Genomic DNA, 57,671 nt, shown 5'->3' with positions numbered 1-57,671 from the left:
TCACGGCCCGAGAGGCGGACATGCTCAGGCTCGTCGCCGAGGGCTTCGACACCGCCGAGATCGCGCAGAAGACGGCGTACTCGGAGCGCACGGTGAAGAACGTCCTCCACGAGGTCACCACCCGACTGCAGTTGCGCAATCGCGCCCACGCGGTCGGATACGCGATGCGGCACGGGCTGATCTAGCCCCCTGCCGGGCGGGGCCGTCCCTCCTGCCCTAAAGCGCAAGAGCTCTTCCCCCGGGACAGGCCCCTGCGGCCTGGCCCGGGGCCCCGCAGGCGGTGAGGGTGGTGCGCGAGACCGCTCCCAGACTGCGAGGTGGACCGTGACCGGCACCGCTGACCCCACCGGGCGACCCCGGCTGCGCAGAATCGGTGCCGCGCTGCTGCTGCTCACGCCCTTGCTCCTTGTCGGCGCCGTGTCCGGGCAGGGTCTGGGCGGCCGGGCCGAGGCCGACGCGGCGGATCCCACGGCGCCGAGCGCCGGACGGATCGCGTACGCCGGTACGGAGCACCGCAGCCTCGGAGAGGTCAGTACGACGACGTCCAGCGCGCCGCTCTTCGGCGCGGGGCCCGCCCACTTCGACCAACAGCCCTCCGCACGGGGCGACTTGACGGTCTTCACCAGCTTGCGCGACGACGTGAGGCCGCAGCTCTACCTGCGCGATGCGACCGGGGCCGTGCGCAAGCTGACGACCGGACGGGACGCCGCGCATCCACGCCTGACGCCGGACGGGACGTCGGTGGTGTTCGACTCGGCGGAACCCGGCGGTCCCGCCGGAGGGACCCAGCGGGACCTGTGGCTGGTGCGCACCGATGGTTCGGGGCTGCGCAGGCTCACCGACTCCCCCGCCGACGAGGTCTCACCCACCGTCTCGCCCGACGGCACCCGCATCGCGTACGCGAGCGACGCCGACCCCCTGCGCGGCTCGCAGGTCTACACGAGGGCACTGGACGGCGGCGCCGCGGCCCTCCTGAGCGGCAGCGAGGCAGGACAGGCCACCGAGCCCGTGTGGAACCCGGTGGACGACCCCGCCCACCGCGACCTCGTCGCCTATACGTTCACCGCGAGCGGACAGGGGAATCCGAGCCTGCGCGTCACCGACGGCAAGGGCACCGACGGCCCGCTCCTCGCGGGCGATGCCGCCAACTGGCGTACGAAGAGCGCCAGTTGGCTTCCCGACGGTGAGGGTCTGCTCTTCCTCAGCCCCGACCGCACCTGTGGCTGTGAGGGCGACTGGGACCATGTCTACCGGACCCGGGCACATACGCCGGACGCGCCGACGCTGGTCCTCAGCGAGAACCGCGCGGTCGACTCCCCGACCTGGCTCGGCCCCCTGGACGGCGGCAAGGTGATCGTCGCGCGCACCTCCGCGCCCGCCGTGCACGTCGCGACCCTCCAGGACGTCCGCCAGGACGGTTCGGACCCGCGGGACCTCGGCCTGACCATCCTCAAGGAGGACCCGGCGGCCGACACGAACACCGACCCGTCCCTCGATCCACTCTTCAACCCCGCCGCCGGATACGACCCTTGGGACGAGCGGCAGAACTACACACCGGACGGGCGGCGCATCGTCCTGACGCGTTTCGAGGACTCGCCGGACGGCCGGATCGAGCGGATCTGGCTCGCCGACGCCGACGGATCGCACGCAGCGCCGGTACCGCTCGCCGGGCGCGGCCCGAAGGACTGGGACACCGACCCCACGTTCTCGCCGGACGGCAAGTTCCTCGCGTTCACCCGGACGTCCCCCGGCGGAACCGGTGGCACCTCGGGGCCCGGCCGCATCCTGATCGCCGACGCGGCGACCGGGGCGATCGTCCACGAACTCACGCCCCCCGCAGGGCAGTCGGCGGGCGGTGACGCACAGCCCACCTGGTCCACCGACGGCGCCACCATCGCGTTCACCCGCAACGCGGTGATCAACGGGGGCGGCGGCAACAAACACATCTGGACCGTGCCGGTGAACGCTCTGGACCATCAGAGGGACTTCAGTGCCACGATCTGCCCCGGCGCCTGTGACGTGATCGACGACAGCCCGGCGTTCTCGCCGGACGGCCGCACCCTCGCCTTCAACCGCAAGGACGGCGGGGGCCGCGTCAACGAACGCGACGGCCTCGTCGTCGCGTCCGTCACCGGCGGCGACTGCAAGGTCGTGGCTCCCCCGGGGCTCGGCGGCAACCCCGACGCCTGCCGTCAGCCCTTGCCCGACACGTCCGAGGGCGGACCGTTCCAGCCGCGCGACGCGGCCTGGTGCGCCGACGGCAAGACCCTGGTGTTCAGTGCCCGCAGAGGCGTCGCCCCGAACCAGCCGGAGGCCCTCGTGGCGCTGGACCTGACCACCGGGAACGTCGGCTGGATCACGAGGACGCTCCCCGGCCGGCAGAAGGAGCCGAGCGTCCAGCAGTCCGTCGACCTGGTCGTCCGCGCGCCCGCCAAGCTGCCTCCCCTCACGGCCGGTTCGTCCACCTCGATCACCGTCACCGTCCTCAACAACGGCCCGGCCGCGTCCCCCGGCACGGTGTTCACCGCGGCGCCGCCCGCCGGGCTGCGCCTGGACGGACTGACCAGCCCGGGCGGGACGTGTCCCGCCGGATCCCTCCAGTGCGACCTGGGTGTCATCGCCCCCGGAGCGAGCGTGCCCGTCACCGTGCGCGTGACCGGCGTGAGCACCGGTGACCAGCACATCGGATGGTCCGTCAACGGAGCGGTGCTGGACCCCAGCCCGACGGACAACGCCGCCGAGACCGTCGTGCCGGTCACCCCCGTGCCGCAGCCTCCGACGAAACCTCCGACCATCCCGCCGACGACATCTCCCACCCCTCCGGCGCCGCCCCCGCCCACGGCGGGCCCCGGTGTGTCCGTCGCCGCGCAACCCAGCCCCGGCTATGTCGGCGGCCATGTCGTCGTCACGTACACGGTCCGCAACGGCCGCAACGCCCTGGCCACCGGACTGCGCCTCCGGCTCGGCCTGCCTCCGGACATCCCGCGCGGCGCCCCGCCCGCCGGCTGTGACGCCTCCCTCCTGTGCGCGCTGCCCGATCTGCCCCAGGGTGCCTCGGCTGTCGTGCGCGTCGTCCTCAACCCGCGCCGGGCCGAGCGCACCCAGGTCAGCGCCACGCTCACCACGACGGGCACCGACGCCAACCCTAACGACAACGCCGCCCGTATCCCGCTGCGCATCCTCCAGCCGCGCATCGTCGCCGTGCCTCCCCTCGGCAAGCCGGGATTCGTGACCTCGGTGCGCGGCAGGGACTTCCCTCCCGGCGCGCCGGTCTCCTTCACATGGCAGCCGGGCATCACGGCGGCGGCCGCACCGACGTTCCCGGGTCCGGACGGGACGTTCATCGGTCAGCTCCTCATCCTCACCAAGGACCAGACGGGACCCCGCGTCATCACCGCCGCCGGTCCGGGTTTCAGCCCGGTCACGACGGAGTTCCTCGTGGTGGCGGGCAGCGTGCAGCCGCCGGACGAAGTGGAGCGCCGATGATCCACGAAGTGGACGAGGGACTGAGGCTGCTGCTGGCCGAGGCGGGTCTGGAGGACGCCGGGGTGGAGCTCGTCTTCGACGCCCCGACCCGGGACTGGTCCGCGCGCCGCAACGCCCCGACGGTCAGCGTGTTCCTGTACGGGATCCGGGAGGACGCGGGGCGGCGGCGCTCCGGCACGGCCGAGGAGTACGACCCCGAAGGCCTGGTCGTCGCGTGGCGCACACCGCCGCGCTGGTTCGAGCTCGCCTACCTGGTCACGGCGTGGACCAACCGGCCGCAGGACGAACACCGGCTGCTCTCTCAGGTGTTGCGGTGCCTGATCGCCCAGGAGATGCTGCCCAAGCGGGTGCTCACCGGTTCCCTCGCCGAACTCGACCTCGCTGTGCCGCTGTTCACGGCGGGTGGCCCGGACGGCCCGTCCGCCCATGACGTCTGGTCGGCGCTCGGCGGTGAGCTCAAGGCGTCGATCAGCCTGACCGCCATCGCGCCGCTGGCCGGTGAGAACACACCGGCGGGACCACCGGTCACCGAGGGCCTGATCGTGCGGTCCGTCGCCTCGTCCACGGGGACCGACGACGACGTACCGAGGCGCCAGTTGCGCTACCAGGACATCCGCGATCCCGGGCCCGACGGGTTCTCCTCGCCCCGCGAGCGCCGGCCCACGCCCGCGCGCCGGCGGCGCGGAGGGCGTCAGGAATGAGCCAGGCCGTTCATGTGCTGTCCGGCACGGGGTCCGGCGAAGCCGACGACCACCTCTGGGTGCGGCTGCGGCACATCGAGCAGCGCGTGCGCGAGGCGGTCGCCGCGCGCCGCGCCGTCGACCCCGACCCGGACGACCCGTACCTCGGGCAGTACCTCACGCCCGAGGCGGTGCAACGGATCCTCGACGAGCCCGCCGCACCGAGCTCTGTCACAGCTGACCGTGTCGCACCCCCGCCCGGTTCGGTCCTGCACGAACTGACCACCGCGTTCGGCCTGTCACCGCTCGATGTCGATCTGCTGCTCGTCGCCGTGGCACCCGATCTCGACTCGCGCTTCGAACGGCTCTACGGCTACCTCAACGACGATCTCAGCCGCCGCAGGCCCACCGTGGGCCTGGCCCTCGAACTGTGCGGCCTGCCGGCCGCCGGCGCCGGGCGCTTCCGTCTCACGCCGTCCGCGCCGCTGGTCGCGGGCGGTCTCGTCGAGATCACCGAGCCCCAACGACCGCAACTCTCAAGAGTGTTGAGGGTGCCGGACCGGGTGACGGCGCATCTGCTCGGGGACCAGGAGCCGGACGCCCGGCTGCTCGGTGTGCTGAGCGCGCGGCGCGGCCGAGCGGCGTACCTCGCCGGGCCGGACGACGACCGTCACCGCGTGGCGGCTGCCGCCCGCACCGGCTGTGGTCTGGTTCACCTGCAGGACCGGGGCGGCGACGCCGGACGTCTCGCCGTCGCCTCGCTCGTGACCATGGGGCGCCGTCCGCTGGTAGTCGATGTCCCCGCCTTCGTCGTGGAGAGCGCCAAGGCGGCCACGGCCCACGTGCCGGCCGCCGGCCCGGCCCACGTGCTCGCCACCGAAGCCAGGCTGAGCGGCGGTGGCATCGTGCTCGGACCACTCGAAGCCCTGGAACCGGAGGCTCCCGAACGGGCGCTGCTGCTAAGGGAGTTGTGTGCCGCGGCCGACGGTGTCCCCCTCATCACGTACGGCAGGAAGGGCTGGGATCCGTTGTGGTCGGCGGAGAGCCCCGTACGCATCACCGTGGGTCCGTCCTCGTCGGAGCAGGCCGCCCGGCAGTGGCGGCAGGAACTGAGCAGCGCTGCGGAGGCCGTCGGAGTCGCGCACCCCCCGGCGTTCGACGACCTCGTCGGGGCGCTCGCCGCCCACCGCCTGGACTCCGGCCAGATGCACCGGGCCGCCACCGTCGCCACCCGGGTCGCCGTCCTCGCCGGGCGTCCCGTGACGGCAGCGGACCTGCGCGACGCCGTCCGGGCGCAGAACGGCGCCGGTCTTGAGCGCCTGACCCGCCGGATCGAGCCCGCGGTGGGCTGGGACGACCTCGTACTCCCCGCTGCCACGCGCCGCCAGCTCGCGGAACTCGCACTGCGCGCCCGGCACCGGGATCAGGTGCTCGGAAAGTGGCGGATGCGGCCGGGCGGTGGGCGGGGCCGGGGTGTCATCGCCCTGTTCGCCGGCGAGTCGGGCACGGGCAAGACCATGTCGGCCGAGGTCATCGCCGCCGACCTGGGCATGGAGCTATACGTCGTCGACCTGTCGACCATCGTGGACAAGTACATCGGTGAGACCGAGAAGAACCTGGAGCGGATCTTCGTCGAGGCGTCCGAGGCCAATGGCGTGCTGCTCTTCGACGAGGCGGACGCGATCTTCGGGAAGCGGTCGCAGGTCAAGGACGCGCATGACCGGCACGCGAACATGGGGTCGGCCTATCTGCTCCAGCGCATGGAGTCCTTCGACGGCATCGCCGTGCTCACCACCAATCTGCGCGCCAACCTCGACGAGGCGTTCACCCGGCGCCTGGACGTGGTCGCGGAGTTCCCGATGCCCGATGTGCGCCAGCGCCGCGCCCTGTGGGACCAGTGCCTCGGCACGGAGCTGCCACGGGACGAGGAACTCGACCTCGACTTCTGCGCGGAGCGCTTCGAGCTGGCCGGTGGATCGATCCGCGCCTGCACGGTGACCGCCGCCTATCTCGCGGCGGAGGCGGGCCGGCCGCTCGGCATGGCGCAGGTCGTCACCGCCGTCCTCCAGGAGTACCGCAAGCTCGGACGGCTCGTCCTGGAGAGCGAGTTCGGACCCTGGCTCGACGAGAGCCATCGCGGGCCGAACCGACTCTAGGGCTCTCGGCGCTGCCCCGCCCCGATGCGCGGCTGCACCCCGGGGACAGTCGCGGCTGCCCCGTCGGGCCGTGTGCGGCCTCAGTGCCCCGGGCTGTGGAAGGGACACCTCGGGCTACGGGAGAGACCGCGCGGCACACCGTCGGCCTGGGCCCGAGGACGTACCCGCAAAAGGCAGTGAGTCTGCCCCCTGCGCAGGACTTCGCGGCCTGTCGCACGGCGGCGCCGCATCCCAGACTCGGAAGTGACCCGAGTGACCGCCGACGTATTAGGGAGCGAGCATGCCTTCGTACCTCACCCCGGGCGTGTACGTGGAAGAGGTGCAGTCCGGTGCGAGGCCGATCGAGGGAGTCGGCACCGCGGTCGCTGCCTTCGTCGGCTTCGCGGAGACCGGGCCGTTCCATCAGCCGATCCTGGTGACCAACTGGGACCAGTACGTGCAGACGTTCGGCGGCTTCACCCCGGACACCTACCTCGCCCACTCGGTCTACGGCTACTTCGCCAACGGCGGCGGCACCGCCTACGTCGTCCGCGTCGGCGGCCCCGGCGCCGACGACACCTCGTCGAACGGCGACCGCCCGGCCGCGCAGGAGGCCGCCGAGCCCGTCGCGCTCGGGGGCTTCCTCTTCGCCGCGCTGCCCGGAAACGGCTCCGCCCTGTCCCTGGAGATCGGCGACCCCGACGGGGAGAATCCGCCCGAGGACCGCTTCAAGCTGCTGGTGCGCCAGGGCGACAAGGTCGCTGAGACCTACGACCTCTCCGTCCGCAAGAACGTCAAGGGATACGTCCTCACACAGCTGCGCGAGTCGAAGCTCATCACGGTCACCGAGCAGCGCGGCGTGGCGCAGAACCGCCCGCAGAGCCAGACCGTCGCGCTGCCCGCCGCCCCGGCCCCCGCCCCCGCCACGGCCTCCGCGTCCAACGGTGTCGCCCGCCTCGACCCCACCGAGTACGTGGGTGACGCGGCGGCCCGCACCGGGTTCTCCGGCCTGGAGGCCATCGACGAGATCACGATGGTCATCGTTCCGGATCTGATGAGCGCCCATCTGCGGGGCGACATCGACGCCGAGGGTGTCAGGACCGTCCAGCTCGCGGTGATCTCGCACTGCGAGCAGATGGGCGACCGGGTCGCCGTCCTCGACACCCCGCCCGAGCTGAACGCCCAGCAGGTACGCACCTGGCGCAACGAGGAGGCGGGGTACGACTCCCGCTACGCCGCCCTGTACTACCCCTGGATCAGCGTGTTCGACCCGGCGACCGGCCGGAACACCACGGTGCCGCCGAGCGGTCACGTCGCCGGCGTGTGGGCACGCAGCGACGCCGAGCGCGGCGTGCACAAGGCTCCCGCCAACGAGGTCATCCGTGGCGCGGTCGACCTCGACCTCCGGCTCAGCAAGGGCGAGCAGGACCTCCTCAACCCCATCGGCGTCAACTGCATCCGGGCCTTCCCGGGACGCGGCATCCGGATCTGGGGTGCACGCACCCTGTCCTCGGACCCGGCCTGGCGCTACCTGAACGTCCGCAGGCTCTTCAACTACCTGGAGGAGTCCATCCTGTTGGGCACCCAGTGGGTCGTCTTCGAGCCCAACGACGACCGGCTGTGGGCGAGCATCCGGCGCAACATCGGCGCCTTCCTCACCGAGGAGTGGCGCCGGGGCTCGCTCTTCGGCCAGAACCCGGACGAGGCGTTCTACGTCAAGTGCGACCGGAGCAACAACCCGCAGGAGTCGATCGACGTCGGACAGGTCATCTGCGAGATCGGTGTCGCCCCCGTCAAGCCCGCCGAGTTCGTGATCTTCCGTCTCTCGCAGTACTCCGACAGCACCAGCCTCGTCGACGAGTGAACAGCGGGCCTTCGGTGCCCGCACCCGGACGGTCCCACCCCTATGAAAGGTGATCCACAGCCATGGCAGATGGTGACGCTCTCACTACCCACGTCTTCGGCGTGCAACTGGGCGGATATCTGGTCGAGATGATCCAGGAGGTCAGCGGAGTCTCCGTCGAGGAAGACGTCGTCGAGATCAAGCAGAACACCAACCGGGGCGAGAGCATCATCCGCAAACAGCCCGGGGCGAGGAAGGCCGGCGAGGTCACGATCACCCGGGGACTCGACAAGAGCAGCGAGTTCACCAAGTGGATCAAGGAGACCCTGAACAAGGGCGCGATCAACTCCGCACGCCAGAACATCACCATCGAGTACAAGGACACCGAGAAGCAGACCGTTCGTCGCGTCAACCTCAAGAACGGCTGGGTGAGCAAGTGGGAGGGCCCCTCGCTGAAGTCCGGTGAGTCCACGGCGGCCACCGAGACCGTGACGATCCAGTTCGAGGAGATCGAGGTCGAATGAAGCGCCGCACCGTCTCGCCGGGCAGCCCCGAGGACTTCCTGGACATGCCGGACACCGGGCAGGGCGTGCCACAAGGACCCGCTTCGACGACGCGTTCCCCGGCGCACCGGCAGAACGTCGGCACGGAGTTCGAGTTCGAGCTGCCGCGCGGGTACGTCGACGAGGACGGCAACGTCCATCAGCACGGCTCGATGCGCCTGGCCACCGCGCGCGACGAACTCCGTCCGCAGATCGACCTGCGGGTCAAGGAGAACCCGGCGTATCTCAGTGTGGTGCTGCTGAGCCAGGTCATCACCCGGCTCGGCGACATCAACGACGTGCACGCCGGGATCGTGGAGCGGATGTACGCCACGGACGTCGCCTTCCTCCAGGACTTCTACCGACGCATCAACAGCGAGGGCCATACGCACGCCGCAGTGACCTGTCCGCTGTGCAGCGGTTCGTTCGAGGTGGACTTCTCGGGTGGGCGCCTGGGGGAATCGTGACGTACGCGCTCCCCCGCCTCCGTGAGGAACTCGCGTACGTGGCCTATCACTTCCACTGGCAGCGTGAGGACATCCTCGACCTCACCCACGCCGAACGTCAGCAGTGGGTGCGTGAGATCGCGCGGATCAACACCCGCGCGAATGAAGGGGGTTGACGGGATGGGGCTCTGGGACAGGTACCGCCGCGCCACGGACCGGCCGGTCCAGGGGGCCACCACGGACCGATCCGCGCCGGCTTCCGTCCGAGACGGTGGGCCGTCCTCGGGGTCCGACCCGGCCCCCTCGCGTCAGCCCGGCGACTGGGACGGCGGCTGGCGGCAGCTCGCCCCGCCGACGATCACGGTCGCGCGCTCGGCACGCGGCGTCAGCGACGGGCTGCGGTTCCGGTCACAGCTCACCGCGTGGCAGAACCCCTCCTTCGGCACGGACCTCGGACACGCGGTCGTGCCGGACGCCCCCGTGGGCCTCATCCACGGGGTGACCCGCCCTGCGACCGCGCGCGACACGGCGGGGGCCGACGGCGGGCCACTGCTCCTCCGCGCGGTCCGGCGGCAGTCCGGGCCCGACGCCACACCGGAGCCCGCCGAAGTCTCCGAAGCCGCGGGCCCCGGGGGCGCCGCCGCCATGCCGGTAAGCCGCTCCGGCCGAGCCGAGAGGTACCGGAGCGCCGGGAGTAGCGGGAGCAGCGTGGGCCGCGAGAATCCCGCCGCCCCTGGGGGCCCGGTGGTCCCGGGACGCGCTACCGACACGAGCCCCTCGCTGCCGTCCCGACAGATCAGCAGGGCTGTCGTACCCCCGGACGGGGGCGGGGCGACCGGAAGCGGGCACTCGCACCGAGGCGACACGTCAGGCGGGACGGACCCGCATGCCGTACGTCCGGAGCGACGTGGCCCCGACGCCCCTCTGCTCCCTCGACGGCAGCTTCGCGCGGTCGTCCCAACTGCCGTACAGAGAGCCCCAGTTCGACGTGACAGCGCAACCCCCGCGCCTCCCGTCGACGAATCCGGCGCACCCTCGCTCTCCGCCCCCGGAGGCGAGGGTGCGCCCACCCGGCCCCGGCCGGCGGGCCCCGATCTGACCGTCGCCCTGCGCCCGGCGATGCGGCTGCGCAGTGTGCCCGCATTCCCGCCCCAGACCCCCGCGTCGACGCCCCACGGAGGTAGGCCGGGCGTCACGGCACCCCTCGGCCGTAGCAAGAGCGCCGGACCTTCAAACGGCCCCGCCTCGTCGCGCGGGGCCACGGGGCAGCCGAGCGGGAAGGCATCCGCGTCAGCTGACGTCCAGCGCAGCCCGGCCCCCGCTCCCGGCACTTCGCCGTCCCCGGCCGTGCGGCCCGTACTCGGTGGCCCGGCGCCTGATCCGGGCGCGGAGGACACTCCGCCGGCCCCGTCCGAGGCCGGCGCGAACGTGGTCGCCCCCGGTGCCGGCCCCACGCCGCCGCCCCCGTCCATGCCCCTCGCACCACACCGGCTCGCCCCCTCATCCCCTACACCGGCGTTGAGTCACACACCCGATGCGCCCGTTTCCCCCACGCCGGACATCCAGCGCAGTCCGGTGACGGAAGCCGCCTCTGCCCCTGCCCCTGCTTCCGAACGGGACACACCCGCGCGCCCCCCGCTCGGCACGGCAGGGCGTGAACTGCCCAACGGCTTCGCCTCGCCCGGCCCCGCCTCGGCCATCGCCCCCGAAACCGAGCCGACGACTCCACCCACGCCCCTGCCACTCACACAACGGCACCAATCCAGTCGCCCACCCACAACACCCGCGACGGGCACCCCATCCCAGGCACTCACTCCCCCGACGCCAGAAATCCAGCGCGGCCCCGCACGGAAGGCCGCCCAGAAACCGGGCACTCCCGTACGCCCCCCGCTGGGCGAGCCACTGCACGATCTGCCCGCCAGCGCGCGGCCGTTGGTCTCCCCGCCATCAGGCCCAGCAGCCGCCCCCGCCCAGGGGACAACGCCCCCGTCTTCACCCCTGCCCCTCGCCCAGCGCCAGGCCGCCCCCCAGTCCGCCGGGCCCGCATCATCGACTCCGGCCCCTACGAACGGCCAGACGCCCACGCCCGGGGGAGGCGCTCCCCAACTGCCTTACCCCGAGCGCTCTTCGCATCCCCGGCCCCACAGCGGCCTCGGCACCCCGCTGCACTCGTTGCCGCCGACAGCCACCGCTCCGGGCACGCCCCTTCTGGGCCGGCGCCCCGGCCTGGCCGAGCGGCCCGCCACACCCGGAAGCCCCATCTCGACCGCCACGCCGCCGAGTTCATCCGGCCCGCAGGCCGGTCGAGAGTCCCTGTCCGTACGGGGCACACCCGGTGGCCCTCCCGTGCAACGCGCCCGGACTACGCGCGGCGCCGGCGGGCATGCCCCGCGCGTCGGCAAGGACGGGGGCGGGATCACCCCTTCGGCCAAGGCACGCGCGACGGGCCGGTCAGTGTACGGCGCCGCGCGCGCCCTTCCGGTTCTGCGGCGCTCGCGCGCGCTGCTGCCCGAGCGGTCGCTGGACGTGAACACCGTGACCAGTTCGGCCTTCTCGGCGACCTCGCCCACACCTTCGCCGACCGTCAACCGACCTGTCGCTGCCGCGCGTTGGAGCCGTGAACCGGCCCCCGTCGTCCAGTCGGCACCGTCCCGCCGGGGAGAAGCGCCACCGGGCCCACCCCGCTCGTCAAAGGCGCGCGTCCCTCGCGATGAGCCCCCGCGCCAGAGGGAGATCCGGACCTCTCCCGGCTCGTCTTCGGCGACGAACCCACCGTTCCCGGCGGTGCGATCCACCCTCGCGGCGGGGGATCCCCCGCCCTCCGCACAGGACGCCGCCCACTCGCCCACCGCGAACGCTGTCCCCGGGGCGAGTCCACGCCGCCGTACCCTGGTCGCGCGTCCCGCAGCGCCTGGCGCGGCTGAGTCCGTTCAGCGCCTTCCGCTCGCGACGGCGCCGCCCACGGCAGCGCCCCCGCCTCTGGAGACGACGGCGCCCGGCGCGGTCGGTGATCACGACACGACGCCGTTCAATGCGGCCGTTCGGACCAATCCGGCAAGGCGTGCGGCGATCCAACGCGCCCCCGAGGACACGGATCCCCCCGACGTTCCGCAGCCCCCACCGGCCCACTCACGCATCCCAGTAGCGGTGAAGAAGACGTCGTCATCCGGCGAGAGGAGCAGCACGCCGTCTCAGCGCGGCGACGGGATCGATGTGGAGGACCTCGCCAGGCGGCTCATCGACCCAGTGACCAGACTGCTGCGCTCGGACGTGCGGCGTGGACGAGAACGTGCCGGACGGCTGTACGACGGCCGCCGCTGAGAAGTAGGGACTCCAGCACATGACCACCGACGACATCTTCGCGACCACGCCGTTCTTCCGGCTCGCCATTGGCGGCAACGACCTCGGGACCTTCCAGACCTGCTCGGGGCTCGGCGCCCAGGTCGAGGTCGAGACGTATGCCGAGGGCGGCAACAACAATTTCGACTGGCAGCTGCCGGGCCGGGTCACCTGGTCGAACATCACCTTCACCCGTCCCGTCACCAAGGAGACGATCAAGATCGCGCGCTGGTTCGATCAGATCGTCAAACAGGTCACGCCCAAGGACGGCGAGATCGTCGCGCTCAAGCCCGATCGCACGCCCATCATCAGCTGGCAGGTGCTCGGCATCGTGCCGGTCCGCTGGCAGGGGCCGTCGTTCGATCCCTCCGACTCGCAGGCAGCCGTCGAAACCCTGGAGATCGCGCACGAGGGCCTGAAGGTTTCCTGACGACCCATCAAATAACCGCTTCGGCAACGACCTTGCGCACATCTCGCTCGGTCGCCGTGACCGCACACGAAGGGAGGGACCGACATGGCCCCCGCTGTCCGTACGAGCCGTGCCCGCGCCAAGCTCACGATCATGGAGCCGCCCGCGAAGGTCGGCGCCAAGCCCGGCGGCGTACTCGCCCTGGTGGAGCTCCAGTTCAATCCGTCGTCCCTCTCGCTGAGCAAGAACACCGAGTGGCGGCGCACCCCCTCCCGGATGGCGGGGCAGTCCGCGCTGCCCGAGTTCGTCGGCAGCGGCCCGCGTTCGCTGAACCTGGAGGTGTTCCTCGACGGGACCGCCAAGCACGACAACTCGGTGGAACAGGCAGTGGAGAAGCTGATGAAAGCGTGTGTGCCGACGCGGAGCAGTCTGGCGCGGAAGAAGCCCGCGAGTCCCTGGGTGCGCTTCAACTGGGGTTCCACCAAGAGCACGGCGTTCAACGGCGTGATGTCCCAACTCTCCGTCACCTACACGTTGTTCGACGCCGACGGAAAGCCCCTTCGCGCGAAGTGCAGCCTCTCCATCGAGGAAGCGAGCGTCGACCCGCCGGGCCAGAACCCCACCTCGGGCGCGCGCGAGGCGCGCAGCACCCACCGGATCGTGCCGGGTGACAGCCTCCCGCTGCTCGCCTGGCGGGAGTACGGGGACGCCACGGCCTGGCGGGTGATCGCCGAGGCCAACGACATCGACGATCCGATGGTGCTCGTGCCCGGCACCGAACTGCTCGTGCCGGGCACGCAGAGTGCCCTACGGGAGGAGACGCCATGACCACGCCCGAGGCACAGGGCGGGCGTTCCTTCGCCGCCGACCCGATCGTGGAGGCTCCCTCGGAGCTGCCGACCGAGTGGATCACGCAGTTGGTGAGCTGCGTGGTGGACGAGAACGTCGGGCTGCCCGACGAGGCGGTCCTCATGTACCGCGACCCGGACCACGAACTGCTCAAGGCGACGGGCATCACCATCGGCACCGTACTGCGCATCTCGGTCGTCACCGTGCGGGGACAAGCGCGGGAGCTGCTGTTCACCGGGGAGGTGACGGCCCTGGAACTGGACAGCGACACCACCGGGTCGTTCACCGTGCTGCGCGCGTACTCCAAGGCACACCGGTTGCAGCGCGGCCGCCGGGTGGTGGCGTACCGGAACATGACGGCCTCGGCCATCGTGCGCAAGGTCGCGGCCGGGGCCGGGCTGGCCTGCGGGCGCGTCGAGGCAGCGCCGATCACGTACAAGCAGTTGTCCCAGGCCAACGTCTCGGACTGGGACTTCCTGCAGTTCCTGGCCGGTGAGAGCGGTGCTCAGGTGCGTGTCGACGACAAGGGGCTGCTCCAGTTCACGAAGCCGAAGCCCGCCGCGTCGGCGCCCGCCCCGTCGACGTCGGCCGCGCAGAGCCCACTGGTCCTGGAGCACCCGCGCAATCTCCTGGCCCTGCGTGCGGTCCTGACCGGAGCCGACGGGGCGGGGAGCGTCGAGGTGCGGGGCTGGGACGTCAACACGAAGACACCGCTGGTGACCCGACGGCCGTCCGTGATCAGCCGAACCGTGACCCCGGGGATGAAGCCGTCCGTGGTGAGCAGCGCGTTCGGCGGCTCCTCCCGGCTGACGGTCACCGACATGCCGTACCGCACCCAGGCGGAGACCGAGGCGGTCGCCACCTCGGTCGCGGGGTTGGTGAGTTCGGGGTTCACGGAGCTGGAGGCAGTCGTCGAGGGGAACCCGATGCTGCGGGCCGGAGTACCGGTGGCCCTCGGCAACGTCGGCCCAGCGTTCTCCGGGCGTTACACGGCGACCGCCGCGCACCACGTTCTGGAGCCACACGGGGGCTACCGGACGACGGTCCTCGTCAGCGCGTCCCCCGACCGTTCCCTCGCGGGCCTGGCCGCCGGCGCCAACGCGCCCTCCCGGGGGCCGCGCATGCCGGGCCTCGCGATCGGAGTGGTGTCCAACATCCGCGAGCCGGGCGGCGGAGGGCGTGGCTGGGTGCGGCTCAAGTTCCCGTGGCTCGACGCGGACTACGAGACGGACTGGGTACGCACGGTGCAGTGGGGCGGCAAGGGCGGGGGCGGTGTGTTCAGCCCCGAGGTCAACGACGAGGTGCTGGTCGGATTCGAGCAGGGGCTCCTCGACGCTCCGTATGTCATCGGCGGCCTGTACAACGGCGTGGACAAGCCCTCGCCGCACCGGGGGCCGCTGGTCGACCGGTCGCGGGGCACGGTCAACCGGCGTTCCCTGGTGTCCCGTTCGGGCAACCGCGTGGAGCTGCTCGACACCCCGGGCCGGGGGCCGTCCGGGGTGCGGCTCGCCAGCGGCGACGACCGGCTCGAAGTGCGGCTCGACGAACGCCGCAACCGCATCTCCCTGACCGTGTACGGACCGGGTGCCGCTCGCCCCATGAGTTCCGTGACCCTGTCCCCGACCGGGATCACCCTCGACGCGGGGGCGGGCAAGGTGACCGTGAAGGGCGCCTCGGTCGACATCGACGCGAAGGCCGACGTCAAGGTGGACGGCACCGCGGTGAACATCGTCGGCAAGACCGCGGTCAACGTGGACGGAGGCCTGCTCGCCGTCTTGAAGGCACGACTCATTCGCATCAACTGACGTGCACAAAAAAGTGTAATGACGCTCCGTCAGCTCCTCTCGTCTTATGGCCATCAGACCGGCAAGGAGAGATCGCCATGCCCCCCGCAGCCCGCACGGGCGACGCCACCAGTCACGGCGGCATCATCGCCACCCCGCCACCCGGGGCGGTCGCGGTCGCCACCGTGCTCATCGGGGGCCGCCCTGCCGCCGTCACCGGCAGCCTCCACGAGTGCGTCGTCCCTCCGCATCTGGCGCTGGGTCCGGCGAACCTGGTCCTGCCGAATCCGGCGGCGCTCGTCTCCGGCGAGGTGCTCATCGGCGGGTTGCCCGCGGCGCGCATGCGGGACCAGACGACCTGCGGAGCACAGATCGTGAGCGGCGCGTTCGACGTCCTCATCGGGGGGCCGATGTGAGCGAGAAATTCATCGGGCGCGGCTGGGGCTTTCCGCTGCGCGTGGGCACCACCGGCGGTATCGGCATGGTCGAGCGGGACCGGGAGATCGAAGAGGCGATCCGGCTCGTGCTCGGCACCGCGCCGGGCGAGCGGCCGATGCGGCCCGAGTTCGGGTGCGGCATCCACGACTACGTCTTCGCCCCGGGCGACGGCGCCACCGCCGGGCTCATCGCCCAGGAGGTGCACGTGGCCCTGGAGCGCTGGGAGCCACGCATCGAGGTGACCGACGTGGCCATCGCGTTCGACGCCGTGGACGACGGCGTCCTCTACATCGACGTGCGGTACACGGTGCGGTCCACCAACGACCGCCGCAACCTCGTCTTCCCCTTCTACACGATCCCGTCCGAGGAGGGCGCCGGAGACGGCACCTCGTACGGAGAGGCGAGCTGATGGCCCTGCCCTCACCCAATCTCGACGACCGCCGCTTCCAGCAGCTGGTCGACGAGGCCAAGCGGTACGTTCAGCAGCGCGCCCCCGAATGGACCGACCACAACGTCTCGGACCCGGGTGTGACGCTGATCGAGACGTTCGCGTACATGGTCGATCAGCTCCTCTACCGCCTCAACCGGGTCCCGGAGAAGAACTACTCGGCGTTCCTCGACCTGCTCGGCATCCAGCTGTTCCCGCCGGCGGCGGCCACGGCGGAGGTCGACTTCTGGCTGTCGGCTCCGCAGCCCGAGACCGTGACGCTGCGCGCCGGTGCCGAGGTCGCGACGGCGCGCAGCGAGACGGAGGAAGGGGTGGTGTTCGCCACCACCCAGGAACTGCCCATCATTCCGAGCGAGTTGACGACTCTGGTGACGGCGCCGGTCGGCGGGGAGCAGACGGTCCGTACGACGGCGCTGGCCGAAGGCCGTGACATCCCGTGCTTCCAGGCCGTTCCCGCGCCCGGCGACGCCATGCTGTTCGGGCTGCCCGCGGCCGTGCCCCGGTGCATCGTCTCGGTGCACCTCGACAGCCGCGTCGAGGGTGTCGGCGTGGACCCGCGTCAGCCACCGCTGGCCTGGGAGGCGTGGGACGGCGCGCGCTGGCTGCCCTGCGAGACCGGCTCCGACACGACCGGCGGACTCAACCGGCCCGGCGAGGTGATCGTGTACGTCCCGGCGGGGCACACCGCCTCGGTCGTCGCGGGCACCCGCGGGGGCTGGCTGCGCTGCCGGGTCACACAGCCGGCGCCGGGGCAGCCGTTCTACTCGGAATCGCCGACAGTGCGCGAGGCCGAGGTGTTCACCGTGGGCGGTACCGCTTCCGTGGAACACGCGGAGACGGTGACCGACGTGCCGCTCGGGATGGCCGAGGGGGTCGCGGGCCAGCGATTCTCCGTGGCCCGGCCGCCGATCCTGCTCGACGGAGAGCCGCCCGTGGTGGAGGTGTCCTCGCATCAGGGCTGGCAGACGTGGCGGGCGGTCGAGCACTTCGGCGACTCCTCCCCGGACGACCGTCACGTGGTGATCGACGCGACCTCGGGCACCTTCGCGTTCCCGCCCGCCGTGCGCGAGCCGGACGGATCGCTGCGCACGTACGGCGCGGTGCCCGAGAAGGGCGCGCACGTGCGGGTGCCCAGCTACCGGACGGGCGGCGGGGCGGGCGGGAACGTCGCGCGCGGCGCGATCTCGGTGCTGCGCAGCTCCGTTCCGTACATCGCCCGGGTGGAGAACCGGGAGGCGGCGCGCGGTGGCGTCGACGGGGAGAGCGTGGCCAACGCGAAGCTGCGGGCGCCGGGCGCGCTGCGCATGCAGGAGCGGGCGGTCACCGCCGAGGACTACGAGATCGTGGCCCGTCAGGCCGCGCCGTCGATACGCCGGGTGCGCTGCGTGCCGGCGGCCACCGCCGAGGGCGGTGCGGTGCGGGTGCTCGTGGTGCCCGACGCGGTCGCGGACGAGGGCGAGGGCGACCGGCTGCGCTTCGAGCAACTGATCCCGTCCGAGCAGGTGTTGCGGGCCGTCGCGGCCGCGCTGGACGAGCGACGCCTGGTCGGTACGCGTCTCGTCGTGGAGCCGCCCGCCTACCAGGGCGTCACGGTCGTCGCCCGGCTCGTGGTGCCCACCGGCCGGGCCGACCGGGTGCGCGAGGCCGCGCTGGCAGCGCTGTTCGCCCATTTCAACCCGCTGCGCGGCGGGGCCGACGGGGAGGGCTGGGCGTTCGGCAGGCCCGTGCAGTACGGAGAGGTGTTCGGCGTGCTCCAACGGGTCGGCGGACGCTGCCTGGTGGAGGAGGTCAAGCTGTTCCCCGCCGACCCGATCACGGGGCGCCGCGGCGCCCCGGCCGAGCGGGTCGACGTCGGCGCCAACGCGCTCGTGTTCTCGTACCAGCACCAAGTAGTCGTCGTCGAGGCCGACTTGGACGGTGACGACCGATGACCAGGGCCGCGATTCCGGGGCTGGCGAGCCGCCATCCGATGGGCGGCCTGCTGCCCGCGCTGTATGCCGAGGACGATCTGGCGCAGCGGTTCACCGCCGGCCTGGACACGGTCCTCGCCCCCGTCTTGTCCACCCTCGACAACCTCGCCGCCTACCTCGATCCGCGTCTGGCACCGCCGGACTTCGTCGAGTGGCTGTCGTCGTGGGTGGGTGTCGACTCCGTCCCCGGACTGCCCGGGGAACTGCGCCGCGAGGTCGTCGTCCGCGCCATGGAGCTGCACCGCAGACGCGGCACGCGGCGCGGCCTCGTCGAACGGCTCGGGCTGTGCCTAGGAGTGGAGGCGGAGGTCGTGGACAGCGGCGGCGCGGCCTGGTCGCCGACCGCCGGTTCGGAGCTGCCCGCCAAGTCGGCCGAGGAGGTGGTGGTCCGCGTGTGGCCGGGGCGGACGGGCACCGTGGACCAGGCCAGGGTGCACGACATCGTCCGGGCGTCGTGCCCCGTCCACGTCACGTGCCGGGTCGAGATCCTGCCCGGGCCGCCGGTCCGCGAGGGGAGTTGAGAGCATGCGCTCATGTCCCGCGTGCGGCACCGCGAACGGGGACGTCTGGACCCTGCCCGATCCGCCCGTACACGAAGGGAGTTGAGACTATGCGCTCATGTCCCGCGTGTGGCACCGCGAACGGGGATACGGACGACTTCTGCGGCAACTGCGGCTCCTACCTGGGGTGGTCCCGCGAGAGCGACGGGCCCGAGCCAGGCACGTCGGCACCAGGGGGCACTGCGGAGCGGGGCACGTCGGCACCGGGGAGCACCGCCGGACCGGCGGCCACGACCAACTCGCGTGCCACGGAGGCCGGCTCGGTGCCACCAGCCGGCCGCGACGCGGCTGCACCGGGCAGCGCGCGGGAGGCGGACAGCGCGCGGGGCCCCGCTTCGGCGGCCGAGCCCCGGCCCGCAGGTCATCCCGCCCCCGCCACTCCCCCACGCGCCGCACCCACCGACCGCGCCCAGCCCGAACCACGGTCACGGTCACGGTCGTCGGACCCGGCCGCACCCAGACAGCCAGCGCCTTCGGCCCCGCTGCGGGCTGGCTCGGCGGATGTCACCCCCATCACCGCCGTCCAGCCCGCCAAGCCGGTGGCGGCGCGGCCCGTCGTACGGGCTGCCGAGGTGCGCGAGGCGGCCGGCCCGCCCTGTCCGGTGTGCGCCACGCCGAACCAGCCCGGGCGCAAGTTCTGCCGGCGCTGCGCCGCACCGCTCGATGTGCCGGAGCCGACGGCTCCGCTGCCGTGGTGGCGCACCCGTTGGCCGTTCCGTCGCCGGGTGCGCGGCGGCTCGGGGCGCGTCTTCCGCACGCTCGTCATCCTGGCCGTCCTGGCCGTCCTCGCGATCGGTGCCCTGTTCCTACTGCCTGCGGGGCGCGCCCTGTTCGAGGACACCCGGGACAAACTCAGCGGAGCGACCGCCATCAGCCCCTCCGGAGTCACCGCGAGCGCCGAGATCCCCGGGCACCCGGCGGGGAACGCCACGGACGGCCTCAACAACAAGTACTGGGGCGCCCCCTCGATCGGCGACTCGCTGACGTTCACGTTCCGGGCACCGTTCCGTCTGGTGGACATCGTCGTGACCGGCGGAGCGTCGACGGACCCCCAGGTGTACTCCGGCGAGGCACGGCCCATCGCCCTCGACCTCGTCACGACCACGTCGAACGGGCAGGTGTCCCACAAGGCGATAACCCTCAACGACAAGCCCGGCTCACAGACCGTCCCGACGGGCATCAGCGACGTCGTCACGGTCCAACTCGTCGTGCGATCGGCGGCGGGGACGGGGTCGGGGCGCCATATCGCCCTGGCAGAGGTCGAGTTCTTCAAGCGGAGCTGACAGCACGCTCCGCCGGGGGCGGGCGGAGTGCACGGGTGCTGCGGGCCGGTGAGCGCTTTGGTTCTGGCGGTGTAGGCACCGGCCGATGGCGCGGCAGCCTGGGAACACTGACGGGCAAGGCCACCAACCAATACCTGACGCACCGTCAAGTAGTGCAATCCGAACGGCAAAAGCGCAGACTCACGCCCGCACGAGGTCGAGTGAGGCCTCGCTGAAGGCGCGGACGCGGGCCGTGGCGCCTTCGGCGAGCCACACCAGTCCCCATTGCACGGCTGGGGCATCCTCGAAGGGCACATACGCGACGTCGGGGCGGGCGAAGTAGCGCCTGGCGTGGGCGCCGACAACGGCGACTCCCTCCCCCGCGCCGACGAGCGTCAGCATCTCGGTGAACGTCGAGGCCGACGGGCCGAGTTCGATGGGGAGTCCGGCGGGCGTCCGGCGCGGTGCCCGGTCGTCGCGCAGGGAGTCCGGCAGCGTCTCGGGGATCTGCAGCACGGTGACGCGGGCCAGGTCCTCCATGGAGACGGCCGCGCGGCGGGCGAAGGGATGCCCGGTCGGTACGGCGAGCATGCGTGCTTCCCGCACCAGGACCGGCCCCATGACGATGCCCTGCTCCCGCATCGGATGGCAGGTGAGCGCGATGTCCACCTCCCCGCTGCGCAGCCACGGCAGGACTTCCGGCAGCCGCGCTTCACGGATCTGGACGTCGCAGTCGGGATGCCGGGTACGAAATGCCTGCGCCGCCCCGACCAACAGCTGGCCCGCGGCCGGCCCGTTGAAGGCGACCCGCAACAATCCCGTCAGGCCCCGTCCGGCATCGACGGCCCGGCCGAAGGCGTCGGCGATCCGGTCCCATGCGGGCCGAACCTCCTCGTACAACTGCCGCCCCACCGGAGCCAGTTCGACGCGGCGGCTGGTTCGGTGGAACAGCGGAACGCCGATGCGGCGCTCCAGCTTGGCGATCGTCTGACTGACCCGGGCCGTGGACACGTGCAGCCGCTCGGCGGTACGGCCGAAGTGCAACTCCTCGGCGAGCGTCAAGAACGCCTCCACCTCGTACCGCTCCAACATCCCCGAACCCCTTCATCGTCAACCGGGGCTTAACGATCGTTGCCCAGGTACGCGTTGATGCCAAGACCCACCCGCAGCAGGATCGAAGACGTCGGAAACCACCTGACCTGCTGACCTGACCTGCTGGAGAACATCATGTACGTCACTCACGACCGCGCCCTGACCGCCCTCGCGCATGACACCGTCGCGGTGGTCGCGGAACTCAGGGACCGCACGGAGATCACCGACGCGCTCTTCCGCTTCGGCCTGGGTCAAGACCTCAAGGACAAGGCGCTGTTCGCCTCGGCGTTCAGCGCCGACGCCGAGCTTGACTTCCGTCCGGCCGCCGCCAAGTGGGGAGCCAAGCCGCCGCTGATGTCGGGACGGGACACCATTGTCACCACCATCCTGGGCATGTTCACCGGCCGGGTGGACACCACCCACCAGGTCACCAACCCGCGAATCACCATCAACGGCGGCACCGCCCACCTCACCGCCCTGGTGGAGGCCCAGCACCTGCTCATCGCCGACCGCACCAAGCATGCGCTGCTCAAGAACCCCTACGACGTCGACCTGGTACGCGACGGCGACCGCTGGGTCATTCGCCGGCTCGTCATCGACAACACCTGGTTCGTCGGCGAACCCACCGCCATCTTCGGCTGACCCCTGGCTCCCCGGCTCTGCGGAACCGCACGAGGACCGCCCCGCAGCCGGCCACCCCGCAAACCCCACACAACTCCCCCAAGAAGGTGTGCCATGAAGTTCGCCGTGCTCGGCGGAACCGGACGGATCGGCTCCAGGATCGTCCAGACCCTCACCACAGACGGACACGAAGCCAGGGCGCACGCGCGCTCCACCGGCGTGGACCTCCTCACCGGCACGGGACTCGCCCCGGCGCTGGCGGGAGCCGACGTCGTCATCGACGCGACGCAGTCGCCCACCACCGACGACACCTCCGCGGACTTCTTCCGGACTGCGACAGCCAACCTCCTCACCGCGGCCGACGCGGCCGGAGTCCAACACGCCGTCCTGCTGTCGATCGTCGGCGTGGACCGGGTGCCAGACCTCGGCTACTACCGGGCCAAGGTCCTCCAGGAGGAGCTGTTCAAGGCCGGTCCACTGCCCTACTCCATCGTCCGCGCCACCCAATTCTTCGAGTACATCGACGAAATCATGTCCTGGTCCACCCAAGGCCGCACCGTCCGCCTGCCCACCACCCTGGTGCAGCCCATCGCCGCCGCCGACGCCGCGCGCGCCCTCGTCGACATCGCCACCGGCCCTCCCCTCCAAGGCGTCCGCGACGTCGCCGGCCCCGACGCCATCCCGCTGGACGAACTGGGCCGGATCACCCTGGCCGCCCACGACGACGGCCGCACTACCCTCACCGACGACACCGCCGGCCCCTTCGCCGCCGCATCCGGCGATGCCCTCATACCGGCAACCGGCGGCCACACCGGCCCCACCCACTACCGAGACTGGATCCGCAAGGTCACAGGTCCGGTCCCTCACCCAACTTGCGAGACCTGGTAGGCGATCCCCTCTTCGACCAGACACCCGTAGCCCTCCGTGCAGCTCGCGCCCCGCCTACCGCTGACCGGATCGGTCCGCTACCGGACCCGATGCGGCCTGTCGCCGCCCCGCCCGCGCGGCACAGGCTTGGGACATGACCCGAGCGCTGATCGTCATCGACGTCCAAGAGTCCTTCCGTGCCCGTCCGCTGTGGGCGACCATTTCCGATCCGAAGATCGCCGACCAGGTGAACCGCCTGGTCCAGCTCGCTCGTCGGGCCGGGGACCCGGTGGTGTGGGTGCTGCACTCCGAGCCCGGCAGCGGCGACGTCTTCGACCCGGCCCTCGGCCATGTCCGGCTGATGGAGGAGCTGGAGCGGGCGGACGGGGAGCCGCTCATCCACAAGACGTCGCACAACGCCTTCACCACCACCAACCTGCAGCAACTCCTCACAGAGCGCGGTATCCGCGAGCTCACCATCTGCGGCATCCGCACCGAGCAGTGCGTGGAGACCACCACCCGCCTCGCCGGCGACCTCGGCTACCAGGTCACCCTTGCCATCGACGCGACCGCGACCAACCCCATCCCGCACCGGGACGCTCCCGCCGGGCAGAGCGTCGCCGAACTCCTTGCCGATCCCCGAACTCTGCCCGCCGCAGAGGTCATCAGCCGCACCGAGTACGCCCTCGCCGGACGCTTCGCCACCATCGCGACCGTCGAGCAGCTGGAGGCGGCGGCAGCACTTCCGGCATGATGACCGAATCGTGAGCCACATCGTCTTCTTCCTGGTGCCCGGAGTCCACTTGCTGGACTTGGCCGGCCCCGCGCAGGTCTTCTCCACGGCCGCCGACTTCGGGCACCCCTACACGCTCTCCTACGTCGCCGAGCAGCCACAGGTCCCCACCGCGCAGGGGCTGCCGCTGCTGGCCGGGCTCGACTGGCCCGAGCTCGGGCCCGAGGATCTGATCCTGGTACCGGGATGGCGGGCAGCCACCCTGGCCGACACCCACGCCATCGGCGCCGCCTCCCTACAGGTCCTCCGGGACCACCACGCCAGGGGCGGGACGGTGGCGAGCGTCTGCGCCGGAGCCGAGGCGCTCGGCCGGGCCGGTCTGCTCGACGGCCGGCACTGCACCACCCACCACGAGGTGCAGGACGAGCTGGCGCTGCGCCACCCCAGGGCGGTGGTGGTCCGCGACGTCCTGTTCACCACCGACGACCGGGTGATCACCTCGGCCGGCATCGCCAGCGGCATCGATCTGGCCCTGCACCTGGTCGCGACCCGGCACGGCCCGGCCGTCGCCGCCCAAGTGGCCCGGGACATGGTCGTCTACGCTCGCCGCAACGGCCGTGAGAACCAGGCCAGCGCGATGCTCCGCCACCGCTCCCACCTCGACGACACCGTGCACCGCGCCCAGGACCTCATCGACACCCGCTTCGACGAACCACTCCCCCTGCCCGCCCTGGCCGCGGCCGTCGGCGTCAGCGAACGCACCCTCACCCGCCTCTTCAGCCGTGCCACCGGGCTCACCCCGCTGCGCTACCAGCAGACCCTCCGCCTCGAACGCGCCCAGCACCTCATCAGCCACGGCGCGACGATCGAAGCCGCCGCCCGCACAGTCGGCTTCGAGGATCCGCGCATGCTGCGCCGCCTCCGCGCCCGCACCGCCTCACCGCGCCACGTACCAAACACCTCCGCGTAGACCGCTGGTGCACGGCCCGCCGGCTTCACCGGCTATTCGCTCCAGCAGCCGAGGATGTCACTGGCGACCTCGTAGGCCAGGTCGGCCCGGGAGAGCCGGTGCGGTCCGGACGCGGTTGACATGGCGGTGGCGTCGACGCGCAGGGTCTTGCCGTCCTTGAGGACGACGACCGTGCCTCCCTTCGACTCATAGCCCGGGTTACCCAAGCCCTGGGCGGCGGTCAGCGGCGTCGTGGTGCCCAACTGCTTGCGTACGGCTTGGAAGTAGGTGTTCGCGGACGCGGCGTCCGGGGACTCCTTCACCGACAGCACCAGCCGGCCGGTCGGCAGGTGATACGTGCAGGTGTAGAGGTGATCGGACCACGTGGTGGTCGTGGTCGGCGCGTGCGGCGGCGCCAGGATCTTGACCACGTCCTCGCGGATCTCCGGTCCGCACACCATCAGCGCTGACGCCGAAGGCGCGGCGGCCTGCGTCGTGTCAGGCATCCGCATCCCCGGCCGCATGGCGGAGTCAGGGGACGCTGAGGTGCCGGTCGGCGTCGATGTGCTGGTGGACGTGACCGTGCCGGTAGCGGCGGGGGCGGTGGCGTTCTCGGAGGCACACCCGCCCGCCACGGCCGCGAGCACCGCGGCGGCGGCGAGAGTGCACAGGCGGACTCTCCGTCCTTCCCTGTGCCGTCCGGCTGCTCCGGTGCTCTGTCGCTCGGTGTTCATCGTTCCCTCCTCGTGCTGGGGCGGTCAGGCAGGGTGGGTTCCGGTCAGGGTGGCGTAGGCGACGGTGTTGTCCAGGTAGTGCTGGGTGGCGCGGTCGAACCGGCCGCCGCAAGTGATCAGCCGGAGCTGGGAGTTGGGAGTGTTGCCGTAGACGGTCAGGGTGGGAAAGGCGTCCTTGGGATACGTGTTGACGCCGTCGATCCTGAACACGGCCACGGTGCGGTCGCTGCGGGTGACGCTGACGGTGTCGCCGGGGCGCAGTGCGCCCAGCGCGTAGAAGACGCCTTTGGCTCCGGTGGTTCCGTCGATGTGCCCAAGGATGACCGCCGGGCCCACTTGGCCGGGGGTTGGTGAGTTCCGGTACCAGCCCGGTGCCGAGACGTCGGACATCGGCGGAACCTCCAGGGTGCCGTCCTTGTTCTGCCCGAGGCTCAGCAGCGCATGGTGCACACCGATCGCCGGGATGCTGATCGCGGTCGGCGTCACCGCCGGGCCGTTCGGCGCCGCCGGGGCATGAACCGTAGGCCCCGCCGGAACACTGGACGGGCCGCCGGTCGGACTCTCTGTGTGGCCCCGGGCCTCAACTCCCCTGGTGTGATCGCCAGTTGGGAGGCCGGCCGATACCGGCGGCCGGGGCGCGTGGTGCTGGCTGGAGATCCCGAGGGACAGGGCTCCTCCTGCCGCGAGGAGCAGGACGGCGGCCGCCGACGCCAGCAGGCGTCGGCGGCCACTGCCGAACAGTCGTGCAAGCCAAGACATGACGGTCTACTTCTCGGCGCTGGTCCGTCGACGCAGGACCAGGGTGCCGCCGGCTGCGACTGTAAGGCCCGCCCCGGCCGCGAACAGCCAGGAGTCCTGGATGCCGGAGGTCCCGCCGCCGCCCGTGTTGACTCCGCCACCGGGAACCATGGCCATCTGCGACGCGGCCAGTGGCCCGCACAGTGCCGGGGAGGTCGCGGCCAGCGGCAGCGACGGCACGAGGTCGCTGGGCTCGGCCTGGGCCTTGGCGCTCAGCGTCGTCGGGTCGAGACCGTGGACGACGATGACGGCCTTGCCGGCCTTGATCGAGGCTTGGGTCGCCGCGTCCAGGGTGATGGTGCGGGAGTAGTGGAAGTCCGCACCGGACGGCGCGATCTTGATGTCCGTTCCGGCGGCGGGGCTGGTGTCGCCGGTCAGGCCGAGCGTGGTGCCGATCGCCCCGTAGGCCGGTCCGCCCTCGGTGGTGCTGACGACGCCGTCGCCGTTCTTGTCCGCCGAGGCGTCCGGGCAGTTGCCCATCCCGTTGATGTGGATGTGCTGTACGTGCGGGAAGGGCGCCTTCATGAACGTCTGGGCCAGTCCCTTGACGTCCTCGGTGATCACGGCCTTGGAGCCGGTCAGCTGCAGCATCAGCATGCCCGAGCCGCCGGCGTGGTTGAGCGGCTTCAGCGTCGCCATGTACGTGGTGCTGTCGCTCGACCGCGCGCTCGCCGTCGAGCTGGTGAAGGCCAGCGGCAGTGCGAGAAGCGCCACCGGTGCCGTCATGGCCAGGACCCTGACCGATGTCTTCCTCGTCTTCGTCATCGTGCTCTCCTCCAACTGCGTGGTGGTACACGGACTTTCGATGGCTCCCCGCACAGCCGCGCCCAGGTGGTCACCAGCCCCACATTGCGGTGGGACCGGGACTGCTTGCCCGTGGGCAGAGCGCGACGCCTGAATGAGTCAGTTGCGGGAAGAAGCCGAGCGCCGGGTCCGGGGCGCATCGGATCGAGCTTGTGAAGGGGATTCGGAGCCGAGCACGGGACGGATTGGTCCGGGAGCCTCGCGGCCGAAACCGAAGCCCCACACGGCTACGCGGTCGCGGCGTCCTCCCGGCGCCTGACCCTCCCTTGTTGTGAACCGTCAGGGGGCAGCCCCGTCTTTGGACCGGGCTCAACCGTCGCTCGGCTAGGCTCAGCACACTGCGAATATCGCGCCGACCGGTCGAGCGGCGGCCGGAAGGGGGTCAGGTGAGAACGGCGCGGGCGTTGGCAACCCTGGACGAAGTGGAACTTGGGGACCACGTCTGCTGGCGTACTGAACCAGCCTCCGCCTTCCTGCGCGACGCGCGGACCTTCGCGGCCGACGGAGCCCTCCACGGCGACAAGATCGTCGTCGTCGGCCGCGTCGGTAACGCCTCCGGCATTTCGCGTGACGCCGGGCCCTCCGCCTCGGTCGTTCTCGATTTCCCGGCGGCCATGGACGCCGACTTCGTGCTGGCGGCGGTGCGCCGTGAGGCCCGTACGGCGCTGCGTGAGGGCTTCCGCTCCGTACGCGTCCTCACCGAGCGAGTCCCCAAGACTACGCCGGGTAGCGTCGAAGAGCTGCTGGCCCAGGAGCTGAAGCTCGACCAGTTCGCATCGGAGAGCGGCGCGATCGTGGTCTGCGCCTACAGGCCGTCGCAGTGGGACGCGCCTACGCTGGAACATGTGGCATGTGTGCATCCGCAGGAGGTGGGCATACGCGCTGAGCGTCCGGCCTTCCGGATGTTCAGCACGGGTGCTGACTGCTGGAGCGTGGACGGTGTGATCGACTCGGAGTGTGCGTCGGCGTTCAACGCCGCGGTGCGCGCCGCGGCGGTGCGCGCTCCCACGGTGACGCTGCGGTTCGACGCCCTCGACATGATCGACGCGGCCGGGATGCACGCCCTCGTCGACGCGGCCCGCCGTCTGCCGCCCGACCGGCGCATCCTCGTGGAGGGCGCCAACGAAACGGTGCGCCTGTGCTGGGAACTCGCCGGCTACGCGACGGCCGACCTCGCGGTGGTGATGAGCGCATGAGCGTTTCCCTGCCTCCGAAGACGTCCGCCGAGCCCGAGCCCGAGTCCTGCTTCCGCCACGAGCTGTACCCCTACCGCGGGGACACTCAGTTCCTGGCGGGGACGCTCGGCTTCATCCACGAGGCCCTGGAGGCGGACGAGGCGATCGTCGTCGCCGTCCCTTCGGACAAGTCATCGCTCCTGCGCGAAGAATTCCCCGACGAGCCCGCCGTCACGTTCGTCGAGACGTCGACGGCCGGAGGGAACCCCGGCCGGCTCGTCGCGGCCTGGACGGCCTGGATGCGCGAGCGCGGCGAAGGGGGCCGACCGGTCCGCGGCATCGGTGAGACCGCCTGGCGCCAGGCGCGCAGCGCGGCGCACCTCTCCGAGCTGCGCTACCACGAGTGGCTCCTCAACCGTGCGTTCGCGCGCAGTTCCGCCTGGTCGATGCTGTGTCCCTACGATGCCGCCGACGAGGACCAGAGCGCGCTGCGATCGGTCTCCCGCTGCCACCCGCTGATCCATCAGGACGGTCAGTCCGTACGCAATGAGGGATACCTCGGCGTCGACGACTACGTCTTCGACGACCTGCCCGATCCGTGTGATCCACATCAAGAGCTCACCTACAGGCACGGTGACCTCTCGGCGGTGCGGTCGAAGGTGTCCCAGTGCGCGTCCGACGCGGGGGTCCCCGAGGACCGGTTGCCGAGGCTGGCCGTGGCTGTCACCGAGATCGCCACGAACAGCATCCGGCATGGCGGAGGGCAGGGCACCCTGCGGACCTGGGCGCAGGACGCCTCGTTCCTGTGCGAGTTCAGGGACGCCGGATACATCTCCGACGTCATGGCCGGCCGCACCCGCCCCTCGGCAGACCAGATGGGCGGCCGCGGCCTCTGGCTCGCCCACCAGTTCTGCGATCTGGTCGAGATCCGCTCCAACCGGGACCAAGGAACGACGATCCGCCTCCATATGGACATCCGCCAATAGCGGGGCGGCGCTTGGCTGTTCGCCGGACGTGGACGAGACGAGCCAGCAGGACAACCCGAGCGCCCACCGTTCCTTCCACCCCGAGCGGCACGCTCCGGAGAAGGGCGCCGGAAGGAAAGTGGCTCGCGAGGTGACGGCCGCGGGGCCGGCCGACCAGGGGGCCCGCGTCGCACGGAGGACGTCCTCCGCGTGAACCCAGGGCACGAGGGCCAGCGTGCCCTCGTTGTCCACGTACATCGGGTCGAGGCCGCGGATCGCGTACGCGCTGGCCACCGGGGCGGGCACGGGAGCTCGGTTCTCGTAGATGAAGCAGATACCGCCGATAGCTCCGTCGCCGGTGCCGAACCGACAGCGGATACCGATGGCATCCGCTGTCGGCACGGGGGCCGGACGTCACCTTCCCCAAGGCCGGCCCGTCGTGGTCACCCCAAGCGGGCCACGACTACGCGCTTGTCTCAGTGCCCCTCCCCGTATCCGCCCCGGTGGTCCATCGGCCGGCCGTGCATCCCGGCATGACCGTGCATGCGCGAGCCGTTCCAGCCGTGCTGCCGCCAGTCACCGTGCGAGTCGTTGACGCAGGTGTTGCCGAACGCCGGGTTGAGCAGGCCGATCACACCGACCGTGTTCCCGCACACGTTGACCGGCACGTGAACGGGGATCTGCACCACGTTGCCCGACAGCACGCCGGGAGAGCCGATGGCCGCCCCCTGAGCTCCCGCGTCGGCCGACGCCGACGCGGCACCCATGGTCATCGCCGCACCCACCGCCACCAGCAGACCAGCAGCCTTCACCGCACGAAACATCATGTGATCCTTCCTGAAACGACGAACCGCAACACCCGGAACGGGCCCTGCGATGAGCCCCCTTGAGGGCCTCTCATCGCTCCTTCGGAACCACACGACGTCCGGATTGTCCGCGAACGCCTTGTTCACTCCGTAGGGCTAACGGAATGCCCACCGGCGCCGAGCCCTGGAGCCCGGACAGGAGCCCTTCGCGCGGCTTCTCAGGGGGCCCACGGGCGGAGCATGTCCTTCATCGCGTCCGTCATCGCGAGCTGCAGAAGGGGGCCATAGGTGATCCGGCCGACGCCGAGGCGGCGGAAGCGCTCAAGATCGTGCTTGACGGGGTGGGCGGTCGAGTTCACCGGAATGGCGACCGCCCCGATCACCGCCGCGAGGAGATCGTCGTCGTCCTGGATGCGTACCGGGTAGACACTGTCGGCGCCGGCCTGTTCCAGGGCCCGCAGGCGCACGATCGCCTCGTCGAGGACGGCGGAAGGGTTCTCCGCGTGGAGGAAGAGATCGGTGCGCCCGTTGATCCAGACCGGGATCCCCGCGTCGTCAGCCGCCGCGCGCAGGCCGGAGACGTAACTCGCGTGCTCCTGCGTGCTGCGCAGGCGCCCGCCCTCCGAATGGACGGTGTCCTCGATGTTGAGGCCGACACCGCCGACTTCGACGAGTCCGGCCATGAGATCCGCGGGCTCCTGCCCGTATCCGGCCTCCAGATCCACCGAGACGGGGACGTCGACCGCCGCGACGATCGGCCTGACGGCGGCGAGCACCTCCTCGAAGGTCTGCCCCTCGTGGTCGTCGGCCCCCCTGGAGTCCGCGAGCGGATGACTGCCGATCGTGAGCGCGGGGAATCCGGCGCCGGCCGCCGTCCGTGCGGACCAGACGTCCCAGACGGTCGGCAGCACGAGCGGCTTGGAATCGGCGTGAAGCTGCTTGAGGCGTTGAGCGCGCTCAACGGTCGTGCGAAGGTCCATGTCGAGGACGCTACCCCTGCATCGCCACAAACAACGTCGTTGGTCCGCGCGGACCTCAGGAGCGGAACCCGACGACTCCGTGGCCGGGCCGGGCCTGCGCGTACCGCATCCAGTCGAGGCACTCCGTGACAGCCTCCAACACCTCCGGCTCCAGGGGCGGGGCCTGTCCCGACGCATCGATCGCGCGCTGGGCGGTCTCGAACTGCTCCAACGCGCGGGCGATGTGATCCGGCGTCCACTCGCCGTATCCGGGCATGAAGGTGTGCGGCAGCGGCGCGGGCGGGCCGCCGTGGCTGAAGGCTTCCACGGACACGGCGGTGATGCCCAGGGCCTTGAGCCCTTGGTCGACGACCGCCAGCCAGGCGCCCCGGTGCGGGGTGAAGTTGCTATTGGGCAGGAACGAGCCCGTGAGCGAGCACAGCCTCCGATAGGCGTAGCCGTACTGGAAGGCGTACTGCGCGGCTTCGCTGAACGGGCCGCCGTGAACGACCGCGCTCAACGCCTCGTACGCCGTGGGGGCGCCCCTTTCGATCTCGTCACTGAAGTAGTCGTCGTCGCGCGCCATGTCGTCGCCGTAGTTGTCGCGGATCACCTCCAGCAACGTGTCGTCGCCGGATCCGACCAGGGCACGGGTGGCAGCCACGTCGAGCAGGTAGACGCTCAGTGAAGAACTCATGGGATGAACCTATGGGACGCCACTGACAATCCAGCCGGCCCGCCGCGGCCGGATAACGCCAAGTTGCTTGCAGACAAGGGTAGTTGCGGACATTGAGAACAGTTGAGGCCCTTGGCGGAGTCGGCACGGCGGTGCTGGGTTCGGGTCGTCCTCGCTAGTGGGGAGCCCCCAGGAAGGGGAACTCCGTGCGAAGGTCGGTGTGAGGCCGCAGCCCGTCGTGGGGCACGGCGCCGTTGCTCAGCTGGGCGATCCCCAAGTTGATGACGTCGTCCGTGAGGTTACGGCCGTTGGGGAACCCCTGGGAACTCGTGTAGTCGTACGCCACAAGGTCGGGGAGCAGGCTCTCCGCGAGAGCGACAGCCCGGTCCCTGGGGTGACCCGCGTGCTCGAAGACGTGAGTGAACTTGTCGAGGAAGCCCTCGCGATCGTGAGACGGCTCCTGCTGGTTCCAGACTCGTTTGTCGTCGTCGTCCTGGTTGAAGTTGTTGTCGATCCCGGGCCGCCCGGCCCGGTCGCCCTGGACCATTCGGCCGTCGTGCGGAACCAGGACTCTGGCCCAGACACCCACCTTCGGGTTGGGGCCGAGCACACTGTTCGGGACTTCCAGCACGATGCCGAACACGTTCTTGTCGGCGAAGAAGTCCTCGCCGGTCCACTGGAACTTGTTGCTCGCGCCGACAGGGTCGGCGAAGAACGGGTCGCTGCGGAGCCCCGCGAAGAACCTGAAGTCACCGGCCGAGGTGATCTGCGGCTCGGAGCCGAAGGTCACGGGTGCGTCGCGAAGGATCGTGTCCCCCGCGTCGAGGGCGGCCGAAGCCTCCCGGCCGGTCGCCAGTTGCAGCCTCGCGGTCTGCGTGTGCTCCCGCACGGGTGAGAAGCGGATGCGGAGGGCAATGTCGGTGACCGCGTCGCCGTCGGTGTCCACGCCGAGTTCGTAGACCGACTCGTGGTCGACGGCGTCGTCGGTGATCGGTGAGGTCGGATTGATGTTGAGCACCAGGATCGTCCTGCTCGCGTCGCCCGGTTTCTGAAATACGTAGAGGTCGGTGATGTGGCTTCTGGGATCCATGCTCGTGGGGCTGATGCCCAGGCCAGAGACGTGGTGTGCCATGTCGCGACTCCCATCAGGTGGCGGTACGGACCGAGTTGCGCGGTGGTACGGCGGAGCCTTGCCGAATCGTCACGGGAGTACAGCGCCTTGGGCATCACACTCCCACCCCGACCTACGCGGAGGTCGTCGCATCCCTCATGGCTTGAGGAACGTCGAGAGCAACGATCTACCTGTCGCCAAGCGGCTGTATATCCGTCATCCGGCGTATACGCGGTGCTAGGAACTCCCCCCGTCCGGCCCCTGTCTCGACCTCGTTCAGCGTCAGCGAGTGGACGTCTGCCACTGACGTGTCCGAGGCATCGCTGGTGTGCCCCACAACGGACTGAACCTGCCCGGCCACTCCCCCACACGTCCCCCAACACCGCTACAGCGAACGGCACTTGGATCGGGATCGGGCGATGGACGAATCACGGTGTCCCCCCGCCGGACCACGGGCAGGGGGACACGCGGTCGAGACCGTACGGGTCAGATCACTTGCAGGTGACGATTCCGACGGCGAGGCCGCCGAGGGCGCCGGGCATCGCTCCGGCGCCGCCCGCCTCGATGGTGCCGAAGAATCCGCCGATGATCCCTGTGGCCATCTTCTGGCCGATGCAGGCCATTCTGGAGTCCTTGTCCTTGTCCTTGTCGTCGGCCGCAACGGAACGCATCCCGAGAGCCGCCTTCGCCGCGAGGGCCGGCTTCGAGGCCCCGACGCCGACCGGCGCGGGCTCCCCCGCGCCGACGGCGAAGGTCGGCGGGGTCACGGTGCCGTCGATGGTGGTTCCGGTGACGCCGTCGATGGTCTGGGTGACCTTGTTTCCGTCGACGGTCACGCTGAACGTGTGGGTGGTGCCGTCGGTGGCCTTGACCGTGCCGGGCAGGATCGTCGCGATCGGGCTGCCGTCGGTGTCGTCGATGGCCCGCACGCCGCCCTTGTAGGCGGTCAGATGCGCCCCTTTCGGCATGTCCACCGTGCTCGTGGTGGTCTTCGCCAGTGCGGCCGGCTTCACGTCCTGGTCGGTGGTACCGGTGCCCGTGTCCGGCCCGGTGGCGCTGGTGTGTGCCACGTACATCGTCGATCCGGCCGTCGAGTTGATGACGGGCACGGTCACGGTCGCGTCAGCGGTCCACGGCTGGTTGTCGGTGTTGAAGGTCCACGTGCCGGTGACCTTCTTGCCGACTGCCGCGAAGTCGACCCACCCGTAATTCTTGGACGGCACGTCGATCGCGATGCCGTTCACGGTGGTCGAGTCCGAGGTGTAGGTCTGCGTCGCGGTGAGCTGGCTGCTGATCATCGCCTGGACCGGGACGGAGACACCGACCGAGGTCGAGAGGCCCGCGGAGAACGACTGTGCCCAGCCGGAGTGGTAGATCGTGGTGAAGACCTGCTTCATGGTGCCGCTGGTGTCGTTGAACCAGACCGACGAGGCGGGCTGACGGGGCAGGACCTCGGGCTGGCCCTCGGACTTCTCGGTCCACGAGCAGGTGGAGGTCTTCTTCGAGCACAGGTCGGCGTAGTAGTCGAGGCCGAGCTGCCTCGCCTCGGCGGCCTTCGACGCCGGGACCGTCCACTCCTGGCTCGCGCTGCCGTTGCATATGTTGGGCTGGGCGAGGATGCCCCACAGGTGGAGCCCACCCCGGTTGTCCATGCAGTACTCGGTACCGCTGGAGTCGTCGCGCCGGGCGATCCCGAACGTGTTGGGCTTGCCGTCGACCGGACGGAAGTGCCACTCCTCGCCCGGCTTGCCGCACGACTGCTGGGTGGCGGGCTGAGAGGCGTACACGCACTTCCCGGAGGAGGTGCTGGCCATGTTGAACGTGCCGGGGTCGTTGAGCTTGATCAGCCGCCAGTTCTTGAAGTTGGTGCCGTCAGGTGTGACGGAGATCTGGTTTCCGTCACCGGTACCCGTCGCGTTGAGTGTTCCGTCGCTGTTGGTGAACGTGTAGTCATCGGCCGCGGCGGCTGCGGGAGTCGCGGTCACGGCGAGGACGGGTAAGACGAGGGTCAGGGCGATGGCCGGCGCGGTGAGAAGTCTCGCGGCTCTGTTCATGGTTGAGTTCACGCTCGTTTCGTATGGCAAGAATGTGCTGTTTCTGTGGTGATCTTGTTGCGCTCGGTGAGCGTAGGTCGGGAAATGCCGGAATAACGGATTCCTGACGGAACTCGCCTTAGTGATCTAGGACACCTCGCTCGCCGATGGGAGAGGTCCCGGTGCCGATGGGAGAGGTCCCTGTTTTGATGTGAAGTCCCGTACGAGCGCGCCGAGATGGGCATGGTGGCTGCCCGCCGGATGAGCCGCCGGATGAGCCGCCGGAAGAGCGGACACATGTTGTGCTCGTCGGGGGCTTTCGCCGGTTATTTCCTGCCTTGCGATGTCGGCGCCTTCAGGTCAAAGAGGGCATATGAACCCGCCACTCACGTACGGAGCGGCTTCTTCCGGTGTCTCGGTGGTGCCAGAGTGCGGCTGCGGCGCCCGGTCGGGCACCGCTGGATGTACTGCCTGACTCAAGGAGTTCGCTCGTGAGGAAGAGAGTCATCACCCTTCTCGCAACTGCCACGCTCACCGCCCTGGCATTCACCGGCCAGGCCAACGCCGCACCCGCCCAACACGTTGCGGCGGCTGCCCCCGGTTCGGTGACGACGCTGGGGCCCCAGGCCAACCAGACGCGCTACGCACCGTTCACCCTGAACCGCAACCAGTCCGTGAGTTCCAACACGGCGCGGCTGGTCATGCAGACGGACGGCAACCTGGTCGTCTACGACGAGTTCAACCGGGCGCGCTGGGCTTCGAACACGGTCGGCCAGGGCTGGACGGCCCGGTTCCAGACGGACGGCAACTTCGTCGTCTACACCGCCTCCAACAGGGCCGTCTGGGCTTCCAACACCAACGGCCACCCGGGCTCGCGACTGGTCATTCAGGACGACGGCAACGTCGTCATCTACGACGGCAGCCAGGCCATTTGGGCCACCGGCACCAACCACTGAACCACCACGGCCACAGCACAGCCCGCGTATCGCACGACGGCGGCCGGGCCCCCACGGGCCCGGCCCCATCCAGGGGCTGTCGAGGTGAGAGACGCCCACGCACGACGACCAGTCGGGGGGTGCCCGAACTCCCTTCGACCGCCCAGGATGTGTGATGATCCGGAAGCCGGACCAGCCTGTGGATCTTTCAGGGGCGGGACCCGTCCGGCCCAGTACCCCGGGGGAGATCCAGAGTGACCGGCAGTGCCCAGCAGACACCCGTTCCGACCGCTGTAGCCCGCAACATTCCGGCCCGAGTTGCCGGCTGGTCGGCCGCGTTGGGTGTCAGCCTGATCATTGCGATCTTCCTGACGCCGATGTTCTGGCTGATGTACGGCGGGTTCTACACGTTCTTCATGGCTGTGTTCGGCATCGTGGCCATCTTGACGGGCCACATCGGGCGCAGCTGGGGCAAGCGCCTGGGCGGCCGTGACCGCGGCCTGGCCCTGCTCGCCATCGTGACGGGATGGCTGCTGTTGTTCTGTGTCCTGCTCATCACTCTCGCGTACGGCGGGTTGATCATCGGGCTCACCGCCGTGTTCGGGGCTGTGAGTTGAGCGTTGTGGCGACGGGCGTGACTGCGCCACTCAAGGCCTCGTGACGACATGACGCGGCCCCGCCACTCGTCTCGGGGTTGAGGAGGCGGGGCCGCCTTACGAGGCCGGATGGGGGGCGTCCGACCGCGAAGTATCGATCTTGTGCCCGTTGAGAACCGGGGCATGCATGACCTGTCGGACGAATCCGTGATCAGTCGGGCGGGCGCCCTGTCAGCCGAGTCGCTCATGCCGCCCGACGGTCTGCCAGGCCACGCACGAGGTGGCGCGCGCCGAGAAGCACCTCCCCCTGCGGGGCGCACCCAGGAGGAAGCCTTCAGGCCGTACGGGAGAGTCTCTTCAGCACGTCCTGAGCCCGCTCACCCTCACGTACACCGTCCACGACGGCCTGGTGATAGGCGCGGCTGTCCTCCTCGGAGTGGCAGGGGACGGGACTCCCGACGAGGGTGTACCAGTCGGTCGCGCCGGAGTACTGGACGGCGAGGTGTGCCTCGTGCTCCGACCATGTGGTGTGAATGGTGAGGTCTCCCTGCATCTGGCCGAACCCCTCGGCCTGTACGACGCCGGGAAGCACATGGATGCCCACCGTGGTCCAGGATGCCCAGGTCATAGTGTTTCCCCTACTTCGGAGGAGTTCCGGGCGAAGCCGGACCCGACGCCTCAAGTCTGGCCTCTGACGACGCACTGCCCGCTCTGGGACACACCGGCCCGCCGATGCGAGGGTCATCACGCGACGCTCGGCAACACTCCCCCGGCACCCGGTCTTTGCCCTCGGCTACGCGATTGGGTGATCGGCTGCCCGCGTCGGCGCGTGCAGTACCGGATGAGCGTCACGTCTGCGTTAACTCAGGGGACATCCCCCACTCCGAGAGGAACTCTCATGAAGAGCATGCTGGCCCGCGTTCTGGTCACTTCCACCGTCGCGCTCGCCATGGCGGGTCTGGCCGCCCCTGCCTACGCCGACGTCGCCGTTGGCGGACGGTACGAGGGCGTCGCCACGGCTGACGAGCCGTTCGTCGCCGGACACTGGGCCGGGTTCGCCGAGACCACCCACGTCCACACCGCGGGCAGCGGCCACCAGTGGGCCACCGACCACTCCGCCGGCGGCGGCGAGAGTGGCATCGTCGTCATCGGCTGAGCTCGGCCCTATCCGTTCGGCGTGGCCCGGTCCCGTCTTGTGGTGGGCCGGGCGGCCGCCTTGATCCTGCGATGTTGCAGTGCGGTGCCCGTTTGAATCCCATCGGGGTCGGCGGGTCATTCGGCGCGGGAGGCTCTGCCCCCTGAGCCCGGCTATGCCCCCGGTCCCACCCCGGCCGATGGGGCGTCCCTTCGTGCCCGCCAACGGCCGCTCCCCCATCCAAGCGTCAAGGAGCAGAACGATGACCCGCGTTGCCCGAGCCGTCTCCCTCACGTTGGCGACCACCACGATGGTCACGACCGCCTTCGCCGCCACGACGGCGACCGCACCTGCCGCGATGGCTGCGGGCATCACCTGCGTCGGCAGCTCGTTCTCCGCGACCCTGAACATCAACATGGCCGTCTGCAACAGCGGTTACACCGTGACCATGCAGGACAACGGTGACCTCGTCCTGCGACGTTCCAACGGCAGCGCCTGCTGGGCGAGCGGCACCCGCGCCCCGGACGCCTCGGCCACCTACAACATGACCTTGGCCGGACCGCCCTACATCCAGATCAACAGCGTCTCCCGGGGGAAGATCGGCAGGGTCATGGGCGCGCACAACTACGCCCACATGGGCACCAGCGCGAGCGTCAACAACAAGGGTGAGTTCTGGGTCGGTTACAAGAAGGTCGGCTGGTGCTGACCACGCGACACCTGCCCAGCAACTCCGCTTCAGCATCGCCGAGTTCGGGGCACTGATGTGAAGGTGGGACGCCCACACTGCGGGGAGGTTGCCGGACCGCAGTCGGGGCGCGGGTCGCCGGAATGCCCGGGCCGCATCGCCGTCCGCTGTCCGGCGCCCGTATCGCGGCTTCGGGGACTTCGTCGGCGCACGCCGGAACCCGGCACACGCGGGGGCGGCGTGTGCCGGGGCGGCCGGGTGATCGGGCGGGGTTACTTGCGTTCGACGGTGTAGAAGACCTCCGCCTTGCCGTACCGGCCCTGGACGACCTTGGAGTGCCGGCCCGGGCCGTCGTGGCGGACGTCCCACACGATGCTGCCGTTCACCTCCACGTCGTCGGGGTCGACCACGCTGCCGTAGTCCTCGTCCACGACCATCACGTCGATGCCGCAGCGGCCGTTGGTGCAGTCCGTCCATGTACCGCGATTGAACCCGCTGTTGGGGACGTTCAGCCACTCGTGTCCCGAGTCGTCGGTGTCGCCGCGGTCGTTGCGCCAGTACACGTTGGACAGGTTGGCGGACCCACCGCCCGCGGAGTTGACGCGGATGTACCCGAACCGGTCGGCGTTCCCCTTCACTCCGCCGTCGCCCGTCTCGTCGAACATGCGGACCTTGTCGATCTTCAGACGGTAGTCGCTGCCGCCCTCGCCGCCGTCCGCGAGGAGTTCGTACACCTTCTTCTGGACCTCGGAGTCCTGGGGGAATCCGGGGTGCGACGGGCAGTGGCCCGCGAAGTCCTGGTCGGTGTTGGTCACCTTGTAGTTGATGGCCCCGCCGAGGCTGGTGGAGTCGAAGTCCTCCTTGTCCATCATGACCGCCGAGTCGAGCGGGACCCCGCCCATGCCCTCGTCGCAGCCGCTGCGGAAGGTGGCGTACCGGGTGGGCCCGCCGCCCGTCTCGCCCCACCAGTCGTACTGCTTGTTGTTGTTGGCCTTGCGCAGCGCGTCGCTGGAGGGCTCCAGATCCCACACGAACTTCTTCCAGAACGCGCCGGCCGCGTCGCCCCACCAGTACGCCGCCATGGTGCCGTGGTTGGGTCCGGCCAATGAGATCCAGTTGACCACGTTCGCCGCGTCGCCCGCGTGGTCGGTCATCCAGTAGCGGGATATCACGCTCCCCAGCGAGTGCGCGACGATGTCGAACTTCTTCCCCTTCACCTCCTTCTGGATGAACGCGTCGAAGTCCTTGGAGACGTCGGCGACCCGGGAGCCGTAGTTGGTGTCGTAGCTGAACCGGTGGATCTGGCCGTCCGTGTAGCCCTGTCGCTTCAGCATGTCGACCATGCTGTTCCACGCGCCCGGGCCGTCGTTCATCCCGTGCACGAGCACGATGTCCCGTGGCCCTTGGGACGCGGCCGATGCTGTCGCCGCCGGGAGGAAGGACGCGGCCACGGCCGTGACGGCGACCAGCGTGGAGTATCGGCGCGCGGCCCTGGAGATCGAATCGCTGCGGCGCATGGAGTTGGCCCTTTCAGGAGGTGGGAGCTGAGGAGTCGGGAGGAGCTGAGGAGACAGGGACGAGGAGAGCAGGGCGAGCGGGAAGGGGACAAGGGGGAGAGTCAACACCCTTCAAAATCAAGCGCGTTCGACGGTGTACGTGATCTCTGCGGCTCCGTAGGGGCCGGTCACGGTGGTGGTGTGGGTGCCGGAGGTGTCCTTGGCCGCGTCCCAGGAGATCGTCTGGTCGACCAGCACGTCGTCCCCGACTCCGTCGTTGTCGACGATGTGGGCGCGCAGGCTGAAGCGGCCGTCACCGCTGGTCAGGTAGTCATGGGCGACCGATGGCAGGTCGTAGGGGAACTTCTTGTCGTCCAAGGAGCGGTTCCGGGCGACGGACCAGACGTAGTGCCCGTTGACCGTCACGTCGCCGTAGAGGTCGTCGCCGGTCCCGTCCTGTTCGTCGCCCTTGGTCATCCGTACGTTGTCGACCCGGAGTTTCCAGGGCTGCCCGGTCTGCTCGGGGAACCGGCCCGAGGCGGCGAGGGCGTAGTGGTCGCTGAGGTCGCGCACCTGGTCCTTGACGAAGATTCCGCCCGGCCCGGTACGGCCCTCCACGGTGATCGCGGAGCCGGCGCGGGGCCGGACGACCTCGCCGGCCCAGTCCTTGAGCTGTGCGTGACCCTGCCGCTGAAGGGCGAAGTCGAGGTCCTCGGGCGGGTCGTCGGGGTAGCGGATCTTGGCCAACTCGTTGTTCTTAGGATCGAACGAGTGGGGTTCGCCGCCGCGTCGGCCGTCGGTGGCATGCAGTCGCCCGAGCATGTCGCCGTACTCGGGTGTGGCCCGGTCCACGTTGAAGTCACCTGCCAGCAGCACCGGTTCGGTGGCGCCGACCTCGTTGCGCTGCTCCTTGCCGGCCAGGAACCGGTCGATCTCCTCGAACTGCGTGGCGCGTACGTCGGCGGCGTCCTTGCGGGTGCCGCAACCGCTGTCGGTGGCCTGGGGGTGGGTGCCCACGAGGTGGAAGACGTGTCCACCCTTGTTGATTTTGGCGTACGCGAAACCCTTCTGCGCGTGTTTGTCGGCCGCGCACCCCTTCGCGAACACCTGCTGCTCGGCGACTTCGATGGGGTGGCGGCTGACGACGGCCACTCCCCCGTTCTCCAGACCGCCACCGTTGATGTGCTCGGCGTCCCAGTCGCGTCCGTGGGTGCCGTCCCACTTCGACGCGCCGACGACTCGGGTCTGGTAGCGGTACCCCTTTTCATAGAGCCCGTTGAGGAGTTGTTTCGAGGTGTCCACGTTGAACAGTTCCTCCAGGACCACCACGTCCTGGCCGTCGAGGAAACCGTTGTCGAGCATCGCCCGGACCCGGGCCTGGTTGTTGAACTGGCTGTTGTCCAGGGTCATCCACTTGGACAGCAGCATGGTGTTGTAGTTGACCACCCGCAGTGTGTCCGGTGATGCCTGTGTCTGGGTGTCCGTGGCCGGTTGCTCGGGTGCGGCGGCCGCCGGGCCGGCGGCGCCGAGTGCCGCGACCAACGTGGTGAACGCGGTGAATGCGACGGCGGCGTGCCGCGGCGAACGGAGTGACTTCATCGTGCGTCCTTGAGAGTTGCCGGTGAGGCAGGGGCTGGCGGTTGGGATGTGCGGCATGCGGGCGGGAGTCGGTCTCACGGGTCAGCCGACGCGGTAGGTGATGGCCACTTGGCCGTCGTCCTCGCCGTACAGGGTGCGGGTGAAGCGTCCGGTCCCCTCCGCGGGCTTCCACTCGATCCGCCCCTGTGCGACCTGGTCGTCGCCGCTGCTGGCGTCGTAGTCCCACAGGTCGACGTCGATGGTGAAGCCGTCGGTGGACCCGACGACGGGGTCGACGAGCGTGAACTCGCCCCGCGAGCCGGGGAAGACGGCCCGGCTGCCGGCCCGGCTGCTGCGGTCCCAGATCTTCTTCGACCCCGTCGAGCCGCTGAGCGTGATGGTGCCGTAGACGGCGGGATCGGTCGTTCCGTCGTCGAAGCCGAGGAGTTCGGCCTTCTCGATCGTCAGGGTGCGGGTGGTGTGGTCGGGGACGAAGAGGTTCCACTGGATGAGGCGCCAGGTGAGGTTGCCCGCCTCGTCCGCGTAGTCCATCGGGACGATGCCCAGACACCCGCCCGGGGTGCGACGGGACCGCTCCGTCAGGTCCTTGTCGACTTCGGGCAGCACGTCCACGGCGATCTGGTGGGGTGTGCGCACCGGCACCTTGCTGTAGCCGCTGAGGTGGTTGACGTACAGGGTGTGTCCGCCGCTGTCACCCTGTGCGGTGTCGAAGTGGCCGCGCACCGCCTTGAGTTTGTTGTCGACGGGGTACAGGGACGACAGGTCGTACTCGTCCTGGATGCTGAGGGCGCCGCTCCCCCAATCGGTTCCCGGAAGCCCGCTGACATTGCCCAGAAGAATGATTTTTCCTCTCGCCCTGCCGAGCGTGGGAATACCCTCGACGTGGAAGATCGGATACTTCCGCCGGATCTCGTCGAACCGTACGACGAATCCGGAGTCGGTGCCGTCGTCACCCTCGTCGTCATTGTGGTACTCGTGCTTGAGCCGCATGAAGACCGTCTCGCTCGGGTTGGCCGCCAGGAAGTCGCGGCAGTCCCGGACACAGTCCTCGAAACTCGCATGCTGATAGACCTGCCCGTGGTGGATCAGCAGGGAATTCTTGTAGTTGCGGCACCGGATGTCCAGGTAGCGTATTCCGTCGCGCAGTTGGGCCGCGATCGTGTACGAGTCGTTCTGGCACTGGGCGAATCCTGCCGAGAGGCCCGGGTAGCGGGCCCCTGATTCATGGGTGCCGGGGATCGTGATGCGCTGCATGGGCGTGTCGTCGGCGATGGCGGACATCCAGGTGCTGCGCGTGATCGAGCCGCCCGCAGCAAGCCGGCCCGGAGGCGCGGCCGCCCTGGCCGACGCCGGTATGCCGCTCACGCCGATGGCAGCTCCTGCGGCGACGGTGGCCGACCTCAGGAGGAAGGCTCGTCGATCCATCATGTGTCCTCTCTCTGGTCCTTTCGACCGGTGCCTGATCCACCGAAAGGACGAGAAAAACGCAGGGATAAAGGAGAATTGCGGTCGGACAGCCGACCGGGTGCCGAATGTCGTCAACACAACAGCGGTCTCCGGGAACCTCCCTGACGGGGCGTCTGTTCCTGTGAGACAGCAGCAACATAAGGGCGTTGTGCAGACAACTCAAGCGAGTGGGCAACAACAGCCCATGAAAAGTGACATGTGTTGCCCCACCACCCCAAGGCCCAGTAAAGGTTCGCGCATTGAAGAGCCCGAAAGGCACACACGCTCGGGACCTACGGCCATTTTCCCCGGGACAACTTACTGTCCGCACATGGCACTTCGGCAGTGCCGCCTCGGCCGGGTTCCGCCGCTTCCCGGCCAAGTGCGTGGTGCGGGGCTGCAATTCTGGGCCGGTTGGTTGTGCCGGGGCGCTTGTGGGGCCGAATTCAAATACCCCGGGCCGGCCCATCCGTGCCTCCGGCAGCCATGGCGGGCCCCAGTCAGCTGATGCCCCTTCAGTCAGCTCTCATCGCAGCGTGCTTGGGGTTCAGCGGGACGGGCGGGGGCGGGTCAGGGTGAGGCGCCGAGTGGCGGGATGGCGAACGCGGGAGGGGTCTTCCGTCGCGGTTCCCTGGTGGAGCGCCCGGCGCCGCCTACTGCGCGGGCCCTGCACACCCACCTCCGCGCACTCAAGGAGCACGGCTTCGACGCGGCTCCGACCCCGCTCCAGCTCAGCGAGGACGGCCGCGAGCAGCTGACCTACATCCTCGGCGATGTCGCCCTGCCGCCGTTTCCACGCTGGGCGATGGCGGAGACCGCTCTGAGTTCGGTGGGAAGCCCGCTGCGACGACTGCACGACGCCGGCGCGGCCATCCCCGTGGACATCCGCGCCGCGTGGCCCCGGGCACTGGCCGACCCGGAGGGCGGGACGATGCTGTGTCACAACGACGTGTGCCTGGAAAATGTCGTCTTCCGCGACGGTCGAGCCACGGCCCTGATCGATTTCGACCTCGCGGCACCAGGGCTACCGCTGTGGGACTAGCCATGACCGCCCGCTACTGGGTTCCCCATGCTGGATCCCGAGTCTGCCGCAGCCCTCTACCCGGCCGGGCTGGACGTCGCGGGACGACGCCTGGGCCGATCGCCTCGCTGCGCGGGCCGACGTCCCGACCTCGCTGAGCGATGAGCCGGCCCCCGCGACTCCCGGACAGCAGTCCGGGAGGCCGGGCACCTGGTGCGGCAGCGGGCTCCTCGGCCCGGGAGTGTCACCCGTGACGCGGAAGTACCCCAGGTGGCTTACGGAAACTCGTGCAGCGGGGCGTGGTTGGCCTTGAACATCCGCTCTCCCACCCGGCGCAGGGTGAAGTTGCGCAGCGGGGTGGGGAGGTTGCGGGCCTTGTCCCGGCGGTGGTTCTGGGCCAGCACCCAGGCGACGCGTTCGGTACGCCGGGCCTGGAAGGCTTCGAGGGCGGTGGGGACGTCCGGCTCGGCAACCAGAGTGTCGGCGAGGACCCAGGCGTCTTCGAGCGCCATCGCGCCGCCTTGGGCCATGCTCGGGGAGCAGGCATGGGCGGCATCGCCGATCAGGACCGCGTGCGGACGGGTCCAGGCCGTGTTCTCGCTCTCGTGCAGCGCGGCGAAGTGCGCACCGTCACCCTGTTCCAGGAGGGCGGCCACCGGACCGCCGAAGTCGGCGAACAGCGTGCGCCAGTCGCCGCCCGGAGGGGTGGGAACGGAGCTGTTGATGTCGGCGTAGCAGTACACGCGGCCGCCGCCGAGTTGCACCGTCAGAAACGTCCGGCCCCGGTCGCCCAGGCGCGCGGTCCAGTCGGTGAGTCCCGGGATCGCGGTGTCGTCGGCGATGAAGCGCCAGCAGAGCTGGCCCAGGAAGCGTGGCTCAGGGCCGCCGAACAGGGAGCGCCGGACGGCGGAGTTGATGCCGTCGCCTCCCACCACCAGGTCGTAGGTGCTGCTGGTGCCGTCGGAGAAGGTCACGGTCCCGTCGTCGGTCACGGCGCGCACTTCGATGCCGTACCGGACGGCGGTGCCGTCGACGGCGTCGCGCAGCACCGTGTGCAGCTCGCCCCGGGTCATCGCCAGGCACGGGCCGACGTCACCCCAGATCCGGTCCACCGCGAACTCGCTCAGCACCCGCCCCCGGTGGTCGTGCAACCGCTGCCGCGTCACCGGCGCGGCGTACTTGGCCACCTCGTCCCCCACGCCGATGGCCTCAAGGGCTCGCACGGCGTTCGCCGGAAGGTACAGACCGGCACCGAGGTCCGGTGCGCCATCGGCGCGGCGCTCGACGACATCCACCGCCAGTCCGCGCTCCAGCAGAACCTTGGCCAGCGCCAGACCGGCGATGCCCGCTCCCACGATCAAAATTCGAGATGTCTTCACAGTCGTTCCTTACAGAGCAAAAATGCGCGACGACGCCAACGGGCCGCCTGAGCCGCACGGATTCCGGACCCTGGACACGCGTTCCGGCGGGCGGACATCCGGGGCAGCACACGCTACAGACCGGCGTTCACCGCGCGGCGAATGCCCCCATGGCCGACAGCGAAGAGAGGCGTTCGGCGTCCGGGGTTCCAGGATCGGCCGTATGGATCACGATGCGCAGCCCGGTGTCACCGAGTGGTGCGGGGGCCGGCGACCTCCCCCGCGCTGTTGATGGCCTGGCCCGTGGGCGTCGTGCGCGGCAGGGGGATGCCCGGGCCGATGCCGGGCTGATCCCGCTGCCGCGGCTCTGTAGGAGGCCGTCCTAACACCGGCCTTCTGGTGGGGAGTTGGGCCCTGATGAGCGCGGGCCAGCCGCCGACGGTGTTGTTTTCTCAAGCCTCCACACCTTGACGCCATTGGCTGCCTCCCCTCTACAGGCTGCGGGCGGTGATGTCGCCGCTGGAGGTGGTGGCGTGGATGTTCAGGACGGCCGCGCCGCCTTCGGTGTTGGTCAGCGCGTTGTGGATACGGCCGTGGGAGGTGCCCGCGTCCAGCGTGGCGGAGACACCATGAGCGGCGCCGACCGTGATCCTCCCCGACTCGGTACGCAGCGTCAGGGTGCCGTGCCGGGCCTCGGCGATGTGGATGTCACCCGAGGCGACCTGGATGTCACTGTCCCCGGCCAGACGGCCCACCGAGACGTCCGCGGCATGGACGGTCAGCCGCAGACCCGCGCTCTCCTCCACCTCGACCGTGCCCTGCCCACCGTCGAAACCGACCTCACCCAGACGACCGGCCGTGCGAAGCTCGGCCGCACCCGACTTCCCCTCGACACGCGACCCCGCCGGCAGCTCGATCCGCACATCGAGGCAACCCGAAGCCCCGAAGTACTGACTCCCGGCCGGCCCCGCCCCGACCCGCAGGACGCCATTGTCGTAGGCGACCACGGCCCGCTCCGCGGCCTTCACATCCCGGCCCTTCGAAGCATCGGCGGGCTCGATGACGACGGTGGTCAACTCCCGCTCGGCGGCGACGATCCGAATACGCCCGGCCGGCACGTCCAGGACGGCGACGATCGGAGCGGTGGTGACGAACTTCTGCATGATGACTGAACTCCCGCGACTCGTAGGCCTCACCGCGGCGACTGTCCGCCGCGTTGGAGAACACACTGCGCCCAGCCGGTTTCAACACAGCCTTACCGCGGTTTCAGCCGACTTCAGCCAAGCCCGCGCCCGGCACGCTGGATCGAAGTGAATTGCTGTTGGCGGTAGTTGAGGGGACTGCGCGAGGCTGCCGGGTGGTGTGGCCCGGCAGCCCTGTCCGCGCGCTCGTCACCGGTTTCCGGTTTCGCGTCGGCGGCCTGGCCGGCCGAGGAGCACCGGGCGGCTGCTCCCGGCTGCCGGAGAGGAGGGTGCCGGCGCGCGGGCCTAGCGACTGTTACGGATGGCGTATTTGGCGGTGTAGTGCTGGGCGATCTCCAGTTGTTCGCGTTCCATCCAGGGGGCCGCCACGAGTACGTCGGGCAGGTTCGCGCGTTCGGTGGTCACCGCGCGGAACAGGCGGGTGACGGTCACGTCGTGGGCCGGGCGGTGCATGACGGTGAGCCCGTCGCCCGCGCGGATGTCGCCCGCCTCGATGACGCGGAGCATCGCTCCGGGGGACGCGGCCCGGGTGAATCGGCGTACCCAGCCCTTCTCGCCGAGCCAGCCGGCGAAGGTGCGGCAGGGGATGCGGCCACCGGTCACCTCGAGGACGGCGTCGGGGCCGACCCGCCACCGTTCCCCGATCAGCGCGTGGCGCAGATCGATGCCGAGGGTGGTCAGGTTCTCGCCGAACGATCCGTTGGCCAAGGGCCGGTTCAGCTCCCGTTGCCAGTCGTCCAGGTCCTCCCGGGCGAAGGCGTACACGGCACGGTCGGCGCCGCCGTGAAAGCGCAGGTCGCACACGGCGTCACCGCTCACTCCGCTGCCCCCGACGCCGGGTGGCCCCGCCGGGGCCACCCGGACCGGTCCGTCCACCGGCTGCTTGTCGATTCCCGTCGCGCCGCCGGGGGCGTCCGTGTAGGGCACCGCGCGGGCCCGGCCGGCGTTGACGCTGAGGACGGAGGCGTGCGGGATTTTCACGCCTCGGGCTGCGGTGCGGCCGGCTTCGACGCCTCGGCCGATCCGTCCCGGGGCGCGAAGGGGCACTGCCACCGCGCGTCCGTGCGCATCCCCGAGTACTGGCGCACCTCGGAGGACTCGCCGAATTCGGCGAGATTGGGGTTGATGGAGTTTTGCAGACGGGTTTCGCGCTCACGGATGCGGCGCTGTAGGCCTCCGTACACGCCGTTGTCCACCAGCCTGCGGAACTGGTGGTGGGAGTTGAAGGCCATCGCGGGGAACGGGAAGCGCCGGGTGATCCTCGACGCGTTCTCGTGCAGGCCGACGACGAAGAACGGGTGCCCGGCCACGCTGAAGCCGAACTTCGGGGAGTCCGGATCCGAGTCCGCGCCCTCCGCCCAGGCGTAGCCGCGGTCCGCGTCGAAGGCGTGCAGGTCGGTCAGTTGGCTCCACAGTCGTGCGTGGAACTCGCGCTCCGGGAGCCCGAGCGGGCCCTCGAAGACGGCGACGATCGTCGCGAAGTTCTGGTCGGGGTTGAGATCGTGCTCGACGAACTCGGCCAGAGCGCCGTGCAGTTCGGCCGTCGCGCTCTCGGTACCCATGACCCCTACGTGGACTTGGCGCAGGCTTTCGCGGCGCAGTGCGGACTTCGCGCCCAGGCAGGAGAACTCCTCGCTCTCGATCCAGGCCGCCAGTTGCTGCTCGCGGACGGGCATGACTGTCATGACTCTCTCCTCCGGCGAATCGGCTGTCGCGTGCTGTCGTGTCTCTGTCCGGGCGGTGCTGCTGCCGGGCGGTGCTGCTGTGCGTTGACCCGGGCGTGTGGGTACGCGGCTGTCGTCTGCGGCCCGGCTGTCGCACAGCCGGGCCGCTCGCCCTGTTCGATCGCTGGTACCTCATTCACCGTGCGCCGCTTCAGGACCGCTCCATGCGGGCCGCCGCGGCCCGTGCGTCCTGCGCTGTGAGGAGGTCCGACGGGCGCAGGCGCAGTCCGTGTTCGCGCAGTGTGCCGCTCACTCGCAGGGCGACGAGCGAGTCCCCGCCGTGGGCCAGGAAGTCGTCGTCGGGGCCGAAGTCCGGCGCGCGCAGCAGGGTGCGTATCAGCTTGAGGAGCAGGGTGAGGTCGGCGTCTGCGGTGTCCGCGGCCGCGATCCCGGCGGACGCCGCGTCGGCGTGCACCTGCACCCCTGCCCCGGCCTCTTCCCCTGCCGTGTGCTCGTCCGCGAGTACGGCGGCTACGGCCTTGCGGTCGATCTTGCCCGAGGTGGTGAGCGGGAGCGCGTCGCGGACGCGTATGAGACCCGGAACCAGATGAGAGGGCAGACGGCCGCGCAGGTCCTCGCGGATCTCCTCGGCCGTGGGACCGCCCGCGGTCACGGCGAGCGCCGCGGCCAGGATCCGTCCGCCGGTCCCGGTCCCGTCGTCGAGTGCCACCGCGGCGGCGGCCGTGACGCCTCGCGTGTCGGTCAAGTGCCGGTCGACTTCGTCGAGTTCGATCCGGTAGCCGCGTACCTTGACCTGGTTGTCGAGGCGGCCGAGGAACTCCAGCGTGCCGTCCCGGTGGCGACGGACCAGGTCGCCGGTGCGGTACATCCGCGCACCGGACGCCGACCCGAACGGGTCGGCGTGGAAGCGTTCGGCGGTACGCTGCGGATCGTTGAGGTAGCCCTCGGCGAGCGGGCTCCCGCCGACCCATAGCTCGCCGGGGCTGTCACCGGCGGCCGGGCGCCGATCGGCGCCCAGGACGTAGAGCCGCCGCTCCCCCACCGGACCCCCGATGGGCAGGCCGGCCGTCGGCGGGAGCGGCTCGTGCGCCCGCAGGACGAAGGCCGTGCAGGTCACCACCGTCTCGGTCGGCCCGTAGCCGTTGACCAGCGTGCAGTGGCCCAGCGGTCCGTCGCGGTGTGCGTGGACATCTTTGGTGCCTGCGGCCTCTCCGCCGATCACGACGGTGCGGACGCCGTCGAAGGAGAGTCCCGGGCTCTCGGTGCCCCGCATCTGAGCGCAGAGCAATCGCCAGTAGGAGGTGGGGAGTTGGAGTACGGATACGTTCAGATCCCGTACCCGGCGGGCGAGTTCCGCCGGGCCCAGTGCCCGGTCCTCGGAGTCCAGGAAGGCCACCGTGCCGCCGACGGCGAGGGTCGGCCAGATCTCCTCCTGGGCGACGTCGAAGCCGAGCCCGGCGAACTGGAGGACGGTGTCGGTGTCGCGCAGTTCGAGGAGGTCGGCGATGGCGGTGGTGTGCTCGGCGAAGGCGTCCTGGCCGACGAGCACGCCCTTGGGGGTTCCGGTCGAGCCCGAGGTGTAGATGACGTAGGCGTCATCGCCCTTCGGGCTGCCGGTGGCGGATGGGGCCGCGTCCGTGAGGGATCTGGGGCCGTCGCCATCGATGACGGCACGGGCTGCGGAGCGGCTCAGCAGGTGGTCGCGGTGGGCGTCGGGCGCCGAGGCGTCCATGGGCAGGAAGGCGGCGCCGACGTGCCAGCACGCCAGCATGGCGGCGACCGCGCCGGGTCCCGACGGCAGCCGTACGCCGACGATGTCCCCGGCGCCGACGCCGAGCGCCGAGAGTTCGGCGGCCGTCTTCTGCGCGCGCTCCGACAACTCGGCGTAGGTGACCTCGGCATCGGAGGTCCGCAGGGCGACGCGTTCGCGGACCGTGATGCCCGGGTCACCGGCCCTCGCGGCGATCCGGTCGGCCACCCGCTCGGAGGCGGCGGTGGCGACGGTGGTGGGGGTGGCCGGGGATGAGGTGGTGCTGATGGAGGTCATCGGGTACCTGACTCAGTGGGAAGGTTCCGGAAGGGTCGTACGGTCATCAGCCGCGGTGCCGTCCACGGGTTCGGGCGGTAGCGGTCGTAGCCGGCGGCCGCCGGCCAGGGCGGTCACGAAGCCGACGCCGCCGCAGAGGGCCGCGAAGGCGTAGGCGGCCTGAGCGCCCCGGGAGTCCGCGAGGTGGCCGCTCACCGAGGAGCCGATGGACACCCCGAGCCACAGGGCCGTGGACTGCCAGGCGAGCGCCTCCGTGCGGCGGGATGCGGGCACCCCGTCCACGACCAGCATCATGGCCACGATCATGGCCGGACAGGAGCTCGTCCCGGCCAGCAGGAGTACGAGGCCGGCGCCGAGGAAGCTGTGGACCACGAGCATGGGCAGGATCCCGAGCGTCATGATCAGGGTCGAGGCCCACAGGATCTTCGAGAGGGGGACCGGCCATTCGCGCGCGCCGTACACGATTCCCGCGACGGAGCTGCCGATCGCGTAGATCCCGAGGAGCACCCCCGCCATGAAGCGCTGGTGCTCCTCGCCGGAGAACGCCACCGTGGCCATGTCGATCGAGCCCCACATGCCGCCGAAGCAGAGGTTCAGCGCCGCGACGACGGCGACCGGCCCGAGGAACAGGGCGCTCCTTCCGGCCTTCTCTCCGGGCCTGTGCTCCGGTTCCGTCCGCCGGCTGAGCGAGAGCAGGAGACTGCCGCCGCACACCAGGACCAGCGCGCTGACCAGACCCGCCGCCGGGCTCACCGCGACGGCGAGCGAGGTGGCGAGGACCGGGCCGACGATGAAGATCACCTCGTCGACCAGGGATTCCAGTGCGAACGCGGTCCCCTTCAAGGACGAGCCGTCCAGCAGACCGCTCCAGCGCGCCCGCACCATCGAGCCGATCGCGGGAGTCGCCGCGCCCGTCAGCGCCGCCGTGACGAACAGGACCCACAACGGCATCGCGTCGCTCAGCACGCTCGCGACGAACGCGCTGCCGCTCACCGCGCACAGCACCGCACAGCCGAGCAGCACCCTGCGCTGGCCCACCCGGTCGGCCACGCGGGCCAGTTGGGGCGCGGCCACCGCGTACCCGACCGCCGAGACGGCCGACAGTGCGCCCGCGGTGCCGTAGTCACCCCGCGTCGCGGAGACGAAGAGCAGGATGCTGAGGCCCGTCATGCCGAGCGGGAACCTGGCGAGCATGCCGGGCAGGAAGAACCCCCACGCCCCGGGGGTCGAGAGCACCGTGCGGTAGCGCGCGACTCCCGTACTCATCGCTTCAGCTCGGCCACGAAGCCCGCGAAGAGCCGCGTGAGCGCCTCCGTCTGCTCGAACTGGACGGCGTGCCCGGCGTCGAGGTCGTGCGTCTCCAGGTCGGGGTGGCTCTTGAGGAAGGTGCGTACGCGCTCGTTGTCGACGAGCTTGTCCTGGGTGGCGAACACCGCGCGCACCGGCAGCGCGCCGAGCTGCCCGTAGTCCGTCTCCGACTTGACGGCGATCTCCTCCCACGCGTCGATCGTGCCGACCGTCACGTGCGAGAGCTTCAGCTCGTCGGCGTCGATCGCCGCGAGCCACTCCGCGCGATCGGTGAAGTCGACCGGGCGCATGGGAACTTGGATGAAGGGGCGTGCCCGCTCGACGGTGAGGCCGAGCTCCTCGACGACGTCCAGGGCGGCGTCGATCGAGCGGTCGAGGACGTCCGAATAGCGGTCGGTGAAGAAGAAGCCGGGGCAGACCATGAGCAGGCTCGCGAGCACGTCACGGTCGGTGAGGCCGGCCGCCACGACCGTCGCCACCTGGGCGCCGAAACACCAACCGGCCAGGTGGATACGGGTGTTGGGGCGCGCTTGCTTGAGGCTGCCGAGCAGCAGGGCGATGTCCGCGACGGCCAGTTCACCGTCCGGGATGTGCCCGCGCACCGCGTTGAGGCCGGAGCCGCGCAGGTCCACGGCGGCGAAGGCGACGTCGTCGTCGAGTTCGGCGAGCCGGGCGCCGAGCGGGGCCTGCCAGCCCGAGTGGCTCATGCCGCCGTGCAGCATCACCACGAGGTCCGCGGCGGTCTCGGTGCCCCAGATCCGGTAGTGCGTGAGGTAGCCGTCCGGCTGCTCGAAGGTGTGGACGTCTTCCAGGGTGCTCTGGACGATCACTGCTGCTCACTCCTCTGTGGGGCCGGTCTTTCCTCGGTGCACGCAAGCGCCTCGACTTCGACGCGGAGCGCGGGCGTGGCCAGGGCGGCCACCGTCATGACGGTCATGGTGGGGCGCAGGTCCTTCAACCACTCGGCCAGGCGCAGGCGCCGACGCTGGAGATCGACCTCGCCGGCGAAGTAGAACGTCAGCTTGACCAGGTCGTCGTGGGTCATTCCGGCCGCTTCGAGGTTGGCCGTGATGTTGTCCAGGGCGATGCCGAGTTGCTCGACCGGGTCCTCGGGGAGCTCGCCGGAGGGGGCCATGCCGATCTGCCCGGAGATCACGAGCCACCGGACCGGGCCGGTGATCTCCGCCTGGTGCGAGTACGCGGCGAGCGGTGCCGCGACCGACGGGGGGTTTCGGAAGGTGTTCACGGGAGTTCTCTGTATCCCTTTCAGACCGAGGGGACCCGGGCGGCGCCGAGGCCGTCCGCACATGTCCTGATCCGGTCGGTGACATCCCGGACGGAGCCGTCCGGGGCCTCGGCGATCTGCGCCAGAACGGCCTCGTACAGGCCGGCGAGGCCGTCCACCACGTGCTGCGGGAGGAGCCTGCCGTCCGCGTTGAGGGTGATCTCCAGCGCGGAGCGGTCCGGGTCGCGGCCCACGGTCGCCAGCAGCGGCACGTCGGTGTGCTCGAACCAGCGGACACCGGTGAGGTGCCCCCCGCCCTGGGCGGCGTCCGTATAGGCGGGGAAGTCCGTGTAGTTGAACAGCGCGGGGTAGCGGGGCCAGTCGTCCTGGCCGTCGACGGTCGCGGCACAGCGGCGGTGCGCGAGCGCAGCCATCTCGAACGCGAACACCTGGCCGGTGAGCTCCGGCCACGTCTGGTCCTCGATCCGGACCCGGTGCGGCTGGAAGTTGAGGAACATCCCGACGAGTTCCTCGGTGTCGTCCCGTTCGGGGCGGCCGTGGGTGAACGTCCCGGTCAGGACGTCCGGCTCACCCGTGACGAGGTTCAGCACCCTCAAGTGGGCAGCGAGGAGGAGGTACTTGAGCGGGTGTCCGGTTCGGCGCGCGATCTCGCGCAGCCGGCCTTCCGCCTCGGCCGGGATGACGGCGGTCGCCTCCGCCCACCGGGAGGCACCGTCGGACGGGTAGCGGGGCCAGGGCGCTCCGGGGTGGCCCGCGAGGACGTCGCGCCAGAACGTGCGTGACTCGGCCGATGTGTACGCGGCGGTCTCGGCCGTGACGTAGTCGCGGAAGGAACCGGATGCCCGGGCGGGAAGGGTGTCGGCCTCGCCGCCGGCCCCCGCGGCGTACGACAGGAGCAGGTCCCGGACGAGGAGGGACAGGCTCCACCCGTCGACGATCGCGTGATGGAAGCTCAGCGAGAGGACGAAGCGGTCCGGTGCCGTCCGGTGGGCCGCGAACCGTATGAGTCCGGGCTGGTCCCAGTGGAATCCCGAACCGCGCTCCTTCTCGAACCAGGCGTCGGCCGCCGCCGGGTCGTCCACGGCGTCGAACACGGTGAGCCGGGGCTCGACCGAGCCGTACACGAGCTGCCGGGGCAGGGGCGTCGCCGCCAGGTCGAGGGCGACGCGCAGCGTGTCGCTGGACGCGACCGTGCGGCGCAGCAGGTCGCGCAGCAGGGGCTCGTCCAGGGGCAGTGCGACGGAGTAGGCGAAGACGTCGTGGTAGGCGGACTGGGCGGGGTCCCGCATGGTCGCCCTGATCATCCGGAGCTGGGTGGCGGTGAGCGGATACGCGTCGACGACTCCTCGGGGAAGCCCTTCGAGCGAGGCGTCCGGGGTCTGCCCGGCGCCGGTCGCCGGCTGTGCAGCCTCCTCGACGGGCGCCGGTGCCGCGAGCCTGCGGACCAGGGCCCGTACGGTTCGGGCCTCCATCACGTCCCGCAGCGCGGCGCCGGGGAACTGCTTGCGCAGCTTGGCCAGGATGCGGATGGAACTGATGGAGTCCACGCCGGATTCGAGGTAGTTCTCCTCCGCCCCGACCGTCTCGCTGCCGACCACCTTCGCGATGATCGCGGCAACGGCACGCTCCGCCCCGTCCGGTCCGCCGTCGGCCGGCTCGTCCGCCGCGTACCGCTCCAGGGCGGCGAGGAAATCCCCCAGGAACTGCTCGGCCGTGGAGGTCTTGATCCGGCCGCGGTCGTGGGACACGGCGAGCCGCATCGCACCGGCGAAGTGGTCGCGGTGCACGTGCACGGTCATCGGGAAGCTGGTGAGCTCGAAGTACCGGGCGTGTTCGATCGTCACCGCGTCCCGCGTGGCGGCGGCCGTGTCACCGGCCCCCGCGTAGGAGTGGAAGTCCGTGTAGTTGAAGACCACGTCGAAGAGCGCTCCCCCTTGCTGCCGCTCGATGTCGGCGAGGGGGAACCGCTGGAGCGGCACGAGTTCGCGCTCCCGCTCGAAGACCGCGAGCGGCAGCTTCGCGTCGTCCGCCTCGCGCACCTCGACGGGCAGCGGCAGGGTGTTCAGGAACAGGCCGACCATCTCGCTGCCGCCGGGAACCTCCGGGCGGCCGTTGCCGACCAGCCCGGTGACCACGCGTGACCAGCCGGTCAGGTCCGCGAGGGCCGCGCAGTGCGCCGCCAAGTAGAGCGATTTCAGCGGCAGTCCACGGGCCGCGGCGCGCAGCCGCAGCCGCTCCTCAAGGCCTGTCGGTACGTCCCACTCCAGCAGCGCGGTGTCGACCGTCTCCGGCGCGACCGAGCCCAGGTGACCCGCCACCAGGGTGGCCGAGAAGCCGTCGAGCAGCTTGTGCCAGGCGTCCCGGTCCTCGGGGCGTCGTGCGCTCTCGCGCTCCAGCGCCACATAGGTGCCGTAGCCGGGCTCCGGGGTGGTGTCCGGTGTCGGGGCGACCGGGGTTCCGGCGCAGCGGCGCCGGATCTCCTCGACGACCAGGGCGACGCTCCACCCGTCCAGGATCAGGTGGTGGAAGGAGAACGCCAGGTTGATGTGGCCGCTGCCGCGCAGGTGGGCACAGAAGCGCAGGGGCGGCCTGCCGAGGTCGAGCGGGCGGTGCTTCTCGGCCTCGATCCACTCCCGCACCGCCCGGTCCTGTGCGTCGGCGGGAAGTCCGGTCAGGTCCACGACCTGGAGGGACGGCGCGGCCCCTGCCGTGTCCGCGCCGAGCACGACCTGGAGCGGTTCGTCGTAGCGCTCCAGGTCGAAGTAGGAACGCAGTTGGGCGTGGTGGGCCACGGTCTCCCGTACGGCACGGGCCAGTTGGGCCGGGTCACTCACTCCGGCGAACTCGTAGTCGAAGATGTCGTGGTAGACCGGCGAGTCCTCGTCGAGCAGCGAGTGGTAGATCATGCCCGACTGGAGCTTGGTCAGTGGCCAGGCGTCCTGCGCCGCCTCGGGCAGCGCCGCCCTGTCCTCGTCCGCCAGCAGGGCGAACGGCGGCGTGGCGAGGGACGCGGGTGAGGCGGGGTCGTGGCGGGTCAGCGACGCGGCCAGCGCGGCGACCGTCGTGTGGGCGAACACTTCGCGCAGGTTGACCGCGTATCCGGCGGCGCGCAGCCGGGAGCTGACGCGCAGCGCCATGATCGAGTCCCCGCCGAGGGCGAAGAAGTTGCTGTCCGCTCCGACCTGTCCCGCGAGTCCGAGCACGTCCTGCCAGGCCCGGGCGACGTCCTGCTCGGCGCCTGTTGCGGGCCGGCGGCCCGACCGGGTGGCCGGGACCGCGTGGGCCGTCGGCGAGGGCAGGGCACGCCGGTCCAGCTTGCCGTTGGGCGTGGTGGGCAGCCGCGGGACCTCGATGAGGTACTGCGGGACGAGGAACTCCGGCAGCCGGTCGCGGAGTTGGGCACGCAGGTCCTCGGAGTCGAACGCGGTGCTCACCACGTAGGCGGCCAGCGCCTGTGTGGGCCCCGAGGTGTCCACGACGACGGCCGCGTCCTGGACGCCGGGCAGTTCGCGCATGACGGCGGCGATCTCGTCGGGCTCGACCCGCAGGCCGCGCAGCTTGACCTGGTTGTCGATGCGTCCCAGGTACTGGATCTGCCCGTCCGGCAGGAAACGCGCCAGGTCGCCGGTCCGGTACAGGCGCGCCCCGGGGTGCGTCCCGTGCGGATCGGGGACGAACACCTTGGCGTTGAGGTCGTCGCGCCGGTGATAGCCGGTCGCCACGGCCACGCCCCCGATGCACAGCTCGCCTGGCACGCCGACGGGCTGGAGCCGCAGGTCCCGATCGAGGACGTACAGGCGCACGTTGTCGATGGGCTTGCCGATGGGGACGAGCTCTCCGGGGTAGTCGGCGCCGCACGGCCAGTGCGAGACGTCGATCGCGGCCTCCGTCGGGCCGTACAGGTTGTGCAGTTCGCAGGAGGGCAGCGTGGCCGTGAAGACCTCGATGGTCTTGCGGGGCAGCGCCTCGCCGCTGCAGATGACGCGCTTGAGCGGCCCGCAGTGCCCGGCGAGTTCCTCCGCCTCCAGGAACACGTTGAGCATCGAGGGCACGAAGTGCACGGTCGTGACCGCGCGCGAGCGGATCACTTCCTTGAGGTAGTCCGGGTCACGGTGTCCGCCCGGCCGGGCCACGACGATGGCGGCACCGGTCATCAGCGGCCAGAAGAACTCCCACACCGACACGTCGAAGCTGTACGGAGTCTTCTGCAGGACCCGGTCCGCGCCGGCGCCGCCGGCGAGCGGGAAGGCCGACTGCATCCAGTGCAGCCGGTTGGCGAGCGCGTCGTGACGGTTGATCACGCCCTTGGGCTGTCCCGTCGAGCCGGACGTGTAGATCATGTAGACGGGTGAGTCGGGGCTCAGCTCGCGGACGGGATCCGTGTCGTCCTCGTCGTCCAGGGCCTCGTCCGGAAGGACCAGGAGCCGGGCGCCGGCGCCGCCCAGGGTCGCGCGGTGCCGCTCCTGGGTGAGGATCAGCGGCAGACCGGCGTCCTCGATCATGAACTCGATCCGGGCGGGCGGGTATTCGGGGTCGATCGGCACGTACGCGCACCCGGCCTTGACGATGGCCAGCAGCGCGATCACCATCTCCGCGGAGCGCTCCATGAACACCCCGACGAAGGGTCCGGCGCCGTCGGCTCCGAGCAGGGTGCGGATGCGGGCCGCCACCTGGTTCGCCCGCCGGTTCAGCTCGTCGTAGGTGTGACGCTCGCCCTCGAACTCGACGGCGAGGCTGTCCGGGTCGCGCCGGACCTGGTCCTCGATGACGTCGGCGACCGTGCCGTCCGGGTGGGCGGCCCGGGTGTCGTTCCAGTCGCCGAGGATCAGGTCGCGTTCCGCGTCGCGGGTCATCGACGGTGTGCTCACCGGGGCGTCGACGCCTGCGACGCCGAGGGAGGACAGCAGCTGCGCGTAGTTGCGCAGGATCCGATCCGCGGTGTCCCGGGTGAACAGGTCCGTGTTGAATTCGAGCTCGAACTCGTAGGCGTCGTCGGCCCGGTTGATGTACAGCATCAGGTCGAACTTGGCGGCCGTCCGGCGGACGGGCAGGTACCGCGAGGTCAGCCCAGGTCCGAGGTCGATCGAGGGCCGGCCGTCGAGGAGGGTGAGCATCGTCTGGAAGACCGGGTTGTGGTTCCGCGCCCGTTGAGCCCCCAGCGCTTCGACCACCTCGGGGCAGGGGACGTCGCCGTCGTCCAGGAGTCGCTCGGCGGCTTCCTGGGCGCCAGCGAGGACGGTGCGGAAGGTGTCGTCCGGGTCCACCGGCACGAACAGGGGCAGGGTGTTGACGTAGCAGCCGACCTGCTCCAGGTCCTCGGCGCCCGGCCTGTTCAGGACCGTGGTGCCGATCGCGAAGCCCTCCTGGCGCGTGTAGCGGTGGAGCAGCAGCGCGTAGG

At 70.5% G+C, this 57,671-nt stretch carries 48 protein-coding genes and 1 pseudogene (2 of these 49 only partly in view); 27 read left to right on the top strand and 22 right to left on the bottom strand.

Going from position 1 to position 57,671, the window contains the following annotated elements:
* The 16 genes from ACFYZA_RS16280 to ACFYZA_RS16205 form a co-directional block, all read left to right on the top strand.
* Positions 1-185, top strand: the 3' portion of a protein-coding gene (locus ACFYZA_RS16280) for a response regulator transcription factor (RefSeq protein ID WP_382585593.1). It extends 538 nt beyond the left edge of the window; only the last 185 of its 723 coding nucleotides appear in the window; the start codon falls outside the window, past its left edge; it ends in the stop codon at positions 183-185.
* Between the two features lie 139 nt (positions 186-324).
* Positions 325-3,486, top strand: coding sequence for a hypothetical protein (locus tag ACFYZA_RS16275; RefSeq protein ID WP_388490964.1), 3,162 nt, complete (start codon positions 325-327; stop codon positions 3,484-3,486).
* On the top strand, positions 3,483-4,187 hold the full coding sequence (locus ACFYZA_RS16270) for a DUF4255 domain-containing protein (RefSeq protein ID WP_382585587.1): 705 nt from the start codon (positions 3,483-3,485) through the stop codon (positions 4,185-4,187). The genes ACFYZA_RS16275 and ACFYZA_RS16270 overlap by 4 nt, the downstream gene beginning before the upstream one ends.
* The gene (locus ACFYZA_RS16265) at positions 4,184-6,322 is read left to right on the top strand and encodes an AAA family ATPase (protein ID WP_388490962.1); all 2,139 of its coding nucleotides are present in this window, start codon (positions 4,184-4,186) and stop codon (positions 6,320-6,322) included. Before ACFYZA_RS16270 ends, ACFYZA_RS16265 begins: the two co-directional genes overlap by 4 nt.
* A gap of 280 nt (positions 6,323-6,602) precedes the next feature.
* Entirely contained in the window at positions 6,603-8,165 is a 1,563-nt protein-coding gene (locus tag ACFYZA_RS16260) for a phage tail sheath family protein (RefSeq protein WP_388490960.1), read from the top strand.
* Positions 8,166-8,227: 62 nt separating this feature from the next.
* Positions 8,228-8,668 (top strand): phage tail protein, encoded by a 441-nt coding sequence (locus ACFYZA_RS16255; RefSeq protein ID WP_382585578.1) that lies wholly within the window; start codon positions 8,228-8,230, stop codon positions 8,666-8,668.
* Positions 8,665-9,153: a hypothetical protein gene (locus ACFYZA_RS16250; protein WP_382585575.1), complete on the top strand. Its 489-nt coding sequence runs from the start codon at positions 8,665-8,667 to the stop codon at positions 9,151-9,153. The genes ACFYZA_RS16255 and ACFYZA_RS16250 overlap by 4 nt, the downstream gene beginning before the upstream one ends.
* Positions 9,150-9,308 (top strand): DUF6760 family protein, encoded by a 159-nt coding sequence (locus ACFYZA_RS16245; RefSeq protein ID WP_388490958.1) that lies wholly within the window; start codon positions 9,150-9,152, stop codon positions 9,306-9,308. The genes ACFYZA_RS16250 and ACFYZA_RS16245 overlap by 4 nt, the downstream gene beginning before the upstream one ends.
* A 3,164-nt stretch (positions 9,309-12,472) precedes the next feature.
* Positions 12,473-12,901 (top strand): phage tail protein, encoded by a 429-nt coding sequence (locus ACFYZA_RS16240; RefSeq protein WP_382585569.1) that lies wholly within the window; start codon positions 12,473-12,475, stop codon positions 12,899-12,901.
* A gap of 84 nt (positions 12,902-12,985) precedes the next feature.
* Complete coding sequence (locus ACFYZA_RS16235; protein WP_382585566.1) at positions 12,986-13,708, top strand: peptidase M23; 723 nt, start codon at positions 12,986-12,988, stop codon at positions 13,706-13,708.
* Entirely contained in the window at positions 13,705-15,534 is a 1,830-nt protein-coding gene (locus ACFYZA_RS16230) for a VgrG-related protein (protein WP_388490955.1), read from the top strand. Before ACFYZA_RS16235 ends, ACFYZA_RS16230 begins: the two co-directional genes overlap by 4 nt.
* A 77-nt stretch (positions 15,535-15,611) precedes the next feature.
* Positions 15,612-15,929 (top strand): PAAR domain-containing protein, encoded by a 318-nt coding sequence (locus ACFYZA_RS16225; RefSeq protein WP_382585560.1) that lies wholly within the window; start codon positions 15,612-15,614, stop codon positions 15,927-15,929.
* The gene (locus ACFYZA_RS16220; protein WP_382585557.1) at positions 15,926-16,360 is read left to right on the top strand and encodes a GPW/gp25 family protein; all 435 of its coding nucleotides are present in this window, start codon (positions 15,926-15,928) and stop codon (positions 16,358-16,360) included. Before ACFYZA_RS16225 ends, ACFYZA_RS16220 begins: the two co-directional genes overlap by 4 nt.
* The gene (locus ACFYZA_RS16215; RefSeq protein ID WP_388490954.1) at positions 16,360-18,330 is read left to right on the top strand and encodes a putative baseplate assembly protein; all 1,971 of its coding nucleotides are present in this window, start codon (positions 16,360-16,362) and stop codon (positions 18,328-18,330) included. Before ACFYZA_RS16220 ends, ACFYZA_RS16215 begins: the two co-directional genes overlap by 1 nt.
* Complete coding sequence (locus ACFYZA_RS16210; protein ID WP_388490952.1) at positions 18,327-18,890, top strand: phage tail protein; 564 nt, start codon at positions 18,327-18,329, stop codon at positions 18,888-18,890. The genes ACFYZA_RS16215 and ACFYZA_RS16210 overlap by 4 nt, the downstream gene beginning before the upstream one ends.
* Positions 18,891-19,468: 578 nt before the next feature.
* The gene (locus tag ACFYZA_RS16205) at positions 19,469-20,212 is read left to right on the top strand and encodes an NADase-type glycan-binding domain-containing protein (protein WP_388490951.1); all 744 of its coding nucleotides are present in this window, start codon (positions 19,469-19,471) and stop codon (positions 20,210-20,212) included.
* Between the two features lie 180 nt (positions 20,213-20,392).
* On the opposite strand, the gene ACFYZA_RS16200 is transcribed toward ACFYZA_RS16205, so the two are convergent.
* Positions 20,393-21,283: a LysR family transcriptional regulator gene (locus ACFYZA_RS16200; protein ID WP_388490949.1), complete on the bottom strand. Its 891-nt coding sequence runs from the start codon at positions 21,281-21,283 to the stop codon at positions 20,393-20,395.
* Positions 21,284-21,418: 135 nt separating this feature from the next.
* On the opposite strand from ACFYZA_RS16200, the gene ACFYZA_RS16195 reads away from it, so the two are divergent.
* The 4 genes from ACFYZA_RS16195 to ACFYZA_RS16180 all read left to right on the top strand — a co-directional run bounded on the left by ACFYZA_RS16195 (position 21,419) and on the right by ACFYZA_RS16180 (position 24,474).
* A complete protein-coding gene (locus ACFYZA_RS16195) occupies positions 21,419-21,925 on the top strand; it encodes a nuclear transport factor 2 family protein (protein ID WP_388490948.1) in 507 nt (168 codons plus the stop codon).
* A 93-nt stretch (positions 21,926-22,018) separates the two neighbouring features.
* Positions 22,019-22,792 (top strand): SDR family oxidoreductase, encoded by a 774-nt coding sequence (locus ACFYZA_RS16190; protein ID WP_388490945.1) that lies wholly within the window; start codon positions 22,019-22,021, stop codon positions 22,790-22,792.
* A gap of 133 nt (positions 22,793-22,925) precedes the next feature.
* On the top strand, positions 22,926-23,525 hold the full coding sequence (locus tag ACFYZA_RS16185; RefSeq protein WP_388490943.1) for a cysteine hydrolase family protein: 600 nt from the start codon (positions 22,926-22,928) through the stop codon (positions 23,523-23,525).
* A gap of 10 nt (positions 23,526-23,535) precedes the next feature.
* Positions 23,536-24,474, top strand: coding sequence for a GlxA family transcriptional regulator (locus tag ACFYZA_RS16180; protein WP_388490941.1), 939 nt, complete (start codon positions 23,536-23,538; stop codon positions 24,472-24,474).
* Between the two features lie 32 nt (positions 24,475-24,506).
* Here ACFYZA_RS16180 and ACFYZA_RS16175 read toward each other — a convergent pair whose 3' ends face one another.
* The 3 genes from ACFYZA_RS16175 to ACFYZA_RS16165 form a co-directional block, all read right to left on the bottom strand.
* The gene (locus ACFYZA_RS16175) at positions 24,507-25,187 is read right to left on the bottom strand and encodes a hypothetical protein (RefSeq protein WP_388490939.1); all 681 of its coding nucleotides are present in this window, start codon (positions 25,185-25,187) and stop codon (positions 24,507-24,509) included.
* Between the two features lie 24 nt (positions 25,188-25,211).
* The gene (locus ACFYZA_RS16170; protein WP_388490938.1) at positions 25,212-25,673 is read right to left on the bottom strand and encodes a class F sortase; all 462 of its coding nucleotides are present in this window, start codon (positions 25,671-25,673) and stop codon (positions 25,212-25,214) included.
* A gap of 279 nt (positions 25,674-25,952) precedes the next feature.
* Entirely contained in the window at positions 25,953-26,750 is a 798-nt protein-coding gene (locus ACFYZA_RS16165) for a hypothetical protein (RefSeq protein ID WP_388490936.1), read from the bottom strand.
* A gap of 461 nt (positions 26,751-27,211) precedes the next feature.
* Here ACFYZA_RS16165 and ACFYZA_RS16160 point away from each other — a divergent pair, with 461 nt between their 5' ends.
* Together ACFYZA_RS16160 and ACFYZA_RS16155 are read left to right on the top strand one after the other, a co-directional pair.
* Complete coding sequence (locus ACFYZA_RS16160; RefSeq protein WP_388490935.1) at positions 27,212-27,985, top strand: MEDS domain-containing protein; 774 nt, start codon at positions 27,212-27,214, stop codon at positions 27,983-27,985.
* Positions 27,982-28,950 carry an anti-sigma factor RsbA family regulatory protein gene (locus ACFYZA_RS16155; RefSeq protein ID WP_382585483.1) on the top strand — a complete coding sequence of 323 codons (969 nt, stop codon included), beginning with the start codon at positions 27,982-27,984 and terminating at the stop codon, positions 28,948-28,950. Before ACFYZA_RS16160 ends, ACFYZA_RS16155 begins: the two co-directional genes overlap by 4 nt.
* A 455-nt stretch (positions 28,951-29,405) precedes the next feature.
* Here ACFYZA_RS16155 and ACFYZA_RS16150 read toward each other — a convergent pair whose 3' ends face one another.
* The 5 genes from ACFYZA_RS16150 to ACFYZA_RS16130 all read right to left on the bottom strand — a co-directional run bounded on the left by ACFYZA_RS16150 (position 29,406) and on the right by ACFYZA_RS16130 (position 34,547).
* Positions 29,406-29,756 (bottom strand): chaplin, encoded by a 351-nt coding sequence (locus ACFYZA_RS16150; RefSeq protein ID WP_382585480.1) that lies wholly within the window; start codon positions 29,754-29,756, stop codon positions 29,406-29,408.
* 197 nt (positions 29,757-29,953) lie between these two features.
* Positions 29,954-30,715 (bottom strand): isocitrate lyase/phosphoenolpyruvate mutase family protein, encoded by a 762-nt coding sequence (locus ACFYZA_RS16145; protein ID WP_388490932.1) that lies wholly within the window; start codon positions 30,713-30,715, stop codon positions 29,954-29,956.
* 55 nt (positions 30,716-30,770) lie between these two features.
* Positions 30,771-31,391 (bottom strand): hypothetical protein, encoded by a 621-nt coding sequence (locus tag ACFYZA_RS16140; protein WP_388490930.1) that lies wholly within the window; start codon positions 31,389-31,391, stop codon positions 30,771-30,773.
* 154 nt (positions 31,392-31,545) lie between these two features.
* Positions 31,546-32,460, bottom strand: coding sequence for a DUF4331 family protein (locus tag ACFYZA_RS16135; protein WP_382585471.1), 915 nt, complete (start codon positions 32,458-32,460; stop codon positions 31,546-31,548).
* 512 nt (positions 32,461-32,972) lie between these two features.
* Positions 32,973-34,547, bottom strand: a complete 1,575-nt coding sequence (locus ACFYZA_RS16130; RefSeq protein ID WP_388490927.1) for a hypothetical protein — start codon at positions 34,545-34,547, stop codon at positions 32,973-32,975.
* A 458-nt stretch (positions 34,548-35,005) separates the two neighbouring features.
* On the opposite strand from ACFYZA_RS16130, the gene ACFYZA_RS16125 reads away from it, so the two are divergent.
* Complete coding sequence (locus tag ACFYZA_RS16125; protein ID WP_388490925.1) at positions 35,006-35,470, top strand: hypothetical protein; 465 nt, start codon at positions 35,006-35,008, stop codon at positions 35,468-35,470.
* Between the two features lie 233 nt (positions 35,471-35,703).
* Positions 35,704-36,066 carry a hypothetical protein gene (locus tag ACFYZA_RS16120; protein WP_388490923.1) on the top strand — a complete coding sequence of 121 codons (363 nt, stop codon included), beginning with the start codon at positions 35,704-35,706 and terminating at the stop codon, positions 36,064-36,066.
* Positions 36,067-36,379: 313 nt separating this feature from the next.
* Here ACFYZA_RS16120 and ACFYZA_RS16115 read toward each other — a convergent pair whose 3' ends face one another.
* On the bottom strand, positions 36,380-36,673 hold the full coding sequence (locus tag ACFYZA_RS16115; RefSeq protein ID WP_382585460.1) for a hypothetical protein: 294 nt from the start codon (positions 36,671-36,673) through the stop codon (positions 36,380-36,382).
* A gap of 270 nt (positions 36,674-36,943) precedes the next feature.
* Here ACFYZA_RS16115 and ACFYZA_RS16110 point away from each other — a divergent pair, with 270 nt between their 5' ends.
* Together ACFYZA_RS16110 and ACFYZA_RS16105 are read left to right on the top strand one after the other, a co-directional pair.
* Positions 36,944-37,201 carry a hypothetical protein gene (locus tag ACFYZA_RS16110; protein WP_382585456.1) on the top strand — a complete coding sequence of 86 codons (258 nt, stop codon included), beginning with the start codon at positions 36,944-36,946 and terminating at the stop codon, positions 37,199-37,201.
* 241 nt (positions 37,202-37,442) lie between these two features.
* Entirely contained in the window at positions 37,443-37,886 is a 444-nt protein-coding gene (locus ACFYZA_RS16105) for a hypothetical protein (RefSeq protein ID WP_382585452.1), read from the top strand.
* 251 nt (positions 37,887-38,137) lie between these two features.
* On the opposite strand, the gene ACFYZA_RS16100 is transcribed toward ACFYZA_RS16105, so the two are convergent.
* The 3 genes from ACFYZA_RS16100 to ACFYZA_RS16090 form a co-directional block, all read right to left on the bottom strand.
* Positions 38,138-39,382 (bottom strand): esterase/lipase family protein, encoded by a 1,245-nt coding sequence (locus ACFYZA_RS16100; protein WP_388490921.1) that lies wholly within the window; start codon positions 39,380-39,382, stop codon positions 38,138-38,140.
* 117 nt (positions 39,383-39,499) lie between these two features.
* Positions 39,500-40,960 carry a sphingomyelin phosphodiesterase gene (locus tag ACFYZA_RS16095; RefSeq protein ID WP_388490918.1) on the bottom strand — a complete coding sequence of 487 codons (1,461 nt, stop codon included), beginning with the start codon at positions 40,958-40,960 and terminating at the stop codon, positions 39,500-39,502.
* An 81-nt stretch (positions 40,961-41,041) separates the two neighbouring features.
* Positions 41,042-42,325, bottom strand: coding sequence for a phosphatidylinositol-specific phospholipase C (locus tag ACFYZA_RS16090; RefSeq protein WP_388490917.1), 1,284 nt, complete (start codon positions 42,323-42,325; stop codon positions 41,042-41,044).
* A 676-nt stretch (positions 42,326-43,001) separates the two neighbouring features.
* Between ACFYZA_RS16090 and ACFYZA_RS16085 the strand changes: the two are divergent.
* Positions 43,002-43,535 (top strand): annotated as a pseudogene (locus ACFYZA_RS16085) (aminoglycoside phosphotransferase family protein); the annotation flags it as partial.
* A gap of 167 nt (positions 43,536-43,702) precedes the next feature.
* On the opposite strand, the gene ACFYZA_RS16080 reads toward ACFYZA_RS16085, so the two are convergent.
* From ACFYZA_RS16080 to ACFYZA_RS16040, 9 genes are all read right to left on the bottom strand, one after another.
* A complete protein-coding gene (locus ACFYZA_RS16080; protein ID WP_388490914.1) occupies positions 43,703-44,806 on the bottom strand; it encodes an FAD-dependent monooxygenase in 1,104 nt (367 codons plus the stop codon).
* A 470-nt stretch (positions 44,807-45,276) separates the two neighbouring features.
* Positions 45,277-45,948, bottom strand: a complete 672-nt coding sequence (locus tag ACFYZA_RS16075; protein ID WP_388490911.1) for a DUF4097 family beta strand repeat-containing protein — start codon at positions 45,946-45,948, stop codon at positions 45,277-45,279.
* Positions 45,949-46,272: 324 nt separating this feature from the next.
* Entirely contained in the window at positions 46,273-46,962 is a 690-nt protein-coding gene (locus ACFYZA_RS16070) for an MOSC domain-containing protein (RefSeq protein ID WP_388491020.1), read from the bottom strand.
* 2 nt (positions 46,963-46,964) lie between these two features.
* Positions 46,965-47,672: a guanitoxin biosynthesis heme-dependent pre-guanitoxin N-hydroxylase GntA gene (gntA, locus tag ACFYZA_RS16065; protein ID WP_388490909.1), complete on the bottom strand. Its 708-nt coding sequence runs from the start codon at positions 47,670-47,672 to the stop codon at positions 46,965-46,967.
* A gap of 190 nt (positions 47,673-47,862) precedes the next feature.
* Complete coding sequence (locus ACFYZA_RS16060) at positions 47,863-49,719, bottom strand: non-ribosomal peptide synthetase (protein WP_388490906.1); 1,857 nt, start codon at positions 49,717-49,719, stop codon at positions 47,863-47,865.
* Positions 49,720-49,731: 12 nt separating this feature from the next.
* The gene (locus ACFYZA_RS16055; protein ID WP_382585427.1) at positions 49,732-50,985 is read right to left on the bottom strand and encodes an MFS transporter; all 1,254 of its coding nucleotides are present in this window, start codon (positions 50,983-50,985) and stop codon (positions 49,732-49,734) included.
* On the bottom strand, positions 50,982-51,857 hold the full coding sequence (locus tag ACFYZA_RS16050; protein WP_388490904.1) for an alpha/beta hydrolase: 876 nt from the start codon (positions 51,855-51,857) through the stop codon (positions 50,982-50,984). Before ACFYZA_RS16050 ends, ACFYZA_RS16055 begins: the two co-directional genes overlap by 4 nt.
* A complete protein-coding gene (locus tag ACFYZA_RS16045; protein ID WP_382585421.1) occupies positions 51,854-52,273 on the bottom strand; it encodes a RidA family protein in 420 nt (139 codons plus the stop codon). Before ACFYZA_RS16045 ends, ACFYZA_RS16050 begins: the two co-directional genes overlap by 4 nt.
* 20 nt (positions 52,274-52,293) lie before the next feature.
* A protein-coding gene (locus tag ACFYZA_RS16040) for an amino acid adenylation domain-containing protein (RefSeq protein WP_388490901.1) crosses the window boundary here: on the bottom strand, positions 52,294-57,671 show its 3' portion. 778 nt of this gene lie beyond the right edge of the window; the window shows 5,378 of its 6,156 coding nt (coding positions 779-6,156); its start codon lies beyond the right edge, outside the window; the stop codon is at positions 52,294-52,296.

Origin of the sequence: Streptomyces sp. NPDC001828, assembly GCF_042892175.1 — a bacterium.
Taxonomy (GTDB): Bacteria; Actinomycetota; Actinomycetes; order Streptomycetales; family Streptomycetaceae; genus Streptomyces.
The sequence above is the reverse complement of the archived record's forward strand: the minus strand, read 5'-3'. Positions and strand labels throughout refer to the sequence as shown.

What these genes read in the sequence shown, in the direction of transcription:
- ACFYZA_RS16200 (WP_388490949.1), bottom strand. Translation starts at nt 21,283, where the DNA reads ATGTTGGAGCGGTACGAGGTGGAGGCGTTCTTGACGCTCGCCGAGGAG.
- ACFYZA_RS16165 (WP_388490936.1), bottom strand. Translation starts at nt 26,750, where the DNA reads ATGACGAAGACGAGGAAGACATCGGTCAGGGTCCTGGCCATGACGGCA.
- ACFYZA_RS16250 (WP_382585575.1), top strand. Translation starts at nt 8,665, where the DNA reads ATGAAGCGCCGCACCGTCTCGCCGGGCAGCCCCGAGGACTTCCTGGAC.
- ACFYZA_RS16270 (WP_382585587.1), top strand. Translation starts at nt 3,483, where the DNA reads ATGATCCACGAAGTGGACGAGGGACTGAGGCTGCTGCTGGCCGAGGCG.
- ACFYZA_RS16150 (WP_382585480.1), bottom strand. Translation starts at nt 29,756, where the DNA reads ATGATGTTTCGTGCGGTGAAGGCTGCTGGTCTGCTGGTGGCGGTGGGT.
- ACFYZA_RS16225 (WP_382585560.1), top strand. Translation starts at nt 15,612, where the DNA reads ATGCCCCCCGCAGCCCGCACGGGCGACGCCACCAGTCACGGCGGCATC.
- ACFYZA_RS16110 (WP_382585456.1), top strand. Translation starts at nt 36,944, where the DNA reads ATGAAGAGCATGCTGGCCCGCGTTCTGGTCACTTCCACCGTCGCGCTC.
- ACFYZA_RS16195 (WP_388490948.1), top strand. Translation starts at nt 21,419, where the DNA reads ATGTACGTCACTCACGACCGCGCCCTGACCGCCCTCGCGCATGACACC.
- ACFYZA_RS16060 (WP_388490906.1), bottom strand. Translation starts at nt 49,719, where the DNA reads ATGACCTCCATCAGCACCACCTCATCCCCGGCCACCCCCACCACCGTC.
- ACFYZA_RS16190 (WP_388490945.1), top strand. Translation starts at nt 22,019, where the DNA reads ATGAAGTTCGCCGTGCTCGGCGGAACCGGACGGATCGGCTCCAGGATC.
- gntA (WP_388490909.1), bottom strand. Translation starts at nt 47,672, where the DNA reads ATGACAGTCATGCCCGTCCGCGAGCAGCAACTGGCGGCCTGGATCGAG.
- ACFYZA_RS16105 (WP_382585452.1), top strand. Translation starts at nt 37,443, where the DNA reads ATGACCCGCGTTGCCCGAGCCGTCTCCCTCACGTTGGCGACCACCACG.
- ACFYZA_RS16235 (WP_382585566.1), top strand. Translation starts at nt 12,986, where the DNA reads ATGGCCCCCGCTGTCCGTACGAGCCGTGCCCGCGCCAAGCTCACGATC.
- ACFYZA_RS16230 (WP_388490955.1), top strand. Translation starts at nt 13,705, where the DNA reads ATGACCACGCCCGAGGCACAGGGCGGGCGTTCCTTCGCCGCCGACCCG.
- ACFYZA_RS16175 (WP_388490939.1), bottom strand. Translation starts at nt 25,187, where the DNA reads ATGAACACCGAGCGACAGAGCACCGGAGCAGCCGGACGGCACAGGGAA.
- ACFYZA_RS16240 (WP_382585569.1), top strand. Translation starts at nt 12,473, where the DNA reads ATGACCACCGACGACATCTTCGCGACCACGCCGTTCTTCCGGCTCGCC.
- ACFYZA_RS16210 (WP_388490952.1), top strand. Translation starts at nt 18,327, where the DNA reads ATGACCAGGGCCGCGATTCCGGGGCTGGCGAGCCGCCATCCGATGGGC.
- ACFYZA_RS16265 (WP_388490962.1), top strand. Translation starts at nt 4,184, where the DNA reads ATGAGCCAGGCCGTTCATGTGCTGTCCGGCACGGGGTCCGGCGAAGCC.
- ACFYZA_RS16155 (WP_382585483.1), top strand. Translation starts at nt 27,982, where the DNA reads ATGAGCGTTTCCCTGCCTCCGAAGACGTCCGCCGAGCCCGAGCCCGAG.
- ACFYZA_RS16135 (WP_382585471.1), bottom strand. Translation starts at nt 32,460, where the DNA reads ATGGATCCCAGAAGCCACATCACCGACCTCTACGTATTTCAGAAACCG.
- ACFYZA_RS16115 (WP_382585460.1), bottom strand. Translation starts at nt 36,673, where the DNA reads ATGACCTGGGCATCCTGGACCACGGTGGGCATCCATGTGCTTCCCGGC.
- ACFYZA_RS16055 (WP_382585427.1), bottom strand. Translation starts at nt 50,985, where the DNA reads ATGAGTACGGGAGTCGCGCGCTACCGCACGGTGCTCTCGACCCCCGGG.
- ACFYZA_RS16140 (WP_388490930.1), bottom strand. Translation starts at nt 31,391, where the DNA reads ATGAGTTCTTCACTGAGCGTCTACCTGCTCGACGTGGCTGCCACCCGT.
- ACFYZA_RS16255 (WP_382585578.1), top strand. Translation starts at nt 8,228, where the DNA reads ATGGCAGATGGTGACGCTCTCACTACCCACGTCTTCGGCGTGCAACTG.
- ACFYZA_RS16185 (WP_388490943.1), top strand. Translation starts at nt 22,926, where the DNA reads ATGACCCGAGCGCTGATCGTCATCGACGTCCAAGAGTCCTTCCGTGCC.
- ACFYZA_RS16100 (WP_388490921.1), bottom strand. Translation starts at nt 39,382, where the DNA reads ATGCGCCGCAGCGATTCGATCTCCAGGGCCGCGCGCCGATACTCCACG.
- ACFYZA_RS16260 (WP_388490960.1), top strand. Translation starts at nt 6,603, where the DNA reads ATGCCTTCGTACCTCACCCCGGGCGTGTACGTGGAAGAGGTGCAGTCC.
- ACFYZA_RS16215 (WP_388490954.1), top strand. Translation starts at nt 16,360, where the DNA reads ATGGCCCTGCCCTCACCCAATCTCGACGACCGCCGCTTCCAGCAGCTG.
- ACFYZA_RS16095 (WP_388490918.1), bottom strand. Translation starts at nt 40,960, where the DNA reads ATGAAGTCACTCCGTTCGCCGCGGCACGCCGCCGTCGCATTCACCGCG.
- ACFYZA_RS16075 (WP_388490911.1), bottom strand. Translation starts at nt 45,948, where the DNA reads ATGCAGAAGTTCGTCACCACCGCTCCGATCGTCGCCGTCCTGGACGTG.
- ACFYZA_RS16145 (WP_388490932.1), bottom strand. Translation starts at nt 30,715, where the DNA reads ATGGACCTTCGCACGACCGTTGAGCGCGCTCAACGCCTCAAGCAGCTT.